This is a genomic window from Leucobacter celer subsp. astrifaciens (assembly GCF_001273835.1).
Lineage (GTDB): Bacteria > Actinomycetota > Actinomycetes > Actinomycetales > Microbacteriaceae > Leucobacter > Leucobacter celer.
On record NZ_JHEI01000141.1, the window covers coordinates 57,672 to 114,244 of the forward strand.

At 70.1% G+C, this 56,573-nt stretch carries 53 protein-coding genes (1 of these 53 only partly in view); 33 read left to right on the forward strand and 20 right to left on the reverse strand.

The genetic code is table 11. The features are described 5' to 3' along the window. The first annotated feature begins 337 nt into the window (after positions 1-337). Complete coding sequence (locus tag AMS65_RS13730) at positions 338-1,282, forward strand: SRPBCC family protein (RefSeq protein WP_083451712.1); 945 nt, start codon at positions 338-340, stop codon at positions 1,280-1,282. 21 nt (positions 1,283-1,303) lie between these two features. On the opposite strand, the gene purD is transcribed toward AMS65_RS13730, so the two are convergent. Continuing rightward, positions 1,304-2,557, reverse strand: a complete 1,254-nt coding sequence (gene purD, locus AMS65_RS13735; protein ID WP_053384747.1) for a phosphoribosylamine--glycine ligase — start codon at positions 2,555-2,557, stop codon at positions 1,304-1,306. A 221-nt stretch (positions 2,558-2,778) separates the two neighbouring features. Between purD and AMS65_RS13740 the strand changes: the two genes are divergently transcribed. From AMS65_RS13740 to tatA (AMS65_RS20475), 4 genes are all read left to right on the forward strand, one after another. Then, a complete protein-coding gene (locus tag AMS65_RS13740) occupies positions 2,779-3,144 on the forward strand; it encodes a sterol carrier family protein (RefSeq protein WP_053384748.1) in 366 nt (121 codons plus the stop codon). Between the two features lie 93 nt (positions 3,145-3,237). Then, the gene (locus tag AMS65_RS13745; protein WP_053384749.1) at positions 3,238-3,633 is read left to right on the forward strand and encodes a hypothetical protein; all 396 of its coding nucleotides are present in this window, start codon (positions 3,238-3,240) and stop codon (positions 3,631-3,633) included. Between the two features lie 32 nt (positions 3,634-3,665). After that, positions 3,666-3,860, forward strand: coding sequence for a twin-arginine translocase TatA/TatE family subunit (gene tatA / locus AMS65_RS13750; protein WP_053384750.1), 195 nt, complete (start codon positions 3,666-3,668; stop codon positions 3,858-3,860). 33 nt (positions 3,861-3,893) lie between these two features. Beyond that, the gene (tatA, locus tag AMS65_RS20475) at positions 3,894-4,169 is read left to right on the forward strand and encodes a twin-arginine translocase TatA/TatE family subunit (protein WP_053384751.1); all 276 of its coding nucleotides are present in this window, start codon (positions 3,894-3,896) and stop codon (positions 4,167-4,169) included. 168 nt (positions 4,170-4,337) lie between these two features. On the opposite strand, the gene purF is transcribed toward tatA (AMS65_RS20475), so the two are convergent. Continuing rightward, positions 4,338-5,798: an amidophosphoribosyltransferase gene (purF, locus tag AMS65_RS13760; RefSeq protein ID WP_053384752.1), complete on the reverse strand. Its 1,461-nt coding sequence runs from the start codon at positions 5,796-5,798 to the stop codon at positions 4,338-4,340. A gap of 145 nt (positions 5,799-5,943) precedes the next feature. Between purF and purM the strand changes: the two genes are divergently transcribed. Continuing rightward, positions 5,944-7,068 (forward strand): phosphoribosylformylglycinamidine cyclo-ligase, encoded by a 1,125-nt coding sequence (purM, locus tag AMS65_RS13765; RefSeq protein ID WP_053384753.1) that lies wholly within the window; start codon positions 5,944-5,946, stop codon positions 7,066-7,068. Between the two features lie 102 nt (positions 7,069-7,170). Here the strand turns inward: purM and ispF are convergent, their stop codons facing one another. The 6 genes from ispF to AMS65_RS13795 all read right to left on the reverse strand — a co-directional run bounded on the left by ispF (position 7,171) and on the right by AMS65_RS13795 (position 11,973). Beyond that, the gene (gene ispF, locus AMS65_RS19980; protein WP_053384754.1) at positions 7,171-7,647 is read right to left on the reverse strand and encodes a 2-C-methyl-D-erythritol 2,4-cyclodiphosphate synthase; all 477 of its coding nucleotides are present in this window, start codon (positions 7,645-7,647) and stop codon (positions 7,171-7,173) included. Then, on the reverse strand, positions 7,644-8,435 hold the full coding sequence (gene ispD, locus AMS65_RS19985; protein WP_053384755.1) for a 2-C-methyl-D-erythritol 4-phosphate cytidylyltransferase: 792 nt from the start codon (positions 8,433-8,435) through the stop codon (positions 7,644-7,646). The genes ispF and ispD overlap by 4 nt, the downstream gene beginning before the upstream one ends. 115 nt (positions 8,436-8,550) lie before the next feature. Further along, complete coding sequence (locus AMS65_RS13780) at positions 8,551-9,471, reverse strand: ABC transporter substrate-binding protein (RefSeq protein ID WP_053384756.1); 921 nt, start codon at positions 9,469-9,471, stop codon at positions 8,551-8,553. A 35-nt stretch (positions 9,472-9,506) separates the two neighbouring features. Continuing rightward, positions 9,507-10,244 (reverse strand): ABC transporter permease, encoded by a 738-nt coding sequence (locus tag AMS65_RS13785; RefSeq protein WP_193787032.1) that lies wholly within the window; start codon positions 10,242-10,244, stop codon positions 9,507-9,509. Further along, complete coding sequence (locus AMS65_RS13790) at positions 10,244-10,891, reverse strand: ABC transporter permease (protein WP_053384757.1); 648 nt, start codon at positions 10,889-10,891, stop codon at positions 10,244-10,246. Before AMS65_RS13790 ends, AMS65_RS13785 begins: the two co-directional genes overlap by 1 nt. After that, on the reverse strand, positions 10,888-11,973 hold the full coding sequence (locus AMS65_RS13795; RefSeq protein WP_053384758.1) for an ABC transporter ATP-binding protein: 1,086 nt from the start codon (positions 11,971-11,973) through the stop codon (positions 10,888-10,890). Before AMS65_RS13795 ends, AMS65_RS13790 begins: the two co-directional genes overlap by 4 nt. A 254-nt stretch (positions 11,974-12,227) precedes the next feature. Between AMS65_RS13795 and AMS65_RS13800 the strand changes: the two genes are divergently transcribed. Together AMS65_RS13800 and AMS65_RS13805 are read left to right on the forward strand one after the other, a co-directional pair. Next, the gene (locus AMS65_RS13800) at positions 12,228-13,688 is read left to right on the forward strand and encodes an aromatic amino acid lyase (protein ID WP_053384759.1); all 1,461 of its coding nucleotides are present in this window, start codon (positions 12,228-12,230) and stop codon (positions 13,686-13,688) included. Between the two features lie 68 nt (positions 13,689-13,756). Next, positions 13,757-14,467 carry an IclR family transcriptional regulator gene (locus AMS65_RS13805; protein WP_075201016.1) on the forward strand — a complete coding sequence of 237 codons (711 nt, stop codon included), beginning with the start codon at positions 13,757-13,759 and terminating at the stop codon, positions 14,465-14,467. A 131-nt stretch (positions 14,468-14,598) separates the two neighbouring features. Here AMS65_RS13805 and AMS65_RS13810 read toward each other — a convergent pair whose 3' ends face one another. Then, positions 14,599-15,084 (reverse strand): CarD family transcriptional regulator, encoded by a 486-nt coding sequence (locus AMS65_RS13810; RefSeq protein WP_053384761.1) that lies wholly within the window; start codon positions 15,082-15,084, stop codon positions 14,599-14,601. 169 nt (positions 15,085-15,253) lie between these two features. On the opposite strand from AMS65_RS13810, the gene AMS65_RS13815 reads away from it, so the two are divergent. Further along, a complete protein-coding gene (locus tag AMS65_RS13815; RefSeq protein ID WP_053384762.1) occupies positions 15,254-15,859 on the forward strand; it encodes a hypothetical protein in 606 nt (201 codons plus the stop codon). Positions 15,860-16,089: 230 nt separating this feature from the next. Here the strand turns inward: AMS65_RS13815 and AMS65_RS13820 are convergent, their stop codons facing one another. Then, positions 16,090-16,785 (reverse strand): response regulator transcription factor, encoded by a 696-nt coding sequence (locus tag AMS65_RS13820; RefSeq protein ID WP_053384763.1) that lies wholly within the window; start codon positions 16,783-16,785, stop codon positions 16,090-16,092. Beyond that, positions 16,785-18,038 (reverse strand): sensor histidine kinase, encoded by a 1,254-nt coding sequence (locus AMS65_RS13825; RefSeq protein ID WP_083451713.1) that lies wholly within the window; start codon positions 18,036-18,038, stop codon positions 16,785-16,787. The genes AMS65_RS13820 and AMS65_RS13825 overlap by 1 nt, the downstream gene beginning before the upstream one ends. Before the next feature lie 159 nt (positions 18,039-18,197). On the opposite strand from AMS65_RS13825, the gene phoU reads away from it, so the two are divergent. From phoU to rlmB, 3 genes are all read left to right on the forward strand, one after another. Next, positions 18,198-18,839: a phosphate signaling complex protein PhoU gene (phoU, locus tag AMS65_RS13830; RefSeq protein ID WP_053384764.1), complete on the forward strand. Its 642-nt coding sequence runs from the start codon at positions 18,198-18,200 to the stop codon at positions 18,837-18,839. Positions 18,840-18,936: 97 nt separating this feature from the next. After that, the gene (gene cysS, locus AMS65_RS13835; protein WP_053384765.1) at positions 18,937-20,442 is read left to right on the forward strand and encodes a cysteine--tRNA ligase; all 1,506 of its coding nucleotides are present in this window, start codon (positions 18,937-18,939) and stop codon (positions 20,440-20,442) included. Next, a complete protein-coding gene (gene rlmB / locus AMS65_RS13840; protein ID WP_053384766.1) occupies positions 20,439-21,461 on the forward strand; it encodes a 23S rRNA (guanosine(2251)-2'-O)-methyltransferase RlmB in 1,023 nt (340 codons plus the stop codon). Before cysS ends, rlmB begins: the two co-directional genes overlap by 4 nt. Here rlmB and AMS65_RS13845 read toward each other — a convergent pair. After that, the gene (locus AMS65_RS13845) at positions 21,448-22,008 is read right to left on the reverse strand and encodes an Rv3235 family protein (RefSeq protein WP_157502285.1); all 561 of its coding nucleotides are present in this window, start codon (positions 22,006-22,008) and stop codon (positions 21,448-21,450) included. The two genes, rlmB and AMS65_RS13845, sit on opposite strands and share 14 nt — an antisense overlap. A gap of 236 nt (positions 22,009-22,244) precedes the next feature. Here AMS65_RS13845 and AMS65_RS13850 point away from each other — a divergent pair, with 236 nt between their 5' ends. Then, positions 22,245-23,756, forward strand: a complete 1,512-nt coding sequence (locus AMS65_RS13850) for a sensor histidine kinase (protein WP_053384767.1) — start codon at positions 22,245-22,247, stop codon at positions 23,754-23,756. Positions 23,757-23,796: 40 nt separating this feature from the next. Here AMS65_RS13850 and AMS65_RS13855 read toward each other — a convergent pair whose 3' ends face one another. After that, entirely contained in the window at positions 23,797-24,102 is a 306-nt protein-coding gene (locus tag AMS65_RS13855) for a hypothetical protein (protein ID WP_053384768.1), read from the reverse strand. After that, complete coding sequence (locus tag AMS65_RS13860; protein WP_053384769.1) at positions 24,099-25,979, reverse strand: PspC domain-containing protein; 1,881 nt, start codon at positions 25,977-25,979, stop codon at positions 24,099-24,101. The genes AMS65_RS13855 and AMS65_RS13860 overlap by 4 nt, the downstream gene beginning before the upstream one ends. A gap of 114 nt (positions 25,980-26,093) precedes the next feature. Between AMS65_RS13860 and AMS65_RS13865 the strand changes: the two genes are divergently transcribed. Beyond that, positions 26,094-27,482, forward strand: a complete 1,389-nt coding sequence (locus tag AMS65_RS13865) for an ATP-binding protein (protein ID WP_053384770.1) — start codon at positions 26,094-26,096, stop codon at positions 27,480-27,482. Then, a complete protein-coding gene (locus tag AMS65_RS13870; protein WP_053384771.1) occupies positions 27,482-28,162 on the forward strand; it encodes a LuxR C-terminal-related transcriptional regulator in 681 nt (226 codons plus the stop codon). The genes AMS65_RS13865 and AMS65_RS13870 overlap by 1 nt, the downstream gene beginning before the upstream one ends. Before the next feature lie 107 nt (positions 28,163-28,269). On the opposite strand, the gene AMS65_RS13875 is transcribed toward AMS65_RS13870, so the two are convergent. Next, positions 28,270-29,838: a phospholipid carrier-dependent glycosyltransferase gene (locus AMS65_RS13875; protein ID WP_053384772.1), complete on the reverse strand. Its 1,569-nt coding sequence runs from the start codon at positions 29,836-29,838 to the stop codon at positions 28,270-28,272. 200 nt (positions 29,839-30,038) lie between these two features. On the opposite strand from AMS65_RS13875, the gene AMS65_RS13880 reads away from it, so the two are divergent. The 9 genes from AMS65_RS13880 (at position 30,039) to infB (ending at position 44,853) form a co-directional block, all read left to right on the forward strand. Further along, the gene (locus AMS65_RS13880; RefSeq protein ID WP_053384773.1) at positions 30,039-31,805 is read left to right on the forward strand and encodes a proline--tRNA ligase; all 1,767 of its coding nucleotides are present in this window, start codon (positions 30,039-30,041) and stop codon (positions 31,803-31,805) included. 290 nt (positions 31,806-32,095) lie between these two features. Next, positions 32,096-32,389, forward strand: coding sequence for a WXG100 family type VII secretion target (locus AMS65_RS13885; protein ID WP_053384774.1), 294 nt, complete (start codon positions 32,096-32,098; stop codon positions 32,387-32,389). A 188-nt stretch (positions 32,390-32,577) separates the two neighbouring features. After that, positions 32,578-32,886 carry a hypothetical protein gene (locus AMS65_RS13890; RefSeq protein WP_053384775.1) on the forward strand — a complete coding sequence of 103 codons (309 nt, stop codon included), beginning with the start codon at positions 32,578-32,580 and terminating at the stop codon, positions 32,884-32,886. Further along, entirely contained in the window at positions 32,883-34,943 is a 2,061-nt protein-coding gene (locus tag AMS65_RS13895) for an alpha/beta hydrolase (RefSeq protein ID WP_053384776.1), read from the forward strand. Before AMS65_RS13890 ends, AMS65_RS13895 begins: the two co-directional genes overlap by 4 nt. Next, on the forward strand, positions 34,943-35,569 hold the full coding sequence (locus tag AMS65_RS13900) for a hypothetical protein (protein WP_157502287.1): 627 nt from the start codon (positions 34,943-34,945) through the stop codon (positions 35,567-35,569). The genes AMS65_RS13895 and AMS65_RS13900 overlap by 1 nt, the downstream gene beginning before the upstream one ends. Before the next feature lie 59 nt (positions 35,570-35,628). Further along, complete coding sequence (locus tag AMS65_RS13905) at positions 35,629-40,272, forward strand: FtsK/SpoIIIE domain-containing protein (RefSeq protein ID WP_053384778.1); 4,644 nt, start codon at positions 35,629-35,631, stop codon at positions 40,270-40,272. 92 nt (positions 40,273-40,364) lie between these two features. After that, the gene (gene nusA / locus AMS65_RS13910) at positions 40,365-41,360 is read left to right on the forward strand and encodes a transcription termination factor NusA (RefSeq protein ID WP_053384779.1); all 996 of its coding nucleotides are present in this window, start codon (positions 40,365-40,367) and stop codon (positions 41,358-41,360) included. 479 nt (positions 41,361-41,839) lie between these two features. Then, positions 41,840-42,097 (forward strand): YlxR family protein, encoded by a 258-nt coding sequence (locus AMS65_RS18810; RefSeq protein ID WP_075201012.1) that lies wholly within the window; start codon positions 41,840-41,842, stop codon positions 42,095-42,097. Positions 42,098-42,171: 74 nt separating this feature from the next. After that, positions 42,172-44,853: a translation initiation factor IF-2 gene (infB, locus tag AMS65_RS13915; protein ID WP_053384780.1), complete on the forward strand. Its 2,682-nt coding sequence runs from the start codon at positions 42,172-42,174 to the stop codon at positions 44,851-44,853. Positions 44,854-45,034: 181 nt separating this feature from the next. Here the strand turns inward: infB and AMS65_RS13920 are convergent, their stop codons facing one another. Beyond that, positions 45,035-45,445: a VOC family protein gene (locus tag AMS65_RS13920; protein ID WP_053384814.1), complete on the reverse strand. Its 411-nt coding sequence runs from the start codon at positions 45,443-45,445 to the stop codon at positions 45,035-45,037. Between the two features lie 10 nt (positions 45,446-45,455). Beyond that, positions 45,456-45,899, reverse strand: a complete 444-nt coding sequence (locus tag AMS65_RS13925) for a helix-turn-helix transcriptional regulator (RefSeq protein ID WP_053384781.1) — start codon at positions 45,897-45,899, stop codon at positions 45,456-45,458. Between the two features lie 169 nt (positions 45,900-46,068). Here AMS65_RS13925 and rbfA point away from each other — a divergent pair, with 169 nt between their 5' ends. Next, positions 46,069-46,557 (forward strand): 30S ribosome-binding factor RbfA, encoded by a 489-nt coding sequence (gene rbfA, locus AMS65_RS13930; RefSeq protein WP_053384782.1) that lies wholly within the window; start codon positions 46,069-46,071, stop codon positions 46,555-46,557. Positions 46,558-46,666: 109 nt separating this feature from the next. Here the strand turns inward: rbfA and AMS65_RS13935 are convergent, their stop codons facing one another. Further along, positions 46,667-47,236, reverse strand: a complete 570-nt coding sequence (locus AMS65_RS13935) for a hypothetical protein (protein WP_053384783.1) — start codon at positions 47,234-47,236, stop codon at positions 46,667-46,669. A 165-nt stretch (positions 47,237-47,401) separates the two neighbouring features. Between AMS65_RS13935 and AMS65_RS13940 the strand changes: the two genes are divergently transcribed. Next, positions 47,402-48,646, forward strand: a complete 1,245-nt coding sequence (locus AMS65_RS13940; protein ID WP_053384784.1) for a sensor histidine kinase — start codon at positions 47,402-47,404, stop codon at positions 48,644-48,646. Beyond that, positions 48,643-49,245 carry a response regulator transcription factor gene (locus AMS65_RS13945; protein ID WP_053384785.1) on the forward strand — a complete coding sequence of 201 codons (603 nt, stop codon included), beginning with the start codon at positions 48,643-48,645 and terminating at the stop codon, positions 49,243-49,245. Before AMS65_RS13940 ends, AMS65_RS13945 begins: the two co-directional genes overlap by 4 nt. A gap of 156 nt (positions 49,246-49,401) precedes the next feature. On the opposite strand, the gene AMS65_RS13950 is transcribed toward AMS65_RS13945, so the two are convergent. After that, positions 49,402-50,286, reverse strand: coding sequence for an HhH-GPD family protein (locus tag AMS65_RS13950; RefSeq protein ID WP_083451715.1), 885 nt, complete (start codon positions 50,284-50,286; stop codon positions 49,402-49,404). Positions 50,287-50,295: 9 nt separating this feature from the next. After that, a complete protein-coding gene (locus AMS65_RS13955; protein ID WP_241489458.1) occupies positions 50,296-50,757 on the reverse strand; it encodes a DUF2871 family protein in 462 nt (153 codons plus the stop codon). A gap of 101 nt (positions 50,758-50,858) precedes the next feature. Between AMS65_RS13955 and AMS65_RS13960 the strand changes: the two genes are divergently transcribed. The 6 genes from AMS65_RS13960 to AMS65_RS13985 all read left to right on the forward strand — a co-directional run. Further along, a complete protein-coding gene (locus AMS65_RS13960; protein WP_241489459.1) occupies positions 50,859-52,163 on the forward strand; it encodes a sensor histidine kinase in 1,305 nt (434 codons plus the stop codon). Then, positions 52,160-52,783: a response regulator gene (locus tag AMS65_RS13965; RefSeq protein WP_053384787.1), complete on the forward strand. Its 624-nt coding sequence runs from the start codon at positions 52,160-52,162 to the stop codon at positions 52,781-52,783. The genes AMS65_RS13960 and AMS65_RS13965 overlap by 4 nt, the downstream gene beginning before the upstream one ends. Before the next feature lie 28 nt (positions 52,784-52,811). Then, positions 52,812-53,810, forward strand: coding sequence for a tRNA pseudouridine(55) synthase TruB (truB, locus tag AMS65_RS13970; protein WP_053384788.1), 999 nt, complete (start codon positions 52,812-52,814; stop codon positions 53,808-53,810). Then, the gene (locus AMS65_RS13975; protein ID WP_053384789.1) at positions 53,807-54,163 is read left to right on the forward strand and encodes a hypothetical protein; all 357 of its coding nucleotides are present in this window, start codon (positions 53,807-53,809) and stop codon (positions 54,161-54,163) included. Before truB ends, AMS65_RS13975 begins: the two co-directional genes overlap by 4 nt. A 380-nt stretch (positions 54,164-54,543) precedes the next feature. Then, positions 54,544-54,852 carry a WhiB family transcriptional regulator gene (locus AMS65_RS13980; protein ID WP_075201013.1) on the forward strand — a complete coding sequence of 103 codons (309 nt, stop codon included), beginning with the start codon at positions 54,544-54,546 and terminating at the stop codon, positions 54,850-54,852. Positions 54,853-55,283: 431 nt separating this feature from the next. Then, positions 55,284-56,573, forward strand: partial view of a glycosyltransferase family 2 protein gene (locus AMS65_RS13985; protein ID WP_083451717.1) — the beginning only. The gene runs 1,668 nt beyond the window's last position; 1,290 of the gene's 2,958 nt are visible here — the first part of the coding sequence; its start codon is at positions 55,284-55,286; its stop codon lies beyond the right edge, outside the window.

The window sequence follows — 56,573 nt, forward strand, 5'->3', positions numbered from 1 at the left end:
CGCACCTGCGTCTCGCTTTTCTCCGACCGCTTTTCGCTCGTGTCTGTGCCGCAGCGGCGAAGTGGGAGTCGCGTTCTGCCGTATCGCCCGCGGGGTAGCAGCAGAACGCGACTCCCACTTCGGAGGTGGGGAAGGAGAGAGATGTAGCCGGCGGGCGGCAGGGTGGCGGGCGGCCTGCCGGCGGGTGACGAAAAGGGTGACGGATCGGTGACTTTTCACGGAGTTCCAGGTGATATGTCGGAGGGGGCGGCTACGCTCAATTGCAAGGGCACCGGTCCTCACTAGACCGTGTCCGGGCAGTACGACGCAGAAGTGGTATCGACGCAGAAGGAGCACCATGATTCCGCTTGGACCGGTAGTAGCGCGGAGCCGGGTGAAGGCCGCCAGGACCGCGGTGTGGTCGTACCTCGCAGAGTCCGAACGCCGTGCCGCGTGGTGGCCCGGGCTGCAGCTGGAGGCCGGTGTCGGCGGCACCATCGCCGTCCACGGAGGTGCGGAGTCGGGAACCGCCGCGGACCAGCGCGAGGCCGAGGGCGCCGTGGACGTCTGGGTCGAGGGGCACGCGGTCGGGTTCACCTGGCGCGAGGCCGGCGAAGAGCGCGGCACCGCGGTGCTGATGACGCTGCGCTCGCAGGGACGCGAGACCGGTGTGACGATCACCGAGACCGGATTCGACGCGCTCGCCGCACCCGCCGAGCGCGCGGCGGCGGCGCAGCGCGAGTGGCAGGGGCTGCTGGCCGAACTCACCGCCGCGATCGAGGCGGCCGGCGGCGCTGAGCCGGCTGAGGATGCTGACGCGCCGGTCGAGGATCCCGACGCGGACCGTGCGGAGGCGGGAGACGAATCCGCCAACCCTGCGGGCGCGACCGTCGAGCCTTCTGCGGACACGGACACTGACACTGACACGGCCACGAATCCGGACACGGATACCGACGCCGACACGACGGAGCAGGGCAGCGAGGAGTCAGACGCGTCGGCGAGCGGAGCGCTCGAGGTCTCGCCCGAAGCGGTGGACGGCGAGGTCGACGACTCGGAAGGATCGGACGTCGAGATCGTCGAGGTCGAGGCGGAGCCCCAGGTGGGGGATCACCTCGAGCTCGACACCGGATCGGTGCAGGTGCTGGAAGCGGTGGATCTGCCCGCCGCGGTTGAGCATGACAGTTCCGAGAGCGACACATCCGAGAACGACACATCTGAGAACGACACCGTGGAGATCCAGCGCCTGGTGGAGGCGGAGAAGCCGGAGGAACCCGACTTCGACACCCTCATCCGCGGCGCGTAGCGGCGCGGCCCGCTGTGTGCGTCAGGCGACGCGCGCAGCGATGTCCGTGCGGTGCTGCCCGCCATCGAGCCCGATGAGTTCGATGGCCTCGTAGGCGCGGGCCCGGGCATCGCCGAAGTCGGCGCCGCGTGCCACGACGCCGAGCACGCGGCCACCGGTCGCGATCCAGCCGCCGTCGTCGTCGCGGGCGGTCGCGGCGTGCACCAGGTGCACGCCGGGCACCGCGGCGGCGGCGTCGAGCCCGGTGATCTCGCGACCCGTGACGACCTCTCCGGGATACCCCTCGCTCGCCACGACCACGATCACGGCGGGATCCTCGGAGAATTCGGGATCGGGCTGCGCGGCGAGCTCGCCGTTCGCCGCCGCCAGCAGGTAGCGGCTCAGCGGAGACTCGAGCCGCGCGAGCACCACCTGCGTCTCCGGGTCGCCGAAGCGCGCGTTGAACTCGATGACCCGCACGCCCTTCGACGTGACGATGAGGCCGCAGTAGAGCAGTCCGACGAAGGGCGTGCCCTCGGCCTCGAGGCGGCGCACGGTGGGCAGTGCGACGGTGCGGGTGATCTCGTCGACGAAACCCTCCTCCACCCACGGCAGCGGGGAGTATGCGCCCATGCCGCCGGTGTTGGGCCCCTCGTCGCCGTCGAAGATGCGCTTGTAGTCCTGCGCCGGGCTCAGCGGCAGCACGTCGTGCCCGTCCGCGAGGAAGAACAGCGACACCTCCTGGCCGTCGAGGAACTCCTCGATGAGCACATCGCCGTGCGGGGCCCAGGTGGCCACGTGATCCAGCGCCGCGGCGCGATCCTCGGTCACCAGCACACCCTTGCCCGCGGCCAGTCCGTCCGCCTTCACCACGTAGGGAGCCCCGAACTCGTCGAGCACGGGTCCGGCCTCGTCCACCGATGCGACCCGCACGGCGCGGCCGGTCGGTACCCCGGCCTCGTCCATCACGCGCTTGGCGAAGGCCTTAGATCCCTCGAGCTCGGCCGCCGCGCGATCCGGGCCGAACACGGGCACCCCGGCGGCGCGCAGCGGATCCGCGACGCCCGCCACGAGCGGAGCCTCCGGGCCGACCACGACGAGGTCGAAGCCGCGCTCGCGCACGAACGCGGCGACGGCCTCGGGGTCGGAGTATGCGAGCTCGGGGGTCTCGACCCCGCTCGCGGCGATCCCGGCGTTGCCCGGTGCGCAGACGATTTCGTGGTCCGCGTCCTCTGCGAGGAGGGCAAGAACGATAGCGTGTTCGCGGGCACCCGGCCCCAGTACGAGGATCTTCACCGTTCCAGGATAGTGGGGGTCCCGCGGCGGGTGATGCCGAAATCGGCACGCCTCGTTATCCGGCTCGCTGCGCTCGCTGCCAGACCCAGCCAAACTCGGCTTTGCCGATCTCGGCATCACCCGCCGCTCGCGTGTATCTGGAACGGTGAAGATCCTCGTCCCGGGCGGGGCCCGCTGGAGGGGGGAGAAGGGCTGCGGTGGGGCGGTAGAGTGAGTGCGTTATGGCGAAGCGCAGGATCTCGGAGGCCGACGGGCAGACGGCCCTCACCGCGGCGCTCGCCGGCGATACGAGCCGCACCGTGCTCGCGACCGCGGTGCGCTACCTGCTGGAGGAGCTCGCCGAGCTGGCTCCCGGCAACTCCGTCGAGGTGCGGGTGCCGCCGTTCGGCGCGACCCAGTGCGTGGCGGGGCCGAAGCACACCCGGGGCACCCCGCCCAACGTCATCGAGACCGACCCCGAGACCTGGCTGGCGCTCGCGACCGGGCGGATCGACTGGCAGACGGCGGTCGAGGAGGCGAGGATCGTCGCCTCGGGATCCCGAGCCGACCTGCACGGCCTGCTGCCGATCATGCGCCGCCCGCTCTGATCGCCCGGCGATCGCTCCGGGCGTCGCTCCGGCCGCCCGTTTCGTGCGACCGCCCTCGCCGATCCCCCAGGAGACCCCTGAGAGAATGGGAGCATGAGTAACGAAGAGGCCGCGGAGAAACCGGCCCCCGAAGCGGCCGAGCCTGTAGCGCAGGTCGAGTCCGCGCAGGCCGATCCGGCACCGGCGGAGATCGAGCACACGCCCGTGATCGAGGAGGTGGAGCGCGAGGTCACGCTGCAGCGTTCCGTGCGCTACGGTCGGGTGATCGTGGGCGGCGCGGTGCTCGGCATCGTCGTGGCAGCCGTCGCCGCACTGTTCTTCCCGGTCGAGGAGGGCGCCGACTACACCTTGGGCCAGGCCGTCGGCTTCTTCGCGGTGATGGGCGGAGCGATCGGTCTGGGGCTCGGCGGGCTCGTCTCCCTGGTGCTCGGGCTCGTGGCGAGGCGGCAGCGGGGCACCGGGGTCGCGATTCAGTCCGACGTGCGATAATCGCGACATCACCACCGATCGGAGCTGCTCTCATGCTTGGAAACCTCGGCGGATGGCATCTGCTGGTCATCCTCTTCGTCGTCCTGCTGCTGTTCGGTGCGCCGAAGCTGCCGGGGCTGGCGAAGAGCCTGGGGCAGTCGATGCGCATCCTCAAGAAAGAGGTGCGCAGCGACGCCGAGGAGACGCGGGATCCCGCCCCCTCCGGGCAGCGCCCCGACGTGCCATAATGATCTGACGCTTACGATTCGGAGCTCACCCACATGATCGGAAACCTGTCCGGCCCCACGCTGCTGGTCATCCTCTTCATCGTCCTGCTGCTGTTCGGTGCGCCGAAGCTGCCGGGGCTGGCGAAGAGCCTGGGGCAGTCGATGCGCATCCTCAAGAAAGAGGTGCGCAGCGACTCCGAGGAATCGGGCACCGCGAAGAACGAAGCGGCAGAGCCGTCGGCACCGCCGGTTCCTCCCGCGACGCCGAGCAACGATGCCGGCCAGCCGACGAGCGAGAACGGCGGCACGCCGGACAAGCCGCAGGCTTGACCCGCGCACCGCGCTTCATCCGAATCGCCCCGCTACTGAGGAAGTAGCGGGGCGATTCGCATTCCCGCACACTCTCGATGCGAGACGCTGTTCCTGGTCGAGACGGGCACGACGCCGGCCGCGCCCTCGCAGCCAGGAGAGGCAGGAGAGGCGGGAGGGGTAGATCCCTCAGCTCTCCTGCGTCTCCTCGACCCAGGCGAGGTACTCCGCGTCGATGTCGCCCGCGATGTACTCTCCGGTGAAGCAGCTCTGCTCGAGCTCGGTGACGTGATCCTGCCCCGCCATGATGGCGCGGTTCATCCCCTCGACGCTCATGTAGATGAGATGGTCGGCGCCCAACTCAGCGGCGATCTCCTCGGAGGTGCGGCCGTGAGCGATGAGCTCCTTGCGGGAGGGCATGTTGATGCCGTAGACGTGCGGGTAGACGACGGGGGGTGCGGCCGAGGCGAAGGTCACCGACTTGGCTCCCGCGGCGCGCGCCATCTCGACGATCTCGCGCGAGGTGGTGCCGCGCACGATGGAGTCGTCGACGATGAGCACGTTCTTGCCCTTGAACTCGACGCTCATGGCGTTGAGCTTCTGGCGCACGCTCTTCTTGCGCACGGCCTGGCCGGGCATGATGAAGGTGCGGCCGACGTAGCGGTTCTTGAAGAAGCCCTCGCGGTACTCGATGCCGAGCTTCTGCGCGACCTGCATGGCGCTGGGGCGTGCGGAGTCGGGGATCGGCATGACCACGTCGATGTCGGCGTCCGCCAGCTGCTCGGCGATCTCCTCGGCGAGCACGTCGCCGAGGCGCAGACGCGCGTCGTAGACGGAGATGCCGTCGAGCACGGAGTCGGGGCGGGCGAGATAGATGTACTCGAAGGCGCACGGTGCGAGGCGAGGGTTCTTCGCGCACTGCTGCGAGTACATCCAGCCGTCGGGAGAGATGAGGATCGCCTCGCCCGGCTCGACGTCGCGCACGATCTCGTAGCCGCCGGACTCGAGCACCAGCGACTCCGAGGCGACGACCCACTCGTCCTGGCCGTTCGCGCCGGTGCGGCGTCCGAGCACCAGCGGGCGGATCCCGTGCGGATCGCGGAACGCGAGCAGGCCGTAACCCGCGATGAGGGCGATCGCGGCGTAGGATCCCTCGACCCGCTCGTGCAGCCGCGACACGGCGCCGAATACCTGGTCCTTGTCGAGGGAGAGGCCGGTGATGCCCGCCTGCAGCTCGTTCGCGAGCACGTTGAGCAGCAACTCGGTGTCGGAGTTGGTGTTGAGGTGCCGGCGATCGACGTTGTAGAGGTCCGCGGTGAGCTCGCGGGTGTTCGTCAGGTTGCCGTTGTGCACGAGGATGATGCCGTAGGGGGCGCCCACGTAGAAGGGCTGGGCCTCCTGCTCCGCCGCAGCGGATCCGCGGGTCGCGTATCGCACGTGACCGAGGCCGACGCTGCCCGTCAGACTGCGCATGTCGCGCGTGCGGTAGGCCTCGCGCACCTGCCCCTTCGTCTTCACCACGTGGAAGAAGTCTCCGTCGAGCGTGGCGATTCCCGTCGAGTCCTGGCCGCGATGCTGCAGGAGGAGCAGGCTGTCGTAGATCTGCTGGTTGACGGGCTCGGACGAGACGATGCCGACGATGCCGCACATAACTGTTGTGTTCGCTCCCTGCGAGATGGTGAGACGTCGAACAGACGCGACTTCTAGTGTCCCACACCACGGCTGCACGGCGGCTCCCGATACGCATCGCTTCGGAACGGATAGGGGGGCGCGCACGGCAGGCTAAACTGAACTGGTGAGCGAAACCTCCTCGAACAGCGCCTCGTCCGCCTACGCCCGGTCCGGCGTCGACACCGCAGCGGGCGACCTCGCCGTCGAGCTGATGAAGTCGGCCGTTGCGCGCACGCACGGCCCCGAGGTGCTCGGCGGAGTCGGCGGCTTCGCCGGCATGTTCGACGCGTCGGCGCTGCTCGGCTACAAGCGTCCGCTGCTCGCCTCGTCCACCGACGGCGTGGGCACGAAGGTGGCGATCGCGCAGGCCATCGACAAGCACGACACGATCGGCCAGGACCTCGTGGCGATGGTCGTGGACGACATCGTCGTGGTCGGGGCCAAGCCGCTCTTCATGACCGACTACATCGCCTGCGGCAAGGTGGTGCCGCAGCGCATCGCCGACATCGTGCGCGGGATCGCCGAGGCCTGCGAGGCCACCAGCACCGCGCTGGTCGGCGGCGAGACGGCGGAGCACCCCGGGCTGCTGGGCGTCGACGAGTACGACGTGGCGGGCGCCGCGACGGGTGTGGTCGAGGCCGACAAGATGCTCGCGCCGACGCGGGTGGAGGACGGCGACGTGGTGCTCGCCATGGCCGCCTCCGGTCTGCACTCCAACGGCTTCTCGCTCGTGCGCCACATCCTCTCCGAACGCGGCATCGGCTACGGGGACCGCAGCGACGAACTGGGCGCGAGCTACGGCGAGGCGCTGCTCACCCCCACGGCGCTCTACACCGCGCCGCTGCTGCGCGTGCTCGAGGATCCCGCGCTCGACGGTGCGATCCACGTGCTCAGCCACGTCACGGGCGGCGGGATCGCCGCGAACCTGGCGCGGGTGCTGCCGCAGGGGGCCTGGGTCGAGCTGGATCGCGGCACGTGGTCGCCGCTGCCGGTGTTCCGCCACCTCGCCGAACTGGGCGGGCACACGCTCGAGTCGCTCGAGGGCGCCTGGAACCTGGGCATCGGCATGTTCGCGGTGGTCGCCGCTGATCGTGCGCCGCAGGTCGCGGCGGCGCTCACCGCCGAGGGTCTCGACACCTGGGTCGCCGGCACCATCTCGACCGCGTCGCGCGAGTTCGAGGGCTTCGAGCAGGGCGCCAAGGGCGTCGACGGCGGAGCCGTGAAGCTGGTCGGCGCGTACGGGGGTTAGCCGCGACCCTGAGCCGAGGTCTTCTCGTGCGCACCGCCCAGACAGGCAGTCGACGCCCAGGAGGACGATTCAGCGTTTTTCGTCCTCCTGGGCGTCGATCGCCTACTCGGTCGGCGTGCGTTCGATCAGCGCGGTCGCGAGTGCGGCCAGTCCCTCCCCGCGGCCGGTGAAGCCGAGACCGTCCGTGGTCGTGGCGCCGAGGCTCACCGGGGCGCCGACGAGCGCCGACATCGTGCGCTGCGCCTCCTCGCGGCGCCGCGCGAAACGGGGCCGTTCGCCCACGATCTGCACCGACACGTTGACGGGCCGCCAGCCGTGCTCGCCGAGCCGCGCCAGGGCGATCCGCACGAACTCGGTGCTCGCCGCTCCGGCCGTCTGCGGCTCGTCCACCCCGATCAGTCCGCCGATGTCCCCGAGCCCCGCCGCCGAGAGCAGGGCGTCGACCACCGCGTGGCACACGGCGTCGCCGTCGCTGTGCCCCGAGAGCCCGGGCTCGCCCGGCCAGTCGAGGCCGGCGAGGCGCAGCGGCGATCCCGCGTCGTAGGCGTGCACGTCGATGCCGGTGCCGACCCGGATCACGCCTCGTGCTCCAGACCCAGCGCGTTCGCGGTGAGGAAGTACTCCAGGATCGCGAGGTCGGCGGTCGTGGTGAGCTTGTGCGCGCGGAGTTCGCCGGCGACCGTGCGAACGCGTCCGCCGGCGCGTTGCACCACCTCGGCGTCGTCCGTCGGGGCGTCGGAGGTGGGGTCGGCGCCCGACTGCAGCCCGGAGGTGTCGTGCGCCGCCGCGAGCGTCTCGCGGGGGAAGCCCTGCGGCGTCTGCACCGCCACGAGGGGCGCGCGGTCCACCGTCTCGTGCACCACGCCGTCGGCGTCCACGCGCTTCAGCGTGTCGGCGACGGGCAGGGCGGGGATCACGGAGTCGCCGGTGCGGCGCACCTCGGCGATGACCCGCTCGAAGAGCGCCGCGCTGGCGAAGGGGCGCGCGGCATCGTGCACGAGCACGGTGTCGACCGACTCGGGCAGGGCGTCGAGGCCGAAGCTCACCGACTCGTGGCGATGGCGGCCGCCGGGCACCACGGAGACCTCCCAGGGCGACCCCTGCGGCAGCACCAGCTCGACGAGTTCGAGCGTGCGGCCGGCGTGCGACTCCGGCACGACGACGACGAGGTGCCCGGCGTGGGGGAGCGAGGTGATCACGCCGATCCCGAACTCGATGAGCGCGCGGCCGTGGAGCTCCACGAAGGCCTTGGGCTCCGCGGCGCCGAGCCGTTCACCGCGGCCGGCCCCGACGAGCACCACGCCCAGCGCGGCGAGTTGATGCGGGGTCGCCCCGGCCTGTTCGTTCGCGAGTGCTGACGAGCTCATGACCCCAGCGTACTCGCGGCGCGGGCGACGGAGACGGAAAAACGCGCGTCAGTAGTTGTCACCAAACCGAGGCAAACCTACTGACGCGCGTAGCGGAGAGTTTGCGGGTTCCGCTCTACGAGCCGGAGAGCCCCTGCTCGCTCAGCCAGTCGTCGGCGATCGCCCCGATGTCGTCACCGGCGGCGACGCGGCCGTTCATCTGCATCAGCTGCTCGGTGGTGAGCGCCGCCGAGATGCGATTGAGGATCGCGGTCACCTCGTCCGTGGCCGCGTCCTCGCGGATCACGGGTAGGATGTTGGCCGGCGGGAACAGTCCCTGGTCGTCGACGAGCGCGACGAGGTCGTTCTCGGCGATCGCGGGATCGGAGCTGAACATGTCGCCGAGCTGAGCCTGGCCGTTCTGCAGCGCCGCGAGGGTCAGCGGGCCGCCCGCATCGAGCACCTTGAACTCCCCGAACTCGAGGCCGTACACCTCCTGCAGGCCGGGCACGCCCTCGAAGCGCGACTTCCACTCCGCGGGGCCGGCGAGCGTGAGCTCGTGCGCGATCGGCTCCAGGTCCGAGATGTCGACGAGCCCGTGCTCGGCGGCGACATCCGGCACGACGACGAGCGTGTCGGTGTTCTCGGCCTCCGCCTCGTCGAGCACGATGATGCCCTCGGGGGCGAGCAGCTCGTCGAGCTGAGCGCGGATGCCGTCGGGATCGCTCGAGTCGGCCTCGCCGTCGAGCTCGTTCAGCAGCGATCCGTTGTACTCGGGCAGCAGGTTGATCGAGCCGTCGCGCAGCGCCTCGAGGTAGACCTCGCGGCTGCCGATGTTGAGCTTCTCCTCGACCTCGACGTCGGCGTTCTGCAGCGCTCGCGAGTAGATGGTGGCGAGCAGCTGGCTCTCGGCGAAGTCGGCCGAGCCGACAATGATCTTGCCCGGTTCTCCGCCGGTGCTTCCGGGGTCGGAGCTCATCGGGTCTCCGCCGGAGCAGGCGGTGAGGGCGATCGCGGCCGCGGCGGCGATCCCGGCGAGCAGGAGCTTCTTGCGCATGGGGTTCCTTTCGAGGGTGGTGCTGTCGTGAGGGGTCAGGATCGGGCCAGGCTGAGCACCGCGGTCTCGGTGTCGAGGGGCGTCGGCGCCTTCTGACGCACGCGGCGGGTGAGTCCGGGCGAGACGAGCACGCGGCCCAGCGCCGCGAAGCCCAGCTCGAGCAGGATCGCCAGGGCCGCGAGCACGATCGCGCCACCGGCCATCTCGGCGTAGTCGTTGCCGGCGCGGCCGTCGATGATGAATCGCCCGAGGCCGTCGAGAGAGACGTAGGCGGCGACCGTCGCGGTCGAGACGATCTGCAGGGTGGCGCCGCGGATGCCCGACAGCGTGAGGGGCAGCGCGCAGGGGATCTCGATCTTCCAGACGATCCGGGCCGTCGAGAAGCCCATGCCCCGCGCCGCGTCGATCACCGAGCGGTCGATGGCCCGGATGCCGCTGGCCACTCCGCTGAGAATCGGCGGGACCGCGAGCAGCACGAGCACGATGAGCGAGGGCACCACGAAGGCCAGGTTGCTGCTGAACACCGGCGAGATGATGAGCACCAGCAGGATCAGGAGGCCGAGCGTCGGCAGGGCGCGCATCGCGTTGACCGATCCCATGATCAGGCTCTCGCCCTTGCCGGTGTGGCCGACGAAGACGCCGAGCGGCACCGCGATCAGCGCGGCCACGACGAGGGCGATCAGCGAGTAGAGCAGGTGCATGAGAGCCTGATACGGGATCGATCCCGCGCCGCTCCAGTTGGCCGGGTCGGTGAGCCATCCGAGGATATCCATCACAGGGCTCCCTTCTGGCTCCAGGGGGTGACGACCTTGCCGAGCAGCACGAGCAGTCGGTCGAGCACGAGGGCGAGCAGCAGGCACACCACGAGGCCGACCACGATCGGGACGAACAGGCGCCTGGTGAAGCCCATCGTGAAGAGCGACCCGAGCTGCGCGATGCCGATCACGGCGGCCATGGTGACGATCGAGATGTTCGAGACCACGACCACCCGCAGGCCGGAGAGGATCGCGGGCACCGCGATGGGCAGCTGGATCTTGAAGAAGGTCTGGGCGCGGGTGAAACCGACGCCCTGCGCGGCCTTCACCACGTCGGGCGACACCGAGTCGAGCCCGTCGGCGACCACCCGCACGAGCAGGGCGACGGTGTAGATGATGAGCGCGACGACCACGTTCATCGGATCGAGGATCTTGGTGCCGATCAGCTTGGGCAGCAGGATGAAGAGCGCGAGCGACGGGATCGTGTAGAAGAGGCTGGTGCCGCCGACGATGAGCGGGTAGAACCGGCGATGGGTGAAGGCGAGGTAGCCGAGCGGAATCGAGAGGAGCAGTCCGATCAGCGTCGGCAGCAGGGTGAGCCAGAGGTGCGCGACGGTGAGCTGGAGGATCTGGTCCGCGTTGGCTGCGATCCAGTCGAGCCTCATATCTGACGCTCCTCTGCGAGTGCGTCGACCGCGCTGCGGATGACGGCGTCCGAGCCGAGCGTGCCGACATATCCTCCGGCGCCGTCGACCAGGACGGCGCGTCCGGCGGGGCTCGAGAGCGCGGCGTCGAGCAGCTCGCGGTGGCTGCCGTGGTCGTGCGAGACCGGGGTGGCGGGGCTGAGCCCGTCGGCCGCGGCGATCCCGTTCTCTGCACGAGCCCACGCGATCGGCTTCTCGAAGGCGTCGCAGATCACGACCCAGGCCCCGTCGGGTGCGGCGACCGGCTCCCCGAGCTGCGCCGACGGCGTGCGCTCGGGAGCGAGATCCGAGATGCGCTCGAAGTTCAGCGCGTGGTAGCCGCGCGATTCGCCGAGGAAGTCGGCGACGAACTGATCCGCGGGGTTCGCGAGGAGCTCGGCGGGCGAGCCGATCTGCGCGAGGATCCCGCCCTCCTTGAGCACGACGATCTGGTCGCCGAGCTTGAGCGCCTCGTCGATGTCGTGGGTGACCATGACGATGGTCTTGGCCAGATCGCCCTGGATGCGCAGGAACTCGGCCTGCAGCTGCTTGCGCACGATGGGGTCGACCGCGCTGAAGGGCTCGTCCATCAGCATGTAGGGCGGGTCGGCCGCGAGTGCGCGGGCGACGCCCACGCGCTGCTGCTGCCCGCCCGACAGCTGCCAGGGGTAGCGCGAGCCGTAGCTGCGGTCGAGGCCGACGAGCTCGAGCAGATCGAGTGCGCGGGCCTGGGCGCCGCGCTTGTCGCTCTTGTTGAGGTAGGGAACCGCGCAGACGTTGTCGATCACGGTCTGGTGCGGGAAGAGGCCGGCGTTCTGGATGACGTAGCCGATCTTGCGCCGCATGCGGATGGTGTCGGTCTTCGTGTTGTCCTCGCCGCCCAGCAGGATCGACCCGGAGGTCTGCTCGATCAGGCGGTTCACCATGCGCAGCGTCGTGGTCTTGCCGCAGCCCGAGGGGCCGACGAGCACGGTGATCTTGCCGGTCGGGGCGACGAACGAGAGGTCTGCGACGGCCGTCGTGCCGTTGTCGTAGGTCTTGACGACGTTCTTGAACTCGATCATGCGCGTTCCGTCTCCTCGATTCGGTGCGCGCACGATCCGTGCCGCGCGGTGGTCGCGTCTGAATGTGAAGCGGTGCTCGGGGTGTGGGGTGACAACTTCGTCTCCGTATCTCTGCGTCGGCGCATCGAGGTGTGCGGGGAAGGATCCGAGCCCAGAATACCCAAGTATTTTCAGCTAGTGAAACTTTCCTTGTTCATAGAGTAATAAAGTAGGGAGAAACTTGCAATACTCCCGAACACGATGGCAGGGCGCAGATGACGTACACACTTCCGAACAGGCTCACCGTTCACGATGTCGCGGCCGTCGCCCGCGGTGCCGCCGTGCGGGTCTCAGCGTCGGCGCGCGAGGACATCGAGCGCCACTACCACCGGGCGAACGCGATCGCCGAGCGGCAGCCGGTCTACGGGCGATCGACCGGGGTCGGGGCGAATCGCTCGACCGCCGCCGCGACCGATCCCGTGACCCACGGCATGAACCTGCTGCGGAGCCACGCGGTGGACGCCGGACCCGCGTTCGACGCCGAGACCACTCGAGCGATGCTGGTGGTGCGTCTCAACCAGCTGCTGCATCCGGGTTCGGGTATCGATCCCTCGCTGATCGACGGTCTCGAGCGCATGCTCGTGAGCGGGAGTCTGCCCGAGGTGCGCCGATACGGCGGGATCGGCACGGCCGATCTGTCGGCGCTCGCGGGCGCCGCCCTCGCCCTGGCCGGGGAGCGCCCCACGAGCGGCGGGGGCTTCGAGCCGATCGGGCCGATTCGGGCCGACAGTGCGCTCCCCTTCATGAGCTCGAGCGCGCTGACGCTGGGCGGCGCCGCGCTCGCCGCATCCCGCCTGGCCTCGCTCGCGGATGCCGGGATCGCGGCCTTCGCGCTCTCGGCCGCCGCCGCGCGCGCCAATCTCTCGGCGTTCTCGGCGGAAGCGGCCCTCGCGGTCGGCAGCCCCACCGCCTCCCGGACGGCCTCGCGACTCGCGGGGGTCATCGGAGAGCCGACCTGGGAGCCCGCCCGCATCCAGGACCCGTTCGCCTACCGGGGGTTCCTTCCCGCGATGAGCGTGCTCACCTGCGGGGTGCAGCGACTCGGCGAGTCGGTCGAGACGCTGATCAGCAGCTCGCAGGAGAACCCGCGGTTCTTCGCCGAGCAGGGGGTCGCGGTGCACCACGGCGCCTTTCTCGAGAACTGGCTCGCGCACGAGCTCGATGCCACCGCGATCGCACTCGCGCAGACGGCTCCGCTCGCCCTCGGGAGGCTGCGCTTCATCAACGACGACGCCTTCTCGGGGCTGCCGCGCTTCCTCGCCCCCGAACCGGGTGCGAGCTCGGGGACCATGATCGTCGAGTACGTCTCGGCCAGCGCGATGGGGGAGGTGCTCGCTGCCGCCTCGCCGGTGTCGACGCAGAGCGCTGTGCTCTCGTGCGGGGTCGAGGACGATGCGACGTTCGCGCCGACCGCGCTGGGCAAGCTGCAGCGCGCGCTCGACGGGTACGAGGTCATGGTGGCCTGCGAGATCCTGGTGGCCGTGCGCGCCCTGCGCCTGCGGGGCGCCTCGCGGCTCTCGCCCGGACTCACCCGGCTGATCGAGATCGCCGACGAGCTGCCGAGCGATGTCCGCGATCGCGATCTGCGGGGGGACGTGGAGATCGCGACGGGTCTGATCGGCGCGATCGCCGAAACGGTCGAGACCTCGGAGATGCTCGTGTCCGCCGGGCGTTGATCGCGGGCCGGGCGGTTAGACTGCGATGAGACGACCGAACGCAGATGCTCGACACGGGGAGAACGAAGATGGCCGATAAGGCGACGGCCGCTCACGGGCAGGAAGTCGACGCGTCGCTCGGCCCCCAGGCGGTGCACCGGGCCCTCGAGATACTCACGCTGGTCGTGGATCGCGGTCCGCTGCCGTTGAGCGACCTCGCTCGGGCCGGCAAGCTGCCCACCAGTACGACGCTGCGGATGCTGCGCGCGCTCGAGAGCTGGGGGTACGTCTCGCGGGCCTCGGACGGGCGGTACTCGCTCGGCCGGCGCTTCATCCAGTCGCGCGTCTCCGCCGAGGCGGCGAGGCCCGAGGACCTGATCGACCTCTCCGCGCCGGTGATGCGGAGGCTGACCGCGACCACTTCGGAGTCGAGCTATCTGGCGGTGCCGGGCCCCGCCAACACCTGCACCTTCCTGAGGGAGGTGCAGAGTCCGCTGCCGATCCGGCACGTCGGATTCGACGGCTGGGAGGGGCGCACGGTGTCGATGACCGGCTCCGCCGCCGGCGAGGTGTTCGACGGCCGTGTGCCGGAATCCGGGTACGTGGTGATGGCCGCGGTCGACGACGCCGACTCCACGGTGATCGCGGCGCCCGTGCTCGCCGAGGACGGGCGCCGCGTGGCCGCGCTCAGCATCGCCGGGCCGAGCTTCCGCCTGCCCCCCGGCAAAGTGGACGAGATGGGTGAGGCGGTGAAGGCCGCCGCGGCGGAGCTCACCGCCTCGCTGGGCTCCGCGAGGTAGTCGCCGGCCGGCGCCGCTGCCGCGCTGCGCCGCTGCCGCGCCGTGCAGCCGGGCGCGGTGCGGCGGAGCTCCGAAACGACAAAACGCCCCGCTCGAGAGCGGGGCGTTTCCGGATCAACGGGATCGAGGTGCTACGAGGCGAGGACCTCGTCGAGCACCGCGCCGGCCTTCTCCTCATTGGTCTTCTCGGCGAGCGCCAACTCGGAGACGAGGATCTGGCGCGCCTTCGCGAGCATGCGCTTCTCACCGGCGGAGAGCGAGCGCACCTCCTGATCGCGGCGCCACAGATCGCGCACGACCTCGGACACCTTGATCACATCGCCGGAGGCGAGCTTCTCGAGGTTCGCCTTGTAGCGGCGGGACCAGTTGGTCGGCTCCTCGGTGAAGGGCGCGCGCAGCACCTCGAACACGCGCTCGAGGCCTTCCTGGTCGATGACATCGCGCACGCCGACGAGATCGCAGTTCTCCGCGGGCACCTCGATGGTGAGGTCACCCTGGTTGACCTGCAGCTTCAGGAAGAGTTTTTCCTCTCCGCCGAGCTTGCGCTTCTTCACCTCGATGATCTTGGCTGCGCCGTGGTGGGGGTAGACGACGGTCTCTCCGACCTCAAATTGCATCGAGTGGCTCCTTTACAGTCCAACCACTAGAATACCACACTTCCGATTCACAGGGTTAGGCTTACCTAAGCTGCATCGCATGTGGCCTGGCGGTTATGATGATTCCAAACTGTGTTCGCCGACGGCGACGCATGTGCACAGGGATCGAACCACGGCTCGGAGGACCACCTTGAAGATTCGGATCGCTTCGTCTGTCGCCCTGGCGGCGGCTCTCGCGCTCGGCGCGACCGGATGCAGCCTGATCGCGCCGCAGGGCACGCTCAAGCCGTATGCTCCGAGCGACGGCATCGACGTCTCCGTGGAGAGCGTCGACGTGCGCAACCTCCTGCTGATCGCCGACGAGAGCGGTGAGAACTTCAACGTCGTGTTCGGTGCGGTCAACCGCACGGGCGAGCCCCAGGACCTCGCCATCAGCTTCGTGGGCGAGGGCGGGCAGCAGGCGCGCGCCGAGTTCACCGTGCCGACCGGCAACACGCTCTTCGGTGATCCCGACGGGGAGGAGGCGCCGGTGCTCGTGTCGATCCCGGGTCTCCAGCCCGGTGCCACGGTGACCGCCTACTTCCAGGTGCCCGGTGCGTCCGAGGTCGAGCGCGAGGTCCCGGTGCTCGACGGCACCCTCGAGGAGTACCGCAAGTACGTGCTCCCCGCCGGCTTCAGCCAGGCAGACGAGTCGCCGGCCGCGGAGGAGCTCGCCGAGGCCGACGAGGCTGCGGCCGAGTCGAAGATCGGCGACGACACCGAGACCGAGCACGACGAAGAGGATCACGAGCACTAGGCCCTGGCGCTCTCGTCTTCGAGACCCCCGCGATCCCGCAGCGGATCCGGGGGTTTCGTGCGTCCGGAGGCGGTGGTGGGCCGCCTGCTGGATCCCGACTCGTCGCTTTGCTCCTCGCTCAATCAGCGGGGAGCCTCGCCGAGATCCCGATTCTTGTCGCCTCTCTTCCCGGAGAACGACAAGAATCGGGATCTCGGCTCGACGGGGCTCGAGCCCCGTCGAGCGTGCATCTACCCGAAGCGGTAGCCGACGCCCCGCACGGTCGAGATGAGCTTCGGTTTGGACGGCTCCTCCTCGATGCGCGCCCGGATCCGCTTGATGTGCACGTCGAGGGTCTTCGTGTCGCCGTAGTAGTTGCTGCCCCAGACCCGGTCGATGAGCTGCCCTCGGGTCAGCACCCGGCCCGAGTGCCGCATGAGCATCTCCAGCAGCTCGAATTCGCGCAGCGGCATGGTGATCTCCTCGCTCCGCACCGCGACGGAGTGGCGCTCCGAGTCGAGGCGGATCCCGAACTCGTCGATCACCTGCGCGTCGAGATCGTCGCTCCGCTCCTCGTCGCCGGCCCCGGACCGCCGCAGCGCCGCCCGCACGCGCGCCAGCAGCTCGCGCGTGGAATAGGGCTTGGTGATGTAGTCGTCGGCGCCGAGCTCGAGCCCCACCACGATGTCGATCTCGCTGTCCTTCGCGGTGAGCATGATGATCGGCGCCTGCGAGGTCTGGCGGATCGTGCGGCACACCTCGGTTCCGGGCAGGCTCGGCAGCATGAGGTCGAGCAGCACGAGGTCGGGCTGAACGGCGGCGAAGGTCTGCACGGCCTCGGCCCCGTCATCGACCACGGTGACCCGGTAACCCTCGCGCTCGAGCAGGAACGAGAGGGGACGGGAGATCGACTCCTCATCCTCGACGAGCAAGATGTGCTGTGCCACTACTGGGCTCCCTTCTGGAGGTCTGAGGTCTGTTCCTCGGACGGCGGCTGTCGTGTCGCGGTCGTCGTGTCGTTCTCCGCACGCAGGGTGCGTCGCGCCTTCTTCGCGCGCTTCGCGCTCTTGCGCGAGCCGGGGGCCTCGTAGAGCGGGAACGTGAGTGTGAAGCTGGACCCGACGCCCGGCTGCGACCACACGTCGACGTCGCCGCCGTGGGCCCGCATGGTGTGGCGCGCGATGCTGAGGCCGAGCCCGGTGCCGCCCTCGCCGCGCGTGCGGGCGCCGTCGACGCGATAGAAGCGCTCGAAGATGCGCGCCAGGTGTTCGGGGGCGATGCCCTCGCCCTGATCGGTGACGGTGACGAGGAAGTTCTTGCGCTCGAACGACATGCCGACGCCGACGCGGCCGCCCTCGGGGGAGTGACGGATCGCGTTGCTGAGCAGGTTCGCGACGGCCGACCCGAGCGAGGTGGGGCGGCCGAGGATCACCGCGTCGCGGTCCAACTCGGACTCGTCGGTGACGACCAGGTCCACGCCGTGCTGGGTGGCGAATGAGCGGTGCGACTCCACCTCGCCGCGCACGAGGTCGCGCAGCGACACCGCCTCGCGATCCTCGGGCCGCAGAGCGGACTGGGCTTCCGAGAGCTGGATGATGTCGCGCGACAGCTCGCCGAGGCGCCGCGACTCCTTGACGAGGCTCTTGGAGAAGTCGCGCACGACCTCAGGCTCGTCGGCGGCCTGCTGCACGGCCTCGGAGAGCAGGCCGATGGCGGCGATGGGGGTCTTCAGCTCGTGGCTGACGTTCGCGATGAAGTCGCGACGCATCGTGTTCACCCGCTGCTCCTCGCCCAGGTCTTCCGCGAGGACCACGACGAAGCGCTTCTGCAGGCGCACGAGGTGGATCTTGACCGTGTCCGACGGGTCGTGCGTATCGGGTTCGCGCGTGTCGGGCACCCCCGTCGACATGACCCGCCGCGCCCGCGCGAGGAAGCCGGCGTCGTGGATCTGCTCGTCGCTGATGTGGCGCTCCTGGCGCGCGGTCGGGTTGGCGTACACCGGGGTGAGCGACGAATCGAGGATCACCGCGAAGATGTCGATCTCGTCGAGGATCGCGGTCGCGACCTCGGGCAGTTCCGGGCGCATCTCCGCCGCGCGCCGCACGCCCGCGCGCCTGGCCCCCTGGATCGCGAGCGCCGTGCCGACTCCGACCAGTACGCCGAGGCCCGTCGATGCGAGAACGAGCAGAGTCGGATCCATGTCTCTCATCGTAGATGGGAGGGTCTTGAGCGGAGGGTAGAGTTCAACTGTTGTTCACCTGCCGGTGCGGCATGGTTCACCGGCGCGGCCCAGACTGATTGAGGTGCGCGTCGGCACTTGTATATGAGACGCCGGCGCCCGGAACAGAGAGGAAACCGCATGCGTGAGGTCTTTCAGCAGTCGCTGCACGAGGTGCAGGAGCGCCTGGTGAAGATTGCCGAGCTTGTCGAGGAGGCCATCGAGAACGCGACGACGGCTTTCGGCAACTCGGATGTCTCAGTCGCCGAGCAGGTGATCGACGACGCCGATGAGATCGAGACGCTCGCAGCCGAGCTCGACCAGCTCACGATCGACATCCTCGCGCGCCAGCAGCCGGTCGCCTCCGATCTGCGCCTCATGGTGGGAGCCCTGCGCATGAGCGCATCGCTCGAGCGCATGGCCGACCTCGCGCAGCACATCGCGCAGCTCGCCCGCTACCGCTATCCCGAGAGCGCGATCCCGAAGGGTCTGAAGAAGATCTTCGTGCGCATGGGCGCACTCGACGTGGAGATGGCGAGCAAGATCGTGGAGGTGCTGCGCACGCAGGACCCGAAGGTGATCGAGGAAGTGCGCGATCTCGATGACGACCTCGACGAGCTGCACGCCAAGGTCTTCGAGAAGGTGCTGAGCGACAAGCTCACCGCCAACCCCACCGGTGTGGTCGACGCGACCCTTGCCAGCCGCTACCACGAGCGCTTCGGGGATCACGCGGTCAGCGTCGCGAAGCAGATGCAGTTCTTCCTCAGCGGAACGCTCGACTGAGCAGCTTCGCGGGTCGCGGAGCGGATCGCAGCCCGTTCGGGGAGAAGCGTTGCCGGGCCTGGGAACCGAGCGAACCCCCTCCAGGTAGGCTGAGAGGGTGAAACAACGGATTTACGACTCGCGTGCGCAGGAGGTTGTCGACTTCCAGCCCCGCGAGCCCGGCCGCGTGGGCATGTACGTGTGCGGACCGACCGTGCAGTCGGCTCCGCACATCGGGCATCTGCGCAGCGCGCTCGTCTACGACCAGATGCGACGCTGGTTCGAGGCCACGGGGCACGAGGTCGCGCTGATCCGCAACGTCACCGACATCGACGACAAGATCCTCGACCACGCGCGCGTCGCGCAGGAGGAGCGAGGATCGAACGAGCAGTGGTGGGCCCTCGCCTACCGCGTCGAGCGCGAGTTCACCGCGGCCTACGATGCGCTCGGCGTGCTGGCGCCCACCTACGAGCCCCGTGCCACGGCGAACATCGCCGAGATGGTCGCGCTCATCGAGCGCCTCATCGAGCGCGGGCACGCCTACGAGGCGGCCGACGGCTCGGCGAGCGTCTACTTCGACACCGGCTCCTGGCCCGAGTACGGAGCCCTCACCCGGCAGCGCCGCGAGCAGATGGAGGACGCCGCCGACTCGGAACCGGTCGGCAAGCGGGATCCGCGCGACTTCGCGCTGTGGAAGGCGCACCGCGAGCACGAACCGGTCTCGGCCTCCTGGCCGTCGCCGTGGGGGCAGGGTCGCCCCGGCTGGCACATCGAGTGCTCCGCCATGGCCATGCGCTACCTGGGCGAGGAGTTCGACATCCACGGCGGCGGCCTGGACCTGCGTTTCCCGCACCACGAGAACGAGCTTGCGCAGTCGACCGCGGCCGGCCACCCGTTCGCACGGCACTGGATCCACAACGGACTCGTCAACACCGGCGGGCAGAAGATGTCGAAGTCGCTCGGCAACTCGCTCTTCGCCGCGGATCTGCTGGCGGCCGCGCGTCCGATCGTGCTGCGCTACTTCCTCGGCTCGGCGCACTACCGCTCGGTGCTCGAGTTCTCGGAGACGTCCCTCGCCGAGGCGGACGCGGCGTTCTCCCGGATCGAGAGCTTCCTGGAGCGCTCGGCAGAGTCGCTGCGCGCTCCCTTCGCCGCTCCCGCAGAGGCTGCGGAGGCCGGCGAGACCGTCTACGGCTCTTCCTGGTACGAGCTGCGGACGGGCGCGGTACCGGCCGGCAGCGTGCCCGGCGAGTTCGCGGACGCGATGCTCGACGACTTCGCGATTCCGCAGGCGCTCGCAGTGCTGCACGGCACCGTGCGCGCGGGCAATGTCGCCCTCGACGCCGGGGACGCCGAGGCGGTCATGGTGCGCACCTCGGAGGTCGTGGCGATGCTCGACGTGCTCGGCGTCAATCCGCGCGATTCCGTGTGGGCGTCCGGATCCGACGCGGACGACGCCTCCCGCCCCGCCCTCGACACCCTTGTGAGCGCGCTCATCGAGCAGCGCGCTGCGGCCCGCGCGAACAAGGACTTCGCCACGAGCGATGCGATCCGCGACAGCCTGCAGGCCGCGGGCATCGCGTTGGAAGACACCCCGAATGGAACCCGCTGGAGCCTGTCATGAGTAATAAGAAGAACCGCACCGGCGCCGTCCGGAAGAAGGGGCTCGGCAAGGCCGTCGGTTCCGGGGGGCAGGGGCGCCAGGCGCTCGAGGGCCGCGGGCCCACCCCGAAGGCCGAGGATCGCGAGTACCACGCCAAGTACAAGGCGAAGAAGTCGCGCGAGCGCTACGAAGCCGCCAAGCAGCGGCACGCGACGAGCTCGGGCCGCACCCCGGAGCGCGGCGGCCGCGGGGGATCCAAGAAGGACGACGCCGAACTCGTCACGGGGCGCAACGCCGTGGTCGAGGCGCTGCGCGCTCAGATTCCGGCGACCGCGCTCTACATCGCGGCCCGCGTCGAGATGGACGATCGCATGCGCGAGATCCTGCGCATCGCCACCAACCGCAACGTCCCCGTGCTCGAGGTGATGCGCCCCGAGATGGATCGCATGACCGACCGCGATACCGTGCACCAGGGCGTCGTGCTCAAGGTGCCGCCCATGGAGTACGCGTACCCGCTCGAGCTGCTCGACGAGGTGATCGATCGCGGCGAGACGCCGCTGTTCGTGGCGCTCGACGGCGTCACGGACCCGCGCAACCTGGGGGCGATCATCCGTTCCGTCGCGGCGTTCGGCGGGCAGGGCGTCGTCGTGCCGCAGCGCCGTTCGGCCGGGCTCAACTCGGCAGCGTGGAAGACTTCCGCCGGAGCCGCCGCGCGCATCCCGGTGGCGATGGCCTCGAACCTCACGCAGACGCTCAAGGAGTTCAAGAAGCAGGGCGTCTTCGTGGTCGGCCTCGACGGCGGCGGCGACCTGTCGCTGCCCGGGCTCGAACTCTCGGACCGTCCGCTCATCCTGGTCATCGGGAGCGAGGGCAAGGGCCTCTCGCGACTGGTGACCGAGCACTGCGATGCGGTGGTCTCGATCCCGATCTCCTCGGCGACCGAGTCCCTGAACGCCGGCATCGCCGCGAGCGTCGCGCTGTACGAGGTGTCGAAGCTGCGTGCGGAGGGCGGCTCGGGGGACTCGGCTACAGCACAGTGAGGTCGGTCGCGCGCCAGCGGCTGCCGTTGTGCTCGAGGCGCAGCGCGACCGAGCGCGAACGGGGTTCGGCGTAGAGCACCACCGTGGCCTCGATGATGTGCGGGAGCGGTCGATCGATGTGCGCCGGGCCAGGACAGGCGACGACCCGGCGGGCGTCGCGGTAGAGCGTGCGACGCTCCGTGCGCGCTGCCCGGCGCTCGAGGAGCGCCGCCGCCACCTCGCGTGTGATCCAGCCGCCCAGCTGGGCGACCGACCGCGATCCCTCCAGCGCTTCGAAGGCGTACAGTGCCAGCTTCTGGATCGTCATGACCGCGGGCGGCGGGACGTCGGTGTCGGTGCTGGAATCGAAGGCGGCCTGATCGAGATAGCGATCGGGATGCGGGACCGCTCGCAGTACCGGCAGGCCCGGCAGGGCTGAGCGAGCCGGTACTGCTGCGACCGGCCGGAGGATCGGCGCGCTCGAGCGCGCCGATCGGAGCTCCGCAGAGACGCGCGCGGCGTCGCGATCGTCGGCAGGGGTGGCGGAACGGGGCAGAGATGCAGACATGACTTTCCTTCGTCGTCGGCCCCGATATCGATGTTCCCATCCCTGAACGTTTCCTATTCCCTGCATCGGTCGGAGCAATGGCCAAAATGAACTTGGAGCATCAGCATAGAAAGGTGTGGCTGACGGCGGTCAAGAGGTGTTTGCATCCTGTGCGTTCTCACCCTGTCCGTTCTCGGATGCACGCCGCCGGAGCGGGCCCGCAGCTCGGTAGAACGCGGATCCTCTAGTCTTGAACGGTGGCCACTCTGCGGAACCTTGCGATGAAGTACTCGACCCTCGGCGAAGAGGAAATCGAGTGGCTCGAGCTGCTCGCGCTCGACTGGCAGCTGCTGGCCGACCTCGCGCTGAGCGATGTCGTGCTCTGGGTGCCGACCGAGGACGGCGGATATCTCGCCGTTGCTCACAGCCGGCCCGCGGGATCGGTCACCCTCTTCTATCGCGACGTGATCGGCGATTTCCTGCGCCCTGATTGGCGCGAACTCGTCGACGAGGCGATGGAGACCGGGAAGCCCGTGGCCTCCACCTCGCCGGCGTGGTACGAGGAGAACCCCATGCGCCTCGCCGCCTATTCGGTGAGCCGGCAGGACGGGCAGGGCAACGTGCACGGACCGTTCGCCGTGGCGACGGTGCACACGAGTGTGGCCGACACGCAGAAGGCCTCGCGCATCGGTGCGGCCTTCCGCGAGGTCTCCGACGATCTCTTCGCCATGATCCAGAACGGGCTCTTCCCCTCGCCCAGCAGCTCGCGCGGCGGCGAGCAGGGCTCGCCGAGGGCTTCGGACGGGCTCGTGCGCGTGGATCTCGAGGGCATCGCGACCTTCGCGAGCCCCAACACGCAGACCACCTTCACCACGCTGGGCTACCGGGACGAGATCGAGGGGGAGAACTTCGCCGAGGTCATCGCCGGGATCGTGCAGGGCCAGTTCGATACGAACGAGTCGCTGCCGCTGATCGCCCAGGGCAAGGTGGCGAAGCGGGTGGAGATCACGGCGCGCGGCCGCACGGTGACGCTGCGTTCGATCCCCGTGGTGCGCGACGGGGCGAGGGTCGGGGGGATCGTGCTCACGCGCGATGTCACCGAGCTGCGACAGCAGGCGCAGGAGCTCATCACCAAGGACGCGACGATCCGCGAGATCCACCACCGCGTCAAGAACAACCTGCAGACCGTGGCCTCCCTGCTGCGGGTGCAGGCCCGTCGCGCCCGCAGCGAGGAGGCCAAGCAGGTGCTCGGCCAGGCCATGCGCCGGGTCGCCGCGATCGCCGTGGTGCACGACACGCTCTCGAGCGGGCTCTCCCAGATCGTCGACTTCGACGTGGTGTTCGACCGGGTGCTGGGGTTGGCCGCCGAGGTCGCGAGCCTGCACAACACCACGGTGCACCCTCACAGGGAGGGCAAGTTCGGCGAGTTGCCGTCGGAGTACGCGACCCCGCTCGCGCTCGCGCTGACCGAGATCGTCACGAACGCCGTGGAGCACGGCCTCGCCGGGAGCGAAGGCGAGGTCTTCATCCGGGCGGATCGCAGCGACGAGCGGCTCGCGGTCGAGGTCATCGACACGGGCACGGGGCTGCCCGGCGGCACCGTGGGCGACGGGCTCGGCACTCAGATCGTGCGCACGCTCGTCGAGGGCGAGCTGGGCGGCAGCATCACCTGGGGCCCCGATGTGCGAGGCGGCACCCGGGTGGCCATCCAGGTGCCGCTGCACTGGATCTCGGCGCAGACGCGCGAGATGCCGAGCGTGCAGGTCTGACCGGGACGCACCGCGTCTCCGTCAGACTTGCACGCCGGCCTCAGCCGCGGTTGCGCACCGCCACGGCGACGCCGACCGCGAGCAGCAGCACACCGAGTCCGATCACCGTCGCGGTGATCCACCAGGCCGTGTCCATGCCGCCGGTGCCGAAGGCCCGCTGCGCCGCATAACCGCAGAACGCGAGGATCAGAGCGCCCCACACGATGGGGCCGGTGCGCGGCCCGGTCCGGGTCGGCGGCTTCCCGCCGGACTCGCTTCGGGTCTGGGCAGCCGTCCCGGGAACGGGCCGGGTGCTCTCGGAGGGCTGCTGGGGCCGCGGCTCCTGCGCGGCGGAATCGGTGGTCATCGTGCCATCTCCTGTTCGAGTTCGTTCAGTTCTTCGCGGAGGCGGTCCCGCTGATCCTCGAGGCCCTGGCGCTTTCCGAAGCTCAGGCCGGGCTCCTGGAGCTGCCACTCGACGAGATCGAGCTCCTCCTCCAGGCGCTCGGCGCGCTCGCGGTTGGAGAGGTCCTCCTGCTCGGCGCGCTGCAGTTCCTCGAAGCGGCGCTGCTCCTCTTCCGCGGGGGACAGCTGCGACGTCTCGGACTGCGAGCCCTCGATCCGCACGTTGCCGGCGAGCAGGTACACGGTCACGTGTGCCACCGAGTCGTCTGCGAAGGCATCGTTGGTGCGCTCGAGCGCGACACCGGTATCGCTGCGCAGGAACGGCCCCGAGATCCTGGCCCCGTCGCGTTCGGCGCTCTGCTCGCTGATGTTGCCTGCGAGCACGTGAACTCGCACCGCCGTCGGACGGGATTCGGGCAGGGTGACGGTCGCATTGCCCGCGAGCTGCCAGATCTCGAGGTCGCCCTGCTCCCCGGGACTACTGTCGAGCGAGCGGAGGTCGACGACCGTGTTGCCTGCCAGGACGACTGCTCCGGGGGTGCTCAGCCCCTCGACGTGCACATTGCCGAAGGGCTGGAAGCGCATGCCCCACGGCAGGACCACGGTGGCGAGCAGGGCGACCACGCCGCAGGCGGAGAGGAACCCGACCCAGCCCGTGTACCGCCCGCGCACGCCGGCCACGATCAGCGAGAGCGAGAGCACCGCGAGTGCGGCGATCAGTGCCGCGATGAGGGGTGCCGGTGCGACGCTCTCCACCGCCGGCACCGAATCGAGCCCGAGCACCCAGAGGCCGGTGAGGCCCGCCGCGAGCAGCGCGAGAGCGAGCGTGAGGATCGTCTGGCCGGTGCCGAGGCGATGCGCGTCGTGGTGCTCCGCGTAGCGGGCGCTCCACTCGTCGGCCTGGCGCCCGACGTCCTCGCCCCAGTTGTTCGCCTTCTCCCCGAAGCGCTGTCCCCAGTCCGAGGCCTGCTGCGCGGTGCGGTTCGCGAACTCCTCCGTGCGGTCGGCGAAGGACGGCGTCTGATCGGTGGGACCCGTTCCGGATCCGTCTCCGGCGGAGCCGTGCGCCGCGGGGTCGCCGGTCTCGGGTCCGCCTGCTCCACCGGGGCCGCCTGAGCTCTCGGCGCTCTCGGCGCTCTCGGCGCTGCGAGCGGAGGCCTGCGCCGAACCGATCGGCTCCGTCACCGTGCCGTCGGCGGTCGCTGCGAAGGCGGGACCGGGCACCGCTGCGGTCGGAGCGGCCTCCGAGGAGGAACCGTTCGGCTCCGCGGGCCGGGCCTCCGCCCTGCTGCCCTGCTCGCGGCCGCGCTTCAGCACCGCGCTGCGCAGCCAGAAGAAGCCGAGCACGAGGATCGTGATCCAGAACAGCCACGCGACCGTGCGCGTCAGCCACTCGGGGATCCCCATCGTGGCCCAGAGATCCCAGCCCCAGAAGCTCGGCGCTCCGAACAGCGGGACGCCGGTCAGCGCGAGCCCGAAGATCGCCGGGATGATGAGTACCGACGCGAGCACGATCGAGGTGACCAGCACCCAGGTCTCGGCGCGCCCGCGAAAGATGTCCTCCGTGTGGATGCGCCCCTGCGAATCGGGCAGCAGCAGCCAGCCGATGAGATAGATGAGTAGACCGGGGCCGCCGAGCAGCGCGAGCACCACGAAGACGCCGCGCACGATGAGCGGATCGATGCCGGCCTTCGCTGCGATGCCGCCGGCGACGCCCGCGAACCAGCGGTCGGAGCCGCGCACGATGCCGAGGCTGCGCAGCCAGCCGAAGAAGGAGCTGCCGGGCTGCGGGCCCTCGGGGCCCGGACCGGAGCGTTCGGAGTCGGGTGAAGTATTCATGCTTCGAGTCTGCCGGGGTCGGCCGGCACCCGCTATCGGGGTTCACCCTGATCGATCCCTGAACCCCGGCCGGGAAACCCCCGAGTGTCGTCGGTTGGTGCTTGGATGGAGAGCATGGACCGCCCCCCGCTCACCCGCTCGCGCGACGACCGCGTGATCGCGGGGGTGTGCGCCGGCCTGGCGGAGCACCTCGGAGTGCCGGTGGCGCCCGTTCGCATCGTCGTGCTCGCGCTCGCGCTGATCGGAGGATTCGGCGCTCTGCTGTACCTCTGGCTGTGGGGCACGGTGCCGCGCACCGGAGAGACCGAGGGGGTGCTGCCGCTGCGGCGCGCGCTCACGCGGCCGGCGAGCGGGGCGTCCGCTGCTCCTGCCGGGGTCGGAGTTGGGGTCGGCTCCGGCGCATCGCGAACCCACCGCCCGGTTCCGGTCGCCACGATCGAGGCCGGAACGGAGGGATCTGCGCGCCCGACGGCAGCAGAGGCAGCTGCGGACGCGGCGCCCGGGACCGCGCGCGACGCCGGTGCGCCGCCCGCGTACCGCCGGTGGCCCATCGCCGAACTGCTGCTCGGCGCGTGCCTGCTCATCACGGGAGCCGGTCTGGTGCTCGAGCGCCTCGGCGTGCGCCTCGAGCTCGAGCTGCTGCTGCCCGGGCTCGCGGTGCTGGTCGGCGTCGGCCTCACCTGGTGGCAGATCGCGGATCGCGATCGCCCTGATCGCAACCAGTTGCCCCGCGTGCTCGGCGCTCTGGCGCTCGTGGCAGTGGGCGTGCTCATGTTCTTCGTGACCTCGCGCGAGCCGAGCGCGTGGACCGTCATCGCTGCGGCCGTCTCCGTGCTCGCCGGTGTGGCGCTCGCCGTCGCGCCGTGGGTGCTGCGCATCAACCGCGAGCTCATGGCGGAGCGGGCGGCGCGGGCCCGCGAAGCGGAGCGGGCCGATATCGCGGCGCACCTGCACGACTCGGTGCTGCAGACCCTCGCGCTCATCCAGCAGCGCTCGGAGCCGGGCAGTGAGATCGCGAGGATCGCCAGGGGTCAGGAGCGGGAACTGCGCGAGTGGCTCTTCCGCGGGGCGGACGGCGGGGCGGCAGTTCCCCGGGAGGCGGTCGACGCCGAGCTGCGGGCGCACGCGCAGGCCCTCGAAACCGAGCACGCCGTGCGCTTCGAGATCGTGGCGGTGGGCGTCGGAGCCGGGCTGCTCGCGCCCGACGCCATCGTCGCGGCGGCGCGCGAGGCCATGCTCAACGCGGCCCGGCACGCGGGCGGAGAGGTGACCGTGTTTCTCGAGGCGACGCAGGACCGGATCGCGATCGATGTGACGGACCGGGGTCCGGGGCTCGACCCCGACGCCCTGCCTGAGGGGCGGATGGGCGTGCGGGAGTCGATCCTCGGCCGCATGGATCGCGCCGGCGGAACGGCGGCCATCGTGCCGGGCCCCGGCGGATCCGGCACGTCGGTGCGTCTGTCGATTCCCCGCGCGGGCGGGGCGGGTGTGGAGGAGGAATGATGGACCGTGGAACTGCCGACGAAGCCCCGATCCGGGTGGTGATCGTCGACGACCACCAGATCTTCCGCACGGGTCTGCGGGCCGAACTGGGCTGTGAACTCGAGGTGGTGGGGGAGGCCGCCAGCGTCGACGAGGCGATCGAGTGCATCGCGGCCACGGTGCCCGACGTGGTGCTGCTCGATGTCCACCTGCCGGGCGGCTCGGGCGGCGGGGGTGCCGAGGTGCTGCAGCGGCTGGCCGCAGTCGCCGCGGTTCGCGGTACGAGGTTTCTCGCTCTCAGCGTTTCGGACGCGGCCGACGACGTGGTCAGCGTGATCCGCGCCGGCGCCCGCGGCTACCTCACCAAGACCGCATCCGGCGCGGAGGTCACCGCAGCGGCCGTGCGCGTGCGCGGCGGCGACGCCGTCTTCTCTCCCCGTCTCGCCGGTTTCGTGCTCGACGCCTTCGGCACGGGCGTGGGGGAGACCGCCGCTGCGGATGACGAGCTCGACCGCCTCTCGGCGCGGGAGCAGGAGGTGATGCGCATGATCGCTCGGGGCTACGCCTACAAGGAGGTCGCGGCCGAGCTCTTCCTCTCGGTCAAGACCGTCGAGACCCACGTCTCGAACGTGCTGCGCAAGCTGCAGCTCTCCAACCGCCACGAACTCACCGCCTGGGCGCTGCAGCGCCGGCTGCTCTGATCCTCTGATCCTCTGATCCTCAGATCCTCAGATCCTCGGTTCCTCAGTTCCTCGGTTCCTCGGTTCCTCGGTTCCTCAGTTCCTCGGTTCCTCGGTTCCTCGGTTCCTCAGTTCCAACCGGGCAGCCACAGGTGCGCGCGCCAGAACCACTCCGCCACCGGCATCCCCGACCACACCGGGAAGAACAGCACCGCGAGTGCCGCCGCGGCCGCGATGAACAGCGCGACCGCGATCCTGCGACCGCGGATCTCCTCCGGGCCCGCCGCGAGATGCACACCGCCCACGGCTCCCCAGCGCGAGCGGATCGGGATCCCGCACAGCATGCCGAGCAGCAGCGCGAGGGCGAGCGCCGAGAACGGTGCGAGCACGACGGCGTAGAACTGGAACACGGCCGAGCGCGAGAACGTGAGCACCCACGGCAGCCACCCCGAGAGATAGCCGGTGATCACGAAGGCGCCCGCCACGGCGAGCGGATCGGGCGCCGGAGGCGGCGATCCCGCGGGACGGATCCAGCCCCGTCCGCTCCACAGCCGGAGCACCACGAGCACCGCGAGCACCACCAGCGCGGCTGCTCCGCCCCAGGTCACCAACGGGTTCGGCAGCGGTGATATCGCCGAGACGCACTCCGCCCACGGGCACCCGTCGCTCCAGTGCGCCTCGTACATCGCGGTCGGGATCAGCGCGAGCGGCCACGACAGTGGGTGCGACTGGTAGGGGTGCGGAGCGCTCAGCGTGCTGTGCCAGCCCAGCATTTCGGCGTGGTACTGCGCGAGCTCGACCGGCCAGGGAACGCCGGAGGTGCGCCCCCAGCCGCCCGGCCGCAGGATCCAGCCGGCCCAGCTCGCCAGGTACACCGCCGCCGTCGCGGGCAAGGCGATCGCGGCGGTGACGAGCGCCTGCAGCGCGGTTCGCGCCGTCGCCGACCGACGCGCGCTGTGTCCAGCGCCCGTCTGCGCCTGAGCCCGCGCCGCCCGCATCCGGGCCAGCAGATCCCGCACCGTCACGTACACGAGGAAGAACGCGAGCGGATACAGCCCCGACCACTTGACCGCCGCGGCCGCCCCGAAGGCCGCCCCCGCAGCCAGCAGCCACGGCCGGCGCCAGATGATCGGCAGCCGTGCGCCGTTCGCACCGGCCATCGCGGCTCGCATCCCCTCCTGATCCCGCCACGCGAACAGCGCACCCAGTGCCACGAACAGGGTCAGAAAGCCGTCGAGCAGTCCGACCCGGGTCAGCACCACGTGCACTCCGTCGATCGCCAGCAGCAGCCCCGCCGTCCAGGCGATGACCAGGCTGCGCGAGAGCAGCCAGCCGAGGCGCATCACCACGGCCACCGTCGCGACGCCGGCCGCGGCGACGGCGCTGCGCCATCCCCAGCCGGTCTCCGGCCCGAACAGCAGCACCCCGAGCCCGATCAGCCACTTGCCGAGCGGCGGGTGCACCGCGTTCGACGCGGCACCGGTGAAGCCGGTGGCCCGGGCCCCGCTCAGGTCCGGATCGTCGTCGGGCCAGACCGTCGGGAAGCCGTGGGCGAGCTGACTGATGGCGTCGCGCACGTAGTAGAGCTCATCGAACACCAGCGTGTCGGGGCGGGAGAGCGCCCAGAAGCGCAGCACCGCAGCGATCCCGAGCACCAGCACGGGTGCCGCCCACCGCAGCCACCGCAGCTGTCGCATTCCGCTCACGCCCCCAGCCTAGGGCGGCGGTGCGGTCGGCTCACCCCTCTCCGCCGCTCGTGCAGGAGATCGCCGCTCGTGCAGGAGCGAATCGCGATCTCCGTCCGTTCGGCGGCCGATCTCCTGCATGAGCGGCGGGAAGCAGCGTCGAGGGGCGGGGCCCGAGGGTGGCAGGCCCGGAGCGGGGCTACGATAGTGGGGTGATCACTCGCCTCAGCAACTATTTCCTGAAGACCCTTCGTGAGGATCCCGCCGACGCCGAGGTGGCCAGCCACAAGCTGCTCGTGCGCGCGGGATACATCCGCCGCCAGGCGCCGGGTGTGTTCGGATGGATGCCGCTCGGCCTGCGCGTCAAGGAGAAGATCGAGCGGATCATCCGCGAGGAGATGGCCGCGGCGGGTGCGCACGAGGTGCACTTCCCCGCGCTGCTGCCGCGCGAGCCGTACGAGGCGACCGGCCGCTGGGAGGAGTACGGCGACGCGCTGTTCCGACTGAAGGATCGCCACGGCGCCGACTACCTGCTCGCGCCGACGCACGAGGAGGTCTTCACCCTCATGGTGAAGGACATCGTCTCCTCGTACAAGGATCTGCCGCTGTCGCTCTACCAGATCCAGGACAAGTACCGTGACGAGGCGCGGCCCCGCGCGGGCCTGCTGCGCGGCCGCGAGTTCACGATGAAGGACGCCTACTCCTTCGACGTGAGCGACGAGGGCCTCGATGCCTCGTACCAGAAGCAGCGCGACGCCTACGAGCGCATCTTCACGCGCCTGGGCATCGAGTACGTGATCGTGTCTGCCGACGCCGGTGCGATGGGCGGCTCGCGCAGCGAGGAGTTCCTGCTGCCGATCGAGATCGGCGAGGACACCTTCGTGCGCTCGGCGGGCGGGTACGCGGCGAACGTCGAGGCCTACGAGGCGCCGGTGCCCGAGGCGCTGCCGATCGAGGGTCAGGCCTCGGCGATCGTGTTCGACTCTCCCGAGACTCCCACCATCGAGACGCTCGTGTCGCACACGAATGCGGTGCTGCCCCGCGCCGACGGTCGGGAATGGACGGCCGCCGACACTCTCAAGAACGTGGTGCTCGCGGTGACCTCGCTCGAGGGCGAGCGCGAGATCGTCGTCGTCGGCATCCCCGGCGACCGGGACGCCGACATGAAGCGCGTCGAGGTGGCCTTCCCGAACTGCGAGGTCGAGCCCGCCACCGACGAGGACTTCAAGAAGCATCCGGGACTGGTGAAGGGCTACATCGGCCCGGTGCTGAACGGCTCCGCCGTGCTGGGGCTCGACGGCTCGACGGGGATCCGCTATCTGCTCGATCCGCGCGTGGTCGACGGCACCTCGTGGGTGACCGGGGCCAACGAGCACGAGAAGCACGTCGCCTACCTGGTGGCGGGGCGGGATTTCACCGCCGACGGCGTCGCCGACGTAGCGACCGTTCGTGCCGGGGATCCGGCTCCCGACGGGTCCGGGCCGGTGTCGCTCGCCCGCGGCATGGAGATCGGACACGTGTTCCAGCTCGGCCGCAAGTACGCCGACGCCCTGGGGCTGAAGGTGCTCGACGAGAACGGCAAGCTCGTCACCGTGACGATGGGATCGTACGGCATCGGCGTGACCCGCATCATGGCGGCGCTCGCCGATCTCAACCACGATGAGCGCGGGCTGATCTGGCCGCGCGCGATCGCGCCGTACGACGTGCACCTGGTGGCCACCGGCAAGGATCCCGTGGTGTTCGAGAAGGCCGAGGCGCTCGCCGCCGAGCTGTCGCAGGCCGGGGTCGAGGTGCTGTTCGACGACCGCCCCAAGGTGTCTCCCGGTGTGAAGTTCGGCGACGCAGAGCTGCTCGGTGTGCCGCGCGTGGTCGTGGTCGGCCGCGATGCCGCCGAGGGCTTCGCCGAGGTGTGGGATCGCGCCGCCGGCACGAAGGATCGCGTGTCCATCTCGGAGGTGCACGCGCTGTTCGAGGCGTAGCCGCCTGCGGGTCGGGGCGTTGCGCCCGCTGCGAGAAGGCCGGGTCGGGATCTCTCCCGACCCGGCCTTCTGCGTGCGCGACGATGGCGATGGATGTGCGGGGCGGGTTGGGCGTGCCGGAATGCTCGCGTTCCCCTCACAGCAAGGGGTGTGCGGGAGTTATCCACAGTTTGTGGTTGCCGCTTCCCAGTTCGTGCGTCAGCCTGTTAGTTTGATTGGACCGCAGGGAGTCGGTACATCGAATACATGTGAGAGTGGGGGCTTTCGCGCCGAATACAGAAGGAGCCCTCATGGCGAACATCACTGTTTCCTATGCCGAGATCGAGCAGTCCGCCACCCAGCTCGGAGCCGGCCGCGACGAGATCACCCAGAAGCTGCAGGTGCTGCAGACGCAGATCGGCAACCTGGTCGCCTCCGGTTTCGTGACCGACCAGGCGTCGGGCAAGTTCAATACGGCCTACACCGAGTACACGACGAGCGCGAACACGGTGATCGACAAGCTCACGGAGATCCAGAGCTTCCTGACGCAGACCGCGACGGCCATGCGTGAGCTGGACGCGCAGATCGCCTCGAAGATCAACTGACGATGGATGGGCGACCCTCGCACGCCGGTGCTCGAGCGGGGTCGCGGCTCGGCCGATTCGCAGTCGTGCCGGGTGTGCGCGGTCGACGCCTCGACACGACGAGGAGTGCGGTGCCCAGAAGCAGTGCTCAGCTGCTGTGCGCCTCCGGTCGTCGACGGCCTCTGCCGTACCCGCAGAAGGGAACCGATGTGTCCGAGCAGTTGAACATCAGAGACGACGTGCTCGAATCCGCCGGTACTTTTCTGGCGCTGGCGGCCGGGGTGATGGTGGAGGGCAACCGGACGATTCCCCGTGCGGATCTCGAGAGCATGACCGGGATCGGTGGTGAGGTGCGCAGATTCCTGACGGGGCTGCAGACGGGGCGGTTGGCGCTCGCCGACGCGGCGAAGACTGCGGCCGGCGAGGTTGCCGGCGTGATGCGCGACAGTTCCGCACTGGATGCGCGCATGGCGAACGCTCTGTATGCGGGCTTCGCGGTGGAGGGGAGCAGACGATGACGATCTACGTGCCCGGCGATGGCGCCGCGCTGCTCGAGGGTACTCCGGTGCTCGGAACGGTGAGTGAGATCGACGCGGTCGGCGCGTTCGTGCAGGATGTCGTGACCGACGCCCTGCGGTACGCGGTCGAGGTGCAGAACGCGCAGACCGCCCTCGGGGCCGCGAAGAGCGCGGGAGTGGCGAGGATCAGCACGCGGCTGGGCGATCGTCTGCTGCCGGGCGCCGATGCGGTGTACCGCTCTGCGCGTGACGCGAAGGGAGCGTTCGACTCGTATGCCTCGGAAGTGGATCGAATCCACACCGAGGCGGGCGCCGTGGTGCGGGACATGACCGACGCTCTGCGCACGATCCGCACCCAGGCCACTCAGATCGAGGACATCGCTTCGCTGATCGGGGTAGCCGCCCCCTACGCCTGGCACGCGGGGGCTCCGGGGACGCTGCCGGAGCCACAGCTGGGGGACCAGGCTCGAGACCTCGGTGCGGATGAGCGGGAACTCGCGGTGCACCACCTGCGAGGCATGTACGAGTGGCAGTGGGCGCTCGCGGCCTCGCTCTGGCAGCACGCGATCGAGGATGTCGCCAGCGCGAAGACGAAATGGGCGAATCTGATCGAGGATCGCCGGAGCGCGGAGGAGCGCCTGTCCAAGGCGCTGGGCGACACCACGATCGGGCAGCTCATCAGCGTCAGCGGGGCCGACCCCGCCTCGCGCAGGTTCACGATCGCGAGTTCGATCTCGGGGGAGCTGTGGGGCGCGAGCGAGGACGCGCCGGAGATCGCGAAGTCGCACCCGCTGCTGCTGCAGCTGCTCGGTTCCGAAGCGGGTGAGCATATCTGGGAAGCTCCGCTGCCTCCCGAAGCGGTGGCGCAGCGCTGGGAAAGGCTCTCCCGCGAGGATCAGCAGCGCCTCATCGATGAGGTTCCGTGGGTCGTCGGCAACCTCCCCGGCCTGCCGTTCGAGGTGCGTGATGCGGCAAACCGGAAGACGGTGGAGTTCTATCAGCGGTATCCGCAGGCGCTATCGCCCGAGCAGCTGCAGCTGATGGCCGACATCAGGGACGTACTCGAGCTCGAGGAGCGTCAGAAAGTCGCGGATCCACCCATCCAGATCGTCGCGCTGGACATGACCGGCGAGGTGCCCAGGACCGCGGTCGGCTACGGCGATCTGGACACGGCGACGCACACGACGTGGCAGGTGCCGGGCATGAACAGCGACGCGCACCTCGCGCTGGAGGGCTGGGACGAGGCGAGCCGGAATCTCTACGGGGCGCAGAACGACGTGTCGGGGTTCTCGGGCTCGACCGCGGTGCTGGCGTGGCTGGGATACGACACGCCTGACCACCCCGTGTCGGGCGACTTCGGCGTGCTGAACTCGACGTCCGCTGGCACCGGGTCGGTCAGATTCGCCGCGGAGCTCGACGGGGCGCACGCGGCGCGAGGCGCGGGCAGGAACGGGGTGCCGTCGGTGAACGTGCTAGCGCACTCGTACGGCACGACGGTGGCGACGATCGCGCTGACGGAGGTGAAGCACGCGGTCGACTCGCTCACCATGCTGGGGTCCGCGGGGCTCGACACCGAGAAGGTTCCCGACTACGGCGTGCTGCACGTCAAGGAACTCGCTCCCGGGCAGAAGGCGATCTACACGACGCATGCCTCGGCGGATCAGCTGGCGCCGTTCGGCGCGGGCGCGGCGGGACGCGGGCAGCCGAACCCGGATGCGGTCGCACCCTTCGGGGCGCACAGATTCAGCCCGGTGTACGAGGGAGGCCTGTCGTTCTCCTCGGAGGGAGACCCGGTGCAGAACCTGAAGCGCACGGACGGCCACTCCACGATCGGCTCGGGAGAGAAGCCCGGAATGATCGGGATGTCGGCCTCCGAGGGGCACGGGTACCTCGACCCCAGAACGCAGTCGCTGGACAGCGTCGCGCAGATCACCACCGGTCGGATCGACCAGGATCTGGAGCGTTCGTTCGTTCGGACCGAGGCGGAGTGCAGCGACCTCGTCACGGGCCGCGGCGGAACCGTGGCGCCGATCCGGACGAGAAGTGAGGACAGATGATGAACGAATGGAAGCTGAAACGCCTGGTCGCGGTGCTCGTCGCGCTCGCCGCGGTCGTGGCCGTGTCGGGTTGTCTACGGGAGGTGCCGATCGTGTCGGGAGAGACCGGGAACAAAACCACGAACGCGACCTTGGACGAGCAGCGGAAATGGGTGGGTGAACAATTCGACGCTGGGGTCGACGCGAGCGGTGTTTCCGAGGGCTGGTACTGGGGGAGTGCAACGAAGGTGTCTTGGTCGGAGAGCGCAGAAGACCGCGACATGGTCTTGGGATCGTGGTTTCCGCGTAGGTGCGGCCTGGGAGGTCGGCTCGATGAGTCCATTAGATTCAAGGATGGAATTGAGGATCCCCTGGCGGCGGCGGAGAAGGTGCGTGCGTTCTGGGAGGCCGAGGGATGGACGGTGACGGATATCCGGTCGTATGCGCCGGAGGGTGATCCGTATTTCCGTGCCGATCGTGAAGACGGGGCAGAGCTGGCGTTCCAAGCGTCCGAAGAGGGGATGTCCTTAGAGGTCGCGTCCGCGTGCTCGGTGAACAACACCGTCACGAACTGGCGGAGCTACGTCGACGATGAACCGAGTGAGTTCGAGCGGGAACTCGAGCGCCGCGGTTCGAGCGACGGGTAAGCGCTCCTCGGCCCCGGGGAAGGAATCGAGAACATGTCCAGCGCTCACGAGCAGACGACATGAAGCTCCGGGTGACCCTCGAACTGCCGCAGGGGGCCCGGCACGACATCACGCTGTCGTGCGACGTGACCGCCACGGTGGCCGATACGGCGCGCTCATTGATCCGGGCCGGTGCCGGTCGTGATCCTCAGCTCGCCGAGATCGCGCTGAACCGTCTCGCACCCGTCACCCTCCGGGGCCGCCCCAGGATCGAGGCGGCTCCGGTGCTGCTGGACCCGGGCGCACCCATCGGCTGCTCGGGGCTGCAGTCGGGTTGGATCATCGACCCCGTGCTCGAATTCGGGCCGCACGGCGACGCCGAGCGCCTGATCGAGGCCGCGGGCTACGTCGAGGTGCTGTCGGGCCGGCACGCGGGTGCCCTCTTCAGCCTGACTGCGGGCGAGAATCTCATCGGGCGCGACCGGGGCTGCCGGGTCCACCTGAACGACAGCAGCGTGTCGCGGCGCCACGCGACCATCGACATCGGCGCAGAGTTCGTCATCCGGGACCTCTGCTCCGCGAACGGCGTTCTCGTCGACGGCGCGGTCGTGACCGAGCAGCGGGTCGGCGGCGTCTGCACGGCGACCCTCGGCGAGGTGTCGCTCCGCATCACGCCGGGCCCGCCTCCCGCGACGCTCCCCGAACTCTCCCACAGCGTCATGCACACGCGGGCCCCGCGAGTCGCCCCGCGTTTCCCCTCAGCCGAGCGGGAACTGCCGGCGCCTCCGGCTCCTCCCGCACCCAGCCGGATCCCCCTGCTCGCGATGCTCGCGCCCATGCTGATGGGCGGCGCCATGTACGCCGTGACGCAATCGCCCATGAGCCTGATGATGGTCGCCTTCTCCCCGCTCATGATGATCGGGTCGTGGCTCGACGCCAGAACCGGAGGGGCGCGCAAGCTGAAGCGCGAGCTCAGACGGTTCGAGGAGCGCATGCGCGTCGAGCGTGCGGAACTCCTGGAACTCCGTGAACGAGAGATCGAGGTGCGCGCCGCCGAAACGCCCACGCTCCCCGAGATCACTGCGGCGATCACTGGACGCGGGAGTCTGCTGTGGGCGCGCAGACCCGAGCACCGCTCGTTCCTCGAGGTGAGATTCGGCGACGGCACGCTCCCCAGCCGAACCGAAGTGAGCCTTCCCCCGCGCGGTGAGACCGAGCGCGAGCAGTGGGAGGTGCTGCGCGGGATCGAGCGGGAGTTCCGCGAGGTCGCGCCGGTCCCCGTGCTCGAACGACTCGACCGCTGCGGTTCGATCGGGGTCGCGGGAGACTCCCTCTGGGCTGACGGACTCGCCCGCTCGCTGGTGCTGCAGCTCGTCGGTCTCCACTCGCCGGCAGAGCTCGCACTCGCATGCTTCGCCGGGCCGGGCCACGTGGAGGAGTGGAGCTGGCTGAAATGGCTGCCCCACGTCGACGCGGTGACCAGCCCGCTCCCGGTCGGGCAGCTCGTCGACGATACCGCGAGCTCGACGCGCCTGCTCATCGCGCTGGAGGGGGTGGTGGACGCGAGGCAGGCGTGCTCCGGCGTTCGGAGAACCGTACGCTCCCACCTCGACATGGACACGCGAAACGACGACGAGCAGGGCGAAGCCGTGGGCCGACTTCCGGTCACTCCTGCTGTGCTGGTGCTGGTGCTGGACGACGGACTGGTCGATCGATCCAGGCTCATCGCGATCGCCGAGGCCGGCCCCGACGTGGGGATCCACCTCATCTGGGTCGCCCGCGACGGCGGCCGCCTGCCCGCGGCCTGCCGCACCTTCGTCGAACTCGGACGGGCGGAGGGGCTGGTCGGCTTCGTGCGCACGGGGACCACCGTTCCTCTGCAGCGCCTCGAGTTCGTCGAGGCTCCCCGCGCGCTCGAACTCGCCCGTCGGCTCGCCCCGGTCGAAGACACGGGCGCGAGAGTGCTCGACGAGAGCGACCTGCCCAGATCGGTGCACCTGCGCGACCTGCACGCCACGGATCTGCTCGGCGGCGCGCAGCCCATCGTGCAGGCGTGGGCGCACTCCGGAACGCTCACCTCGCAGTGGCGGCCGGGCGTCGAGAGAGAACAGATCGCGCTCGCCGCGGTCGTGGGGCAGGGGCCGGAGGGGCCGGCCGCCATCGATCTGCGCACCCACGGGCCGCACGCGCTCGTGGGAGGGACGACGGGCGCCGGCAAGTCCGAGTTCCTGCAGACCTGGATCATGAGCATGGCCGCGCGGGTGAGTCCGGATCGTCTGACATTCTTGCTGGTCGACTACAAAGGCGGGGCTGCCTTCGCGGAGTGCGTCGATCTGCCGCACACGGTCGGCCTCGTCACCGACCTGAGCCCCCACCTGGTGCGTCGTGCCCTGACCTCCCTGCGCGCCGAACTGCACTATCGCGAGGAACTGCTCGCCGCGCACGGTGCGAAGGACCTCATCACCATGGAGCGGCGCTCCGATCCGGCAGCGCCTCCCGTGCTCGTGATCGTGATCGACGAGTTCGCAGCGCTCGCGGGCGAGGTCCCCGAGTTCGTCGACGGCGTGATCGACGTGGCCCAGCGCGGCCGTTCGCTCGGGCTTCATCTCATCATGGCGACGCAGCGCCCGGCGGGTGTCATCAAGGACAATCTCCGCGCCAACACGAATCTGCGGGTGGCCCTGCGGATGGCGGACGAGGCCGACAGCAGCGACGTCATCGGCGTCGCAGACGCCGCCTTCTTCGATGCCGAGACCCCGGGACGCGGGGCGATCAAGGTCGGCCCCGGCAGGATCAGCCACTTCCAGACCGGGTATCTGGGCGGCCGGGCATCGGCTGTCGGTCTTGAATCCCGGGTCGAGGTGCGCTCGCTGGGTTTCACCGAGGGAGCGCCGTGGGACATCCCTCCGGAGTCTCGGCCGCCGCGCGGCGAACGAGCGAGGCCGCAGCGGGACATCGAACGACTGCGAGACGCGATCATCGAGGCCGCGCGAACCGTGGGGCTTGCGACCCCGAGGCGGCCCTGGCTCGATGCGCTGCCCGAGATCCTCGATCTGCAGGCGTTGACGGACGCCGCCGAACTGTCGGAAGCGAGCAGCGCGGCGGCAGACCCCGACGGTTCAGCCATGATCGGATTGCGAGACGACCCCGCAGCGCAGACGCAGCGCCCGGTGCGCATCGACCTCGAAGAGGCCGGGAGCATCTCGTTCGTCGGCGTCGGCGGCACGGGCAAGACGAGCGCGCTGATCGCGCTCGCGGCATCGCTCAGCGCGCGGGCGCAGCAGCAGCCGGTCCACCTGTACGTCATCGACGCGGCGGGCGGTGCGCTCGACGTGCTCACCCCGCTGCCGACCGTCGGAGCGGTCGCGCCGCTTTCGGACATCGAACTCGTGGAGCGGGTCCTGCGGCGGATGCTCGAACTGATCACGGAGCGCGGCCCTCGTTATGCCGCCACGCGGGCGGGAGGGCTCGCGGCCTATCGCCGGACGCCGGGCGGCGAGCAGGAACCGCGCGTGGTGCTCATGATCGACGGATTCGGCGCATTCCGGCAGGCGACGGAGACGCTCGGCGGTCCGGGATCCCCGTTCCAGATGCTGAGCGAGATCATGATGACGGGCCGGTCCGTCGGCGTGCATGTCATCCTGACCGCGGATCGGCCGGCCGCGATCCCCGCGGTCATGGCCTCGCACCTGCAGCAGCAGTACGTGCTCCGGCTCGCGAGTCCGCACGACTACGGCCACCTGGGGGTCAGAGCCGATGCCCTCGAGGAGGCTCCGCCGGGGAGAGCGCTCCTGGCCGGTGAGCCCGACGAGATCCAGTTCGCCCTGCTCGGAGGGAGGCAGGAACTCGCCGGGCAGGCGCAGGAACTCGAACGTCTCGCCGTCGTACTGCGCGAGAAAGACGTGCAGCAGGCGGTCGCGGTGCGCAACGCCCCCGAGAAGCTGCCTCTGGGCGAGCTTCCGCGGGAATCCGGGGGACGACCCGTGTACGGGATCGATACCCGCACGTTCTTCCCGATCACGATGCAGACGAGCGGGCTCGGGGTGGTGTCGGGACCGGCCGGATCGGGTCAGTCCACCGCGATACGCAGCTGTGTCGATGCCGTCAGACGCTGGGCCGCCGGACACGGCGAGAGCGTCGAGGCGGTGCTGCTCACGCTGACCGGCGAAGGGCTCAGGTCATCCGATGGCTGGGATCGCATCGCCCACGGTGACGAAGAGGTGCGAGACCTCGCGCAGGATCTGGTCGTCGCGCTCGGGGGCAGACCGGTTGCTCCCGCGGGCGGGCTGCTGGGCGGCGTGATCGGCGGCAGACGCGGAGAGCCGGCAGCCGGCTCGATCGACGGAACCACGGAGAAGCCTGAACCGATGATCTTCCCGCGCGGAGGCGCACGCGGGGTCATCGTCGTGGAGCGCCCGGCGGACGCGGAGGGAACGAGCGCGCTGCCCGCGCTCGTCGCGCTGGCGAAGGCCGCCCGGAGGGCGGACGTCCTCGTGCTCTTCGAGTTCGAGCAGGGCACCGCCGGCGGGGTCTGGGATCTCTTCAACGCGCTCAGGCAGCCCCGATGGGGGCTTGCCCTGCAGCCGGACGACGGCGAGAGCCAAACGCCGTTCCGCGAATCATTCGGCCGGGTCAAGCGCGCAGACTTCCCGCCCGGGCGCGGCTTCGCCGTGGAGGGCGGGCGCGTGACGCCGGTGCATGTCGCGCTCCCCGAGCGGTTGTAGGCGAGTGGGGTATTCTGGGAGATCTGCCGCGCGGCCGACGAGCCCGCGGCGACATTTGAATAGACATCTCAATACGTATTTAGGAGGCCATCGTGAAAATCGATCTTGCCATGCTACGGGGACTCGAGCGCGAGAAGGAGATCCCCTTCGAAGAGCTCGCCGAGATCATCGAGCAGGCCATCCGATCGGCCTATCTGCGTCACGCCGAGAACCAGGGCTTCTCCGTGCCCCGCGAGGATCAGGTGCGCGTGACGCTCGACCGCAAGACCGGCGATATCTCGGTGCTCGTGCCCGAGGTCGACGATGAGGGCTCGGTCATCGGCGAGGCCTACGTCACCACCGACGAATTCGGCCGCGTCGCATCGAGCGCCGCGAAGCAGGTCATCAGCCAGCGCATGCGCGACCTGACCGATGACGCGGTGCTCGGCGCGTTCAAGGACAAGGAGGGGCAGATCCTCTCCGGCGTCGTGCAGCAGGGACCCAACCCGCGCATGGTGCACATCGATCTCGGCGAGCTGGAGGCGATCCTGCCCCCCGAGGAGCAGGTGCCCGGTGAGCAGTACCCGCACGGCACGCGCATGCGCGTGTACGTGACCAGCGTCTCCAAGGGCACCAAGGGGCCGCAGGTCGTGGTGTCCCGCACCCACCCGGGCCTCGTGCGCAAGCTGTTCGAGCGGGAGGTGCCGGAGCTCGCCGAGGGTCTCGTCGAGATCGTGTCGCTCGCCCGCGAGGCCGGTCACCGCACCAAGGTGGCCGTGCGCGCGAAGCAGAGCGGGATCAACGCCAAGGGCACCTGCATCGGCGAGATGGGCAGCCGTGTGCGGGCCGTGATGAGCGAGCTCGGCGAGGAGAAGATCGATATCGTCGACTACTCGCCCGAGCTGCCGAGCTTCGTGGCCAACGCGCTGTCACCCGCCAAGGTGACCGACGTGTTCATGATCAACGAGTCGCTCAAGCAGGTGCGCGCGCTGGTGCCCGACTTCCAGCTCTCGCTCGCCATCGGCAAGGAGGGGCAGAACGCCCGCCTCGCCGCGAAGCTGACGGGCGCAAAAATTGATATCCAGCCCGACTCGATCATGAATGATTGAATCGGATATCAATTTTTGCGCGTTCCCCGGAGCGCCCACAGGCGCGACGGGGAACGTCCGTATCGCAGCTATTCAGCCCGACTCGATCATGAACGACTGACCCCTCCGTCATTCTGCGCGCAGTCGCAGAATCCAGCGGGGAGATCCTGCGACTCGCACCGGCGCAGTGGCGCCACCGCGAAATGCGCACAACGCTGGGGCGTTCGGCCTGAGCATTTCGCGCACGCAGGATGATGGGGTGGGACTGCGCGAGCGGCCGGAGGGCGCTCGCCGGTTGAGCGGAGCGAGGAACGAGCGGAGTCGAAACCTGCAGGCCTTGATTTCGACTCCGCTGCGCTTCGCTCAATCGGCGGCCTGCCGCGCTCCATCGGCGGCCTGCCGCGCTCCGCGCAACCGGCGCCCAGATCGCGCGGCTCCTCCGGCACTCGCTCGCCGAGAGCGGATTCCCTGGGAAGAGTAAAAAGTGGGAAGCTGGTAAGATGTATTCGGTTCGGACCTGTGTCGCGTGTCGCAAGCGTGCCTCGCGCACAGAACTGCTGCGGGTGGTACTGCATGATGGGCGACTGATCGCCGATGATCGTGCTGTGCTTCCCGGGCGGGGAGCCTGGGTGCATCCCACGGCTCGCTGTCTGGATCAAGCAGTGTCGCGCGGATCCTTTTCGCGTGCGCTGAAAGTATCGGGGAAGCCCGATGCTGGCCCTATAGAGAACAGGCTGAAAACACTTATGGACAACTAATGAGCGGCTCAAAATGAGACCCGTCCGTTAATCATGGTTCTCGCCTGTCTGGCGTGAACCCAGACAGGAGAAAAGTGGCTAACCCACGCGTACACGAGATCGCTGCGGAGATCGGTGTCGATAGCAAGGTCGTGCTGGCCAAGCTGAAGGAGATGGGCGAGTTCGTCAAGGCGTCCTCGTCGAGCGTCGCACCCCCGGTGGCGCGCAAGGTCAAGGCCGCCCTCGAGGCGGACGGCGTTGCCAAGCCCAAGGGGGATGACGCCCCCGCGGCGCCCAAGCCCGCGGCCAAGAAGCCCGCCGGCCCGAAGCCCGGCCCGAAGCCGGCCGCCCCCAAGGCGGAGGAGCCGGCCCCCGAGCCGGAGAAGCCCGCGGCACCGAAGGCTGCCGACGAGGATCAGAAGCCCGCGGCGGCTGCCAAGCCCGTCTCGAAGTCGGGCCCCAAGCCCGGCGCGCCCAAGCCCGCCGGCCCGCGTCCGGGGAACAACCCGTTCGCGTCGAGCCAGGGCATGGGCATCCCGCGTCCCCCGCGTCCGGGGAACAACCCGTTCGCGCCCAGCCAGGGCATGGGCCGTCCCGGCGGTCGACCCAACCCCGGGAACATCCCGCGGCCCGCGCCGCGCCCGCAGGGCGCAGGTGCAGGTGGCGGCCGTCCCGGTGGCCCCGGTCGTCCGGGTGGCGGCGGTCGTCCCGGCGGCGGCGCCGGTGGCGGCGGCTTCAACCGTCCCGGTGGCGGCGGTGGCGCTCCCGGTGCAGGTGGCGGTTTCGCCGGACCCCGTCCGGGTGGCGGTTTCGCCGGTCGCGGCCGTGGCGGCCGCGGTGCGGGAACTGCCGGTGCCTTCGGCCGCGGCGGCTCCAAGAGCAAGGCGCGCAAGTCGAAGCGGGCGAAGCGGCAAGAGTTCGAGATGCGGCAGGCGCCGTCGATCGGCGGCGTGCAGGTTCCCCGCGGCGACGGCAACACGCCGATCCGTCTGCGTCGCGGTGCGTCGCTTTCCGACTTCGCCGACAAGATCGATACGAGCGCATCGAACCTCGTGACGATCCTCTTCCACCTCGGCGAGATGGCGACGGCGACCGAGTCGCTCGACGAGGCCACGTTCGAGATCCTCGGTGACGAGCTGGGCTACAAGATCCAGATCGTCTCCCCCGAGGACGAGGATCGCGAGCTGCTCGAGGGCTTCGACATCGACATCGATGCCGAGCTCGAAGACGAGGGCGACGACGTCCTGCAGGCGCGTCCCCCGGTGGTCACCGTCATGGGTCACGTCGATCACGGTAAGACGCGACTGCTCGATGCGATCCGCAAGGCGGACGTGGGCGGCGGCGAGGCCGGTGGCATCACGCAGCACATCGGCGCCTACCAGGTGCACACCGAGCACGACGGCGTCGAGCGCGCGCTCACCTTCATCGACACCCCGGGTCACGAGGCGTTCACCGCCATGCGTGCCCGTGGTGCGCAGGTGACCGACATCGCGATCCTCGTGGTCGCGGCGGACGACGGCATCATGCCCCAGACGATCGAGGCGCTGAACCACGCCCAGTCGGCGAACGTGCCGGTCGTGGTCGCGGTCAACAAGATCGACAAGGAGGGTGCGAACCCCGAGAAGGTGCGCCAGCAGCTCACCGAGTTCGGTCTCGTGTCCGAGGAGTGGGGCGGCGACGTCATGTTCGTCGATGTCTCGGCGAAGAACAACGTCGGCATCACCGAACTGCTCGACGCCGTGCTGCTGACCGCGGACGCCGGTCTCGACCTGCGTGCGAACCCGGACAAGGACGCGCGCGGCGTGGCCATCGAGGCCAAGCTCGACAAGGGCCGCGGCTCGGTCGCCACCGTGCTCATCCAGTCGGGCACGCTGCGTGTCGGCGACGCGATCGTCGCCGGCACGGCCTACGGCCGCGTGCGCGCGATGAGCGACGAGAACGGCGATCCTGTGCTCGAGGCGCTGCCCTCGCGACCGGTGCAGGTGCAGGGTCTGTCGAGCGTGCCGCGTGCGGGTGACAACTTCATCGTCACCTCCGAGGACCGCACGGCCCGCCAGATCGCCGAGAAGCGCGAGGCCGTCGAGCGCAACGCTCAGCTCGCCAAGGCGCGTAAGCGGATCAGCCTCGAGGACTTCACGAAGGCGCTGGAGGACGGCAAGGTCGAGTCGCTCAACCTCATCATCAAGGGTGACGTTTCGGGTGCCGTGGAGGCGCTCGAGGAGTCGCTGATGAAGATCGAGGTCGATGACTCGGTGCAGCTGCGCATCCTGCACCGCGGTGTCGGCGCGATCACCGAGTCGGACGTGGATCTCGCCACGATCGACAACGCGATCGTCATCGGCTTCAATGTGCGTCCCGATGTCAAGGCTCGCGAGCGCGCTGCGCGCGAGGGCATCGACATCCGCTTCTACAACGTCATCTACAACGCGCTCGACGACATCGAGAACTCGCTCAAGGGCCTGCTCAAGCCCGAGTACGAAGAGGTCCAGTCGGGTGTGGCGGAGATCCGCGAGGTGTTCCGCTCGTCGAAGTTCGGCAACATCGCCGGTGTCATCGTCCGCAGCGGCACCATCACGCGCAACGCCAAGGCGCGCGTGATCCGCGAGGGCGTCGTGATCGCCGACGGTCTGGCCATCGAGTCGCTGCGCCGCTTCAAGGACGACGTGACCGAGGTCAAGACCGACTTCGAGGCCGGTATCGGTCTGGGCAAGTACAACGACATCCAGATCGGCGACGAGATCGAGACCACCGAGATGGTGGAGAAGCCCCGCTCCTAGCGGAACGGCCTTCGTCGGAAGGGCGGGGAGGATCGGCGCAGTGCCGATCCTCCCCGCCCTTTTGGGTGCCCCTGTGCGGTCTCCCGTCGAATCACCACGACAACGACGAGCCGCTCTCCGAGACGGGCGACTCGGAGAGCGGCTCGGACGTCGACGGCGCTTTCGGGGACGGGACCGCGGCTCAGCCGAGCTGCTGCACACGCACCGTGTTGCCCGCGGGGTCGCGGAAGGCGAAGTCGCGGGTGCCCCAGTCCTGGTCCATGGGCTCCTGCATCACGTCGACGCCGGACGCCTCGACCTTCTCGAAGAGCTGCTGCAGCTCGTCGGTGGCGAACACCACCGAGGCGTAGGCGCCCTTCGCGACGAGCTCGAGCACCACGCGGCGCTCGTCGTCGGTGAGGCCGGGGTCGATCGCCGGGGGAGTCAGCACGATTTGCGTGTCGGGCTGGCTCGCCGGTCCGACCGTGATCCAGCGCATGTCTTCGTATCCGACATCGCCCCGCACCTCGAAGCCGAGCACGTCGCGGTAGAACGCGAGCGAGGCCTCCGGGTCGGTGTGGGGCAGGAACGTGGTGAGAATGTTGATCTTCATGGCTGCCACGCTAGTCGGCAGCGGAAGGCGGAACTTCTCGATTCCTGACCGGTTTGGTCGCGCGCATCGTGACGATGCCGGGGAGGCCGACGAGCGGGGGAGGCCCCTCGCGGCGGTATCGGCCGGGTGGCATGCCCACCAGCTCGGTGAATCGCGTGGTGAAGGTGCCGAGGGAACCGTATCCGACGGCGTAGCAGACCTCGGTGACGCTGAGATCGCCGCGCCGCAGCAGGGTCATCGCGCGCTCGATGCGTCGGGTCATGAGGTAGCTGTAGGGCGATTCGCCGTAGGCGGCCTTGAACTCGCGGCTGAGATGGCCGGCCGAGAATCCGACCCCGCGCGCGAGCGATTCCACGTCGAGCGGTTCCGCGTACTCGCGGTCGATGCGATCCCGAACCCGGCGCAGCAGCACCAGATCGCGCAACCGCTGCTCGCTCTCCTCCCGCACGCCCACCGGCACATCATCTCACGCGCCCCCGCCGAGTGGACTGCAACCACTGCTGCGGCTCGGACCGGGCCCCGCGAACCCTCCGCTACGCGCGCCAGTAGTTGCTGCCATTTCTCCGGTTTAGTGACATCTACTGACGCGCGGATGGCGGGTCGAGCGGCGGTAGGATGAGCGCATGAGCAATCCGAGGGCCGGCAAGGTGGCAGAGCGCATCCAGCAGATCATCGCGCGCAGGCTGGAGAAGGGGCTGCGGGATCCGCGCCTCGGCTTCGTCACGATCACCGACGTGCGCGTCACCGGCGATCTGCAGCACGCGAGCATCTTCTACACGGTGTACGGCGATGAGCAGGAGCAGACCGACTCCGCAGCCGCGCTGAAGGCCGCGACCGGCATGCTGCGCAGCGAGGTCGGCAAGCAGCTGGGCACCCGGCTCACCCCCAGCCTCGAGTTCATCCATGACGAGCTGCCGGAGAGCGCGCAGCATCTCAACGACCTGCTCGCCGAGGCGAAGCGCCGCGACGAGGAAGCGGCGTCGCTCGCCGCGAACGCGAAGTACGCGGGCGAGGCCGATCCGTACGTCAAGCCGCGCGAGCTCGAGGACGGCGAGATGGACACCGATGGCCTCGACGGGGACGACCTGATCGACGACGAGGATCGCGACTGACCGCTCGCGCCGAGAACCTGTGCACTGAACCGCACCCACCCGCCGGTCGAGCGGAGCGCAGCGGAGTCGAAACCAGCACCGGATCCCTTGCTCGCTCGACCGGCCGCGGTCAGCTCGCGGCGTGGACGACGCCGCTGACGAGAACCGCGATGATCGTCGTCCAGCCGATGATCGCGATCGCCTGCCAGATCAGGATCCGGGCCTTGCCGATGCCGGCGGTGGCGAGCATCGTGGCGGTGAACTGGGTGGGCAGCAGGAGCGGTCCGAGCAGGCTCACACCGGGCACGCCGTAGCGCTCGAAGGCGCGCTGGAACTTCGCGCGCCGTGCCGAGGCGCGGTCGCCCTCCGCGGCGGGTGCCGGCTCGAGCGCGGATCGCGCCGCGCCGGTGGCCGCCTCCGCCCCGGAGAGTCCGGCCGGTGCGAGTTCCCTCTTGCGCCTGCGGGTGACGACCGCCTGGCGTGCGCCGGATCCGAGCACGACGAGCGCGGCGACGCAGACGAAGTTCCCGATGATCGCCGCCGCAACGGCGATGACCGGGTGGATGCCGCCGATGATCCCGATGCTCGCCGCGCCCTCCCCCTCGATGAAGGGGACGGCGCCGGCCAGCGCGACGATCAGGGGCTGCACGATCTCCGGTACGCGCGAGACGAGGTCCTGGAAGGTGTCGATGAGGTTCATGGTGCTCTCCTGTCGGTGGCTGCGGGATCGGCCTCGTGACCTCTCCCGCGGTGTGAATCCAGTCCATCGCCTCGCGCCACCGCCCGGAAGTGCCGCACTGTCACCTCTGCTCGGGAGTTCCGCACGAGACACGGGTGACATCTGTCATGGGCCTATCGTGGAGGGATGAGCAAACAGGTCGAGTCGGTCGTCGACCGCCCCTCGGCGGCGGCGGCCACGGCGGCCCGGTTCTCGCGCCGGATCGCGGCCACCTGGTGGTACACGGCGGCGGGCGTGATGTTCCTCGAGGGGATGCTCGTCATGATCTGGCTGGGAGCGCCTTCCGGATCCGGCCCCGCCCGAATGCTGACCGTCGGCGTCGCCGGACTGGTGTGGTGGGTGTCGACGGTTCCCCTGCTGCTGCAGTACCGGCACACCGATGCGGCGCCGGGGGCGCGCCGGTGGTCGGTGATCGTGCCGCTCGTGATTGCGGCCGTGTGCGGCGTCGTCGCGGGGGCTGCCACCGGGCTCTGGATCATCGGGGCCATGCCCGTCGTGCAGTCGTGCCTGCTGCTGCGCTGGCCGAGTGGCGTGCGGGTGCGGGTGGTCGCGGCGGCGACCGCTCTGCTCGCCGTGCTGTGGGTGATCGACGCGAACACGCTCTTCGCGGGTGAACTCGGCAGCAGGGGAGGCTGGTTCCTGGGCTTCTTCTGCCTGTTCATCCCCGTGACGACCGTGCTGTCGCTGTGGTGGTGGGACGTGCTCGTCGCGCTCGACCGGGCCCGCGTCTCCGAGGCGCGTCTGGGAGCGACGCAGGAGCGCCTGCGCGTCGCCACCGACGTTCATGATCTGCAGGGGCACCACCTCCAGGTGATCGCACTGCAGCTGGAGCTCGCCGAGCGGCTGATGGTGAAGCAGGATCCGGAGGCGGCGCTGGAGCAGCTGCGTGCGGCGCGATCCAGTGTCGACGAGGCGCGCCAGGGCACTCGCGATCTGGCCATGCGCTTCCGCTCGGCGCCGCTGCGCGACGAACTCGCCAACGCGGTCGATCTGCTGCGAGCGGCGGGGACGGAGGCCGAGGCGCTGGTGGATCCGGGAACCGAGGCCGCGCCCGCGGAGGTGCTCGGCCCGGTCATCAGGGAGACCACGACGAACGTGCTGCGTCACGGCGGCGGGCGCTGGGCGCGTCTTGCGCTCGTCCGCTCCGGATCGTCGTGGCGCTACGAGATCTCGAACCATCTCGCGGCCGAGGGGCCGGTGGGCGGCGACGCGGACGAAGGCGGGTCGGGGCTCGAGGGCATCGCACGACGGGTGGCCGAAGCCGGCGGAACCGTCGAGGTGCGCCGCGGCAAGAGCGAGTTCGCGGTCGTGGTGACGGTACCCGCGGGGACCGCCGCGGCGCGGGACACGACGACGGAGGAGGCGCGATGATCCGGGTGCTGCTTGCCGATGACGAGGCGATGATCCGTTCGGCGCTCGCCGCGCTGCTGCGGCTCGAGGACGACATCGACATCGTGGCGGAGTGCGCCGACGGGGAGGAGGCGGTCGCCGAGGCCGTCCGGCTGCAGCCCGACATTTGCCTGCTCGACCTGGAGATGCCCGGCCTCGACGGGGTGGAGGTAGCCGCGCGTCTCCGTCGCACGTCGACGACGCGCTGCGTGGTGGTGACGCGCCACGCGCGCCCCGGGGTGCTGCGCCGCGCCCTCGCCTCCGGGGTCGCGGGGTTCCTGCCCAAGTCCCGCGGGGCGGACGAGGTGGCCGAGGTCATCCGCCGCGTCGCCGCGGGAGGCAGGTACGTCGATCCGGAGGTCGCCGCCGACGCCCTCAGCGACGAGCGCTGCCCGCTGACCGATCGCGAACTCGATGTGCTGCGTGTCGGGCGGCGGGGCGAGACGACCTCGCAGATCGCTCGCGCGCTGTCGCTCGCGCCGGGTACGGTGCGCAACCACATCTCGGCGGTGCTGGGCAAACTCGCGCTCGAGAGCCGCCAGCAGGCGGTGCTGATGGCCGAGGAGCGCGGCTGGATCTAGGCCGACGGGGCCGTAGCCGCCGGACCCGCAGCCGCCGGACCCGCAGCCGCTGGACCCGCAGCCGCGGTAGATCTGCAATCTGCGGTATACCTGCGATTTTGGGCGAGGCCGGCCATATGTTCTGCAGATCCCAGATCTTCTGCAGGGCCGCTCCGGCTACGGCAGCCGCGCGCTCCCGTCGAGCTCCACGACGAGCCCGTCGGCGATGAGCGAGTCGTAGGCGCGTCGCGGCTGCTCCGGATCGCGCACGCCGCCGTCGGCACCGGCCTCGAGGGCGCGCTCGACGGTCACGGGGCCCTCGGTGCGGCGCAGCAGCGCCATGATCCGCCCGCGCACCTGCCGATCGCTGCCCTCGAACTTCGCCTGCTTCGGCCGCTTCGCGGGGGCGTTGTCGGGGTAGCCGGCGCCGCGCCACTCGCACCAGTCGGCGATCGGGCAGTCGCCGCAGCGCGGGGCTCGTGCGGTGCACACCACGGCGCCGAGCTCCATCGCGGCGGCGTTGAAGACGGAGGCCTCGGCCCGATTCTCGGGCAGCAGCGCCTCCATGTCCTCGAGGTCGGCCGGGGTCGGCATGCCCGCAGCCGCGCGGCCGTGGAGGGCCCGCGCGAGCACGCGCCGGGTGTTGGTGTCGACCACCGGGTGCCGCTCGCCGAACGCGAAGGCCGCGACAGCGCGCGCCGTGTACGGCCCGATGCCGGTGAGCGCGAGCAGCTGCTCCACGTCGGAGGGCACGAGATCCTCATGCCGCTCGGCGATCTCGACGGCCGCCCGGTGCAGCCAGAGCGCCCGGCGCGGATATCCGAGGCGGTCCCAGGCGCGCACGGCCTCGCCCGGTTCCTCGGCCGCGAGGGCGGAGGGTGTCGGCCACCGCTCGATCCACGTGGTCCAGCGCGGCAGCACTCGGTCCACCTGCGTCTGCTGCAGCATGAACTCGGAGACGAGCACCGCCCACGGGCTGGTCGCGGGATCGCGCCAGGGCAGATCCCGAGCCGCTCGTGCGTACCACTCGATGAGCGCCCGCCCGATCGCCGCCTTCTCCACCCGACCAGTCTAGGCAGCGACGGGAACCGGATCCTGCGCGGCGGGCTCCTCGCGACGGATCGCGGCGCGCAGCGCGAAGAAGAGCAGGATGATGGCGGCCGTGATCGACATGTGGCCGAGGCCCGCGATGCCGGCGATCATCTTCGAGGACTCGAGGCCGAGCACGGTGAGGGAGCCGTGCAGGATCAGCATCGCAGAGGTGAGCACGATACCGGCGTGGTAGAGGCCCAGGAACCAGGCGAAGCGCCTGCGCGATCGGGAGAGGCGGAAGAGCCGTTCGAGCCCCAGCAGGATGAGGAACGGGAAGAACCCGAGGGCGAGCAGGTGGGTGTGCGCGAGACCGAGCTGTGTGAACTCGCTCTCGGGGAAGCCGTTGAGCTTGGTGAACTCCCGGTAGAAGAGGCCCGAGGCGGCCCCGAGACCGGCGTAGACGAAAGCGGATACGAGCAGATGATGCAGTGGTTTCTTCACCCTTCCACCATTCCCGGCGGCGCCCGTACGCGCATCGGCCGAAATGGTGAGATCCGCGCTCGCGGCTCGCGGGGGCACGGGCGATCGTCCAGAATCGAGGTGTGCCGCACTCCGCAGACCACACCCGCATGCTCCGCGTAGCCCGCCTCGGGCTCCACGCGATCCTCGTGGTGCTCGTCTCCGTGTCCGCGGTGCGGGCGATGCAGTCGGGCGCCCCGGTCTGGGGCGCGGCGCTCGCCGCGGCCGCGCTGCTCGGCGTCTTCGCCGCGGGCCGCTGGGCGAGCGGGGCTGCGGTGCGCGGCTGGCTGCTCGCGCTCGCCGCAGTGTGGCTGCTGTCGCTGGCGATATCGCCGGAGTTCGTGTGGGTGTCGTTCCCACTGCTGCTCATCGGCGGACACGTGCTGCGGGGCGCGGCCGGTGCGCTGTTCGGTGCCGGGGTCGTCGCGGCGGCGATCGCGGCGCCCTGGGTGCAGCGCGGCGGGATCACCCTCGCCGAGGTGCTGGGGCCGGCGATCGGGGGCGCCTTCGCGCTGGGGATCGCGCGAGCCTACACCGTGCTGCTCGCGGACGACGCGGAGCACCGGCGCCTGATCGCCTCGCTCGTCGCAGCGCGGCGCGAGACTGAGGAGCTGCAGACCGAGCTGGCGCGGGTGCAGCGGGAGGCCGGGGCGAGCGAGGAGCGGACCCGGATCGCGCGGGACATCCACGACACGATCGCGCAGGAGTTCACCTCGATCAGCCTGCTCGCCCGGGGCGCTGCATCCGTCGCCCGGAGCGACGGAGACGGCGGGAGCGCGGCCGACGAGGCGCTCACCCGCATCGACGCGGTCGCCCGCCGCGGCGCCGAGGATGCGCGGCGGATCGTGCGGGCGCTGCTGCCCGTCGAGCTCGAGGCCCAGGCGCTCACCGAGGGCCTCGCGCGCCTGGTCGACGGCTTCGAGGAGGAGAGCGGGATCACGGCGACGTTCCAGGCCGACGAGATGCGTCCGCTCGGAACCCCCGCCGAGGTGGCCCTGCTGCGCACGCTGCAGACGGCGCTCGCGAACGTGCGGGTGCACGCCGGGGCGAAGCGGGTCGGGATCGAGCTGCGGGAACTCGGGGACGAGGTGCGGCTCGACATCGTCGACGACGGGCGAGGATTCTCGGTGCCCGAGTGGGAGGCGGGCGGCCGAGGCGCGTCGGTGGGGCTGCGAGAGGCGCGGGCCCGGCTGCGCGAGCTCGGCGGCGGTCTCGAGATCGAGAGCGAACCCGGGGAGGGCACCGCGCTCTCGGCCTGGCTGCGTCCCGGCGTCCCGAAGCCCGACGCGCCGAAGCCCGAGATGCCGAAGCCCGACGCGCCGGGACGCCGAGAGGGCCCGGACGCCGGAGCAGGCGACGGGCCGCGCGATCGCGGGGATTCGCCGTGATCGCGACGGTGCTGCTGGTCGACGACCACCCGATCGTGCGCACGGGGCTGCGCGCGGTGCTCGAGGCGGCGCCCGGTACACGTGTGGTGGGTGAGGCCGCGAGCGGCGAGGAGGCGGTGGCCGCCGCCGGCCTGCTGCGTCCCGACGTGGTGCTCTGCGACCTGCGCCTCGGCGAGGGGATCGACGGGATCGAGACGACGGCTCGCATTCGCAGCACCGTGGGAGCCCCCGCGGTGCTGATCCTCACCACATACGATCGCGACGCCGATATCCTGCGTGCCATCGAGGCGGGCGCGGCCGGCTACCTGCTCAAGGACGCGCCGACCGCGATGATCCTGACGGGGATCGCCGATGCCGCCGCCGGCCGCACGGTGCTGGCCCCCGAGCTCGCGCACCGGGTGAGCGCACGCCGCGCCGACCCGGAGGCGAGGCTCACCGGCCGGGAGGCCGAGGTGCTGACCCTGCTCGCCGAGGGCCGATCGAATCGCGAGATCGCGCGGGAGCTCTTCCTCTCGGAGGCGACCGTGAAGACGCACGTCGCGCACGTCATCGCCAAGCTCGGCGCCGACAACCGCAGCCGGGCGGTGGCGGTGGCCAGGGAGCGCGGCCTGCTCGAGTGAGCGCGGCGCCCGGCGGTAGGCTGGTGGGGTGACGAACGATCCCTCGACCGCGCTTCCCGAGCAGGGGGCGATCCTGCTGATCGACAAGGCCGAGGGGTGGACCAGCCACGACGTCGTCGCGAAGGCGCGCCGTGCGCTCCGCACGCGCAAGGTGGGCCACGCCGGCACGCTCGATCCGATGGCGACGGGCCTGCTCGTGCTGGGCGCCGGACCGGCGACCCGCCTGCTCACGCACCTCGTCGGCCTCGACAAGACCTACACGACCACCATCAGGCTCGGCATCGCGACCGTCACCGATGATCGCGAGGGCGACGCGGTGAGCACGGCCGATCCGGCCGACATCGCAGCGCTCGCCGCCGATCCCGCGCGCATCGCGGCCGCCGTGGCCGAGCTCACGGGCGAGATCGAGCAGGCGCCGAGCGCGGTCAGCGCGATCAAGGTCGACGGCCGCCGCGCCTACGACCGGGTGCGCGCGGGCGAGCAGGTCGAGCTCAAGAAGCGGCCGGTGACGATCCACGCCTTCGAGATCGGCGAGCCGCGCGCAGCGGCGGCGGACGGGGCGCCGGTCATCGACGTCGACGCGACGGTGCGGTGCTCGTCCGGCACGTACATCCGAGCGCTGGCGCGGGACCTGGGCGCCGCGCTGGGCGTGGGCGGGCACCTCATCGCGCTGCGGCGCACCGAGGTGGGGCCGTTCGGGATCTCGGGTGCGGCGAGCACGGAACGCCTCGTCGAGGGCGGTCCGGTCTCGCTGCTCGCGCCGGCCGAAGTGGCCGGCACGCTGTTCCCGGAGCTGCGGCTCACCGAGCAGCAGACGGTGGATCTCGGGCACGGCAAGCGCCTCGAACTGGATCCCGAGACCAGTCCGGACGCGAAGCTCGTGGCGGCGATCGCACCCGACGGCCGACTGATCGGACTGATCGAGGTGAAACGCGGGCGCACCCGCGTCGTCACGAACTTCCCGACGCCCGATGCGAAGGCCGATGGAGCGGGCGGGGAACGCGAGACCGACGGGGGCGCGGCATGATCCTCTGGTACGCCATCGCCGTCATCGCGCTCGCGCTCGTCGCGGCCGTGCTGTGCCTGGTCGCGGCGCTGCGCAAACGGGTGCCCGACGACATCACCATGGGGGCGACGCTGCTCATCGCGCTCCTGCTGATCGCGCAGATCATCATCTCGATCGCGGCGCCGTTCTCCGGCAATCACGCCACGGGGGATCCGCTCGAGTTCTGGATGTACCTCATCGTGGCGCTGCTGCTGCCGCTCGGGGCCGGCTTCTGGGCCCTGCTCGATCGCACTCGCTGGGCGAATCTGGTGCTCTCGGTGGTGCACTTCGCGGTCGCGGTGATGACCTACCGCATGCTCGTCATCTGGGGTTAGGGCGGCCGCTCCGGCTCCGGCGATGCGCGGTGCCGATCCTCGCGGGTCGATGCTCTGCGATGTCGATCCTCAGCGGGTCTATCCTCGGCGGGTCGATCGGCGCGACCCCTGGGCGGGGAGCGGTGCGGACGTGGCGTTCGGGGCGCGGACGAGCGCCGGAGCGCTCTCCGAAGCGGCCGGAACTCGGTTCGCGATCTTGATACCGCGGCACCCGCCGACCGAAATCGAGCACAATCGCGACACGCCAGCGTGTCTTCGAACCTCAAGCCCCCATTGAGGGTTTATGATTTCCAGCTTGACTTGAACGAATCACAACGGTGTAATTGTGTGAGTATCGTCGCGCAGCTCGCGCGAACCCGGACCAGAGGAAGGAGCGATCGTTGAGCGATTCGCCGCACACCCCGGTTCCGGGCAACTGGTTCGTCGATCCGGTGTTCCTCGGAGTTCCCGGTGTACGCCAGGAAGACGAGGCGCTTGCCTGGCAGACCGACGCCCTCTGCGCGCAGACCGATCCCGAGGCGTTCTTCCCCGAGAAGGGCGGCTCGACCCGCGAGGCGAAGCGGATCTGCGAGAGCTGCGAGGTGCGCTCCGAGTGCCTCGAGTACGCGCTCGAGAACGACGAGCGCTTCGGCATCTGGGGCGGTCTCTCCGAGCGCGAGCGTCGCAAGCTGCGCAAAGAGGCGATGTAGCCTCCGTCTGCACAGAGGCGATGTAGCCTCCGTCTGCACAGAGGCGATGGAGCCTCCGTCAGCACAGCGGCGATGGAGCCATCCCGCACCCGCTGATTGAGCGGAGTCGAAATCAAGGGTGCGATGCAGCAGATTCCGCGCTGGTCGAGCGAGCGGAGCGAGTCGAAACGGTGCGGGCTTCGGGTTTCGACTGCGCTCCTGCGTCGCTCCGCTCAACCGGCGGAGGGGCGTTTCTTCGGCGCTCCGCTCAACCGTCGGTGCGCGAAGCTCCGCTTCGCTTTTGCACCTTGCCCGTCCTCCGTGCTGCGCACGTCGGCTGAGATCGGGGGCGATCTCAGCGCCGTCGGTGCGCGAAGCGCTGCTTCGCTTTTGCACCTTGCCGGGCATGGCGCCGGGCCTCGTACAGCCGACGCACCTAGACTGAGCGCCATATGCGCACGAGAGTAACCGCCATCCTGGTCGCCCAGCGGGGCGGCGAGTGGCTCGACCAGACCATCGCGGGAATCGCCGCGCAGACCGTCGCACCGGCGGCCATCATCGCGGTCAACAACGGCGGCTCCGAGAAGCTCGGAGAGCAGCTGATGGTCAGCGGCGCGGAGCGCGTCGTGGGCATGCCGTCGCGGCTCTCGTACGGTCAGGCGGTGGCGAGCGGTGTGCAGGCCGCCGCGGCGCTGGCCGGCTCCGCCCCCGGGGCGGGCACGGGTGACGCGGCCGACGAGCCCGGAACCGGGCCGTCGAAACCGGGCGGGGTCGGCGGTGCGACCGCCGACGAGGAGGCCGAGGAGTGGCTCTGGCTGCTCAGCGAGGACTCCTGCCCCGAGCCCGAGGCGCTCGAGCACATCATCAGCAGCGTGCAGCGCGCGCCCTCCGTGGTCGTGGCCGGCCCCAAACTGGTCGACTGGGATCGTCCCGAGCACATCATCGAACTGGGGCAGAGCCTGACCCGGTACGGCTCGCGCTGGACTCTGCGGAGGCAGGAGCTCGATCAGCAGCAGTACGACCACCTGCAGGATGTGCTGGGCGTCGGCCCGGTGGGCATGCTCGTGCGACGGGACGTCTGGGAACGCCTGGGCGGTTTCGATCCCGCCCTGCCCGTGTACGACGACGGCCTCGACTTCTGCGTGCGCGCCCGTCTCGCGGGGTACCGGGTGGAGGTGTCGCCGGCCTCCCGCGTGCGGTTCGCTCAGAGCGGCGTCGCGGGTCCGCGCATCGACCGCCGTCGTTCGGTGATGCGTGCGGCCCACCGGCAGGCCCGCACGTCCCACCTGCATCGGCGCATCGCCTACGCGCCCGCGTTCGTCGCGTTCTTCGAGTGGCTCGGCCTGCCCGTCTACGCGGTGCTGCGCGTGCTGTGGGCGCTGATCCGCGAACAGCCCGGGTACATGCTGGGCGAGTTCGTCTCGGCCTTCGCGGTCTTCTTCCGGCCGCACGCCATCATCGCGTCGCGGCGCAGGATCCGCAAGCAGTCCGCCCTCGGCTGGGCGGCGATCCGCCAGTTGCGCATCGATCCCAAGAGCGTGCGCACGGCGCGCATGATCGATCGCGAGGCCATCCTCGCCTCGACGGGGCGGCAGCGCCGCGAGCTGCACTTCATCTCCTCTGGCGGCCTCGCCGTGCTCGTCGCAGCCCTGGTGGCGGCGGTCGCGCTGACCTGGTGGGCGATGCCGCAGACGAACCTCTTCGGCGGCGGTCTGGCCCCGCTCAGCCCCATCGACCAGCTG

What these genes read in the sequence shown, in the direction of transcription:
- AMS65_RS13780 (WP_053384756.1), bottom strand. Translation starts at nt 9,471, where the DNA reads ATGCGCAAGAAGCTCCTGCTCGCCGGGATCGCCGCCGCGGCCGCGATC.
- AMS65_RS13905 (WP_053384778.1), top strand. Translation starts at nt 35,629, where the DNA reads ATGAAGCTCCGGGTGACCCTCGAACTGCCGCAGGGGGCCCGGCACGAC.
- AMS65_RS13795 (WP_053384758.1), bottom strand. Translation starts at nt 11,973, where the DNA reads ATGATCGAGTTCAAGAACGTCGTCAAGACCTACGACAACGGCACGACG.
- ispD (WP_053384755.1), bottom strand. Translation starts at nt 8,435, where the DNA reads ATGAGCTCGTCAGCACTCGCGAACGAACAGGCCGGGGCGACCCCGCAT.
- AMS65_RS13920 (WP_053384814.1), bottom strand. Translation starts at nt 45,445, where the DNA reads ATGAAGATCAACATTCTCACCACGTTCCTGCCCCACACCGACCCGGAG.
- purF (WP_053384752.1), bottom strand. Translation starts at nt 5,798, where the DNA reads ATGTGCGGCATCGTCGGCATCGTCTCGTCCGAGCCCGTCAACCAGCAG.
- AMS65_RS18810 (WP_075201012.1), top strand. Translation starts at nt 41,840, where the DNA reads ATGTATTCGGTTCGGACCTGTGTCGCGTGTCGCAAGCGTGCCTCGCGC.
- AMS65_RS13845 (WP_157502285.1), bottom strand. Translation starts at nt 22,008, where the DNA reads ATGTCTGCATCTCTGCCCCGTTCCGCCACCCCTGCCGACGATCGCGAC.
- AMS65_RS13785 (WP_193787032.1), bottom strand. Translation starts at nt 10,244, where the DNA reads ATGGATATCCTCGGATGGCTCACCGACCCGGCCAACTGGAGCGGCGCG.
- AMS65_RS13805 (WP_075201016.1), top strand. Translation starts at nt 13,757, where the DNA reads ATGGCCGATAAGGCGACGGCCGCTCACGGGCAGGAAGTCGACGCGTCG.
- AMS65_RS13745 (WP_053384749.1), top strand. Translation starts at nt 3,238, where the DNA reads ATGAGTAACGAAGAGGCCGCGGAGAAACCGGCCCCCGAAGCGGCCGAG.
- AMS65_RS13825 (WP_083451713.1), bottom strand. Translation starts at nt 18,038, where the DNA reads ATGGATCCGACTCTGCTCGTTCTCGCATCGACGGGCCTCGGCGTACTG.
- AMS65_RS13800 (WP_053384759.1), top strand. Translation starts at nt 12,228, where the DNA reads ATGACGTACACACTTCCGAACAGGCTCACCGTTCACGATGTCGCGGCC.
- AMS65_RS13740 (WP_053384748.1), top strand. Translation starts at nt 2,779, where the DNA reads ATGGCGAAGCGCAGGATCTCGGAGGCCGACGGGCAGACGGCCCTCACC.
- rbfA (WP_053384782.1), top strand. Translation starts at nt 46,069, where the DNA reads ATGAGCAATCCGAGGGCCGGCAAGGTGGCAGAGCGCATCCAGCAGATC.
- AMS65_RS13975 (WP_053384789.1), top strand. Translation starts at nt 53,807, where the DNA reads ATGATCCTCTGGTACGCCATCGCCGTCATCGCGCTCGCGCTCGTCGCG.
- rlmB (WP_053384766.1), top strand. Translation starts at nt 20,439, where the DNA reads ATGAGTAATAAGAAGAACCGCACCGGCGCCGTCCGGAAGAAGGGGCTC.
- AMS65_RS13875 (WP_053384772.1), bottom strand. Translation starts at nt 29,838, where the DNA reads ATGCGACAGCTGCGGTGGCTGCGGTGGGCGGCACCCGTGCTGGTGCTC.
- AMS65_RS13870 (WP_053384771.1), top strand. Translation starts at nt 27,482, where the DNA reads ATGGACCGTGGAACTGCCGACGAAGCCCCGATCCGGGTGGTGATCGTC.
- AMS65_RS13900 (WP_157502287.1), top strand. Translation starts at nt 34,943, where the DNA reads ATGAACGAATGGAAGCTGAAACGCCTGGTCGCGGTGCTCGTCGCGCTC.
- AMS65_RS13885 (WP_053384774.1), top strand. Translation starts at nt 32,096, where the DNA reads ATGGCGAACATCACTGTTTCCTATGCCGAGATCGAGCAGTCCGCCACC.
- AMS65_RS13730 (WP_083451712.1), top strand. Translation starts at nt 338, where the DNA reads ATGATTCCGCTTGGACCGGTAGTAGCGCGGAGCCGGGTGAAGGCCGCC.
- AMS65_RS13790 (WP_053384757.1), bottom strand. Translation starts at nt 10,891, where the DNA reads ATGAGGCTCGACTGGATCGCAGCCAACGCGGACCAGATCCTCCAGCTC.
- AMS65_RS13935 (WP_053384783.1), bottom strand. Translation starts at nt 47,236, where the DNA reads ATGAACCTCATCGACACCTTCCAGGACCTCGTCTCGCGCGTACCGGAG.
- tatA (WP_053384751.1), top strand. Translation starts at nt 3,894, where the DNA reads ATGATCGGAAACCTGTCCGGCCCCACGCTGCTGGTCATCCTCTTCATC.
- AMS65_RS13940 (WP_053384784.1), top strand. Translation starts at nt 47,402, where the DNA reads ATGAGCAAACAGGTCGAGTCGGTCGTCGACCGCCCCTCGGCGGCGGCG.
- AMS65_RS13945 (WP_053384785.1), top strand. Translation starts at nt 48,643, where the DNA reads ATGATCCGGGTGCTGCTTGCCGATGACGAGGCGATGATCCGTTCGGCG.
- AMS65_RS13810 (WP_053384761.1), bottom strand. Translation starts at nt 15,084, where the DNA reads ATGCAATTTGAGGTCGGAGAGACCGTCGTCTACCCCCACCACGGCGCA.
- phoU (WP_053384764.1), top strand. Translation starts at nt 18,198, where the DNA reads ATGCGTGAGGTCTTTCAGCAGTCGCTGCACGAGGTGCAGGAGCGCCTG.
- AMS65_RS13895 (WP_053384776.1), top strand. Translation starts at nt 32,883, where the DNA reads ATGACGATCTACGTGCCCGGCGATGGCGCCGCGCTGCTCGAGGGTACT.
- tatA (WP_053384750.1), top strand. Translation starts at nt 3,666, where the DNA reads ATGCTTGGAAACCTCGGCGGATGGCATCTGCTGGTCATCCTCTTCGTC.
- AMS65_RS13855 (WP_053384768.1), bottom strand. Translation starts at nt 24,102, where the DNA reads ATGACCACCGATTCCGCCGCGCAGGAGCCGCGGCCCCAGCAGCCCTCC.
- AMS65_RS13860 (WP_053384769.1), bottom strand. Translation starts at nt 25,979, where the DNA reads ATGAATACTTCACCCGACTCCGAACGCTCCGGTCCGGGCCCCGAGGGC.
- AMS65_RS13865 (WP_053384770.1), top strand. Translation starts at nt 26,094, where the DNA reads ATGGACCGCCCCCCGCTCACCCGCTCGCGCGACGACCGCGTGATCGCG.